This window comes from Altererythrobacter sp. B11, from assembly GCF_003569745.1.
Taxonomy (GTDB): domain Bacteria; phylum Pseudomonadota; class Alphaproteobacteria; order Sphingomonadales; family Sphingomonadaceae; genus Croceibacterium_C.
Window position 1 is genome coordinate 2,343,596 of record NZ_AP018498.1, and the last position, 55,645, is coordinate 2,399,240.

Below are 55,645 nucleotides of genomic sequence, written 5' to 3' on the forward strand. Positions count from 1 at the left end.
AGTGTTCAACCAGACCTGGCCCGAACCGCATATGATCCAGCCCTTCCTTCCCGAAGTGGCGGAAGGCGACAAGCGGATCGTCCTGGTGGATGGCGAGTTCGCCGGCGCGATCAACCGCAAGCCGGGGAAGGGGGAGTTCCGTTCCAACCTCGCGCAGGGCGGCTATGCCGAAGCGGCCGGGCTGACCCCGCGCGAGGAGGAAATCTGCGCGGCGCTCGGCCCCGATCTCAAGCGGCGTGGGCTGGTGTTCGTGGGGATCGACGTGATCGGCGGCAAATGGCTGACCGAAATCAACGTCACCAGCCCCACCGGCATCGTTGCCATCGACCAGTTCAACGGCACCGACACGCCCGCGCGCATCTGGGAGGCGATCGAGGCACGGCTCGCCGCGATGCGCTGATCCTTCGGACCCTGCAGCGCAGCCGCGCGTTGGCTTCCCGGTGAACGATTTCATCATCCAGACGATCGCCTGGGGCGGCTATGCGGGCATTTTCCTGCTGATGGTGCTGGAAAATGTGATTCCGCCCGTCCCGTCCGAAGTCATCATGGGCATCGGCGGCGTGCTGGTGGCGCGCGGCCAGATGGAGTTCTGGCCGCTGCTGCTGATCGGCTCCGTGGGTTCCACGCTGGGCAATTACGTCTGGTACTGGGCCGGCCACAAATGGGGCTACGAACGGCTCGGCCAGCTGATCGAGCGCCATGGCCGGTGGCTGACAATGGATTTCGAACATGTCGAGCAGGCCGCCCGCTTCTTCCGCAAGCATGGCCAATGGGTGATCTTCTTCCTGCGCTTTTCCCCCTTCCTGCGCACCATCGTCTCGCTGCCGGCAGGGCTGGCGCATATGCCGCTGTGGCGCTTCCTGCTGTTCACCTTTGCGGGAACGGCGATCTGGAATGCCCTGCTGATCGAAGGCGGCCGCCGGCTGGCCCCGCTGATCGAGAAATACGAAAGCTGGGCGAGCTGGAGCGTGATCGGCCTGATCGCCGTCATGCTGCTGTGGTATCTCTGGCGCGTGCTGACGTGGAAACCGCGTGAACGGCGGGGTGACTGACTGGGGTTGCGCAGGGTGCGCGTCCTTCGACAGGCTCAGGACGAGCGGTTTTTGCTCCCCTTCGTCATTCCCGCGAAGGCGGGAATCCAGCCGCGCCCCGCCGTCCTTCCTGGATCCCCGCCTGCGCGGGGATGACGAGTTAGAAACAGATCCACTCGTCGTGGGTCTGTCGAAGGACGCCCTTATCCCTTCTCGCGCGGATGCGCCGAGCGGTAGGTGTCGAGCAGGGTGGCGGCGTCCACCTTGGTGTAGATTTGCGTTGAGCCCAGGCTGGCGTGGCCCAGCAATTCCTGCAGCGAGCGCAGATCGGCGCCGGCGCCCAGCAGATGGGTGGCGAAGCTGTGACGCAGCGCATGGGGCGTGGCGGTGGCCGGCAGGCCGAGGGCGCGGCGCGCGCGGGCCATCGCCTTCTGCACCATGCCCTGATTGAGCGGGCCGCCCTTCGCCCCGCGGAACAGCGGCTCGCGAGGAGCGAGCGGCCAGGGACAGGCGGCGGCGTAATCCGCCACGCCGTCGCGAACGATCGGCAGAATCGGCACCACCCGCTGCTTGCCCCCCTTGCCGGTGACGCGCAGCGTCTGCCCCAGCGGCACATCCGCGCCGGTAAGCGACAGCGCCTCCGCAATGCGCAGGCCCGCGCCATACATCAGCAGCAGCACGGCCCGATCACGGGCCCCCACCCAGCCTTCCGCGGCGGAGATTTCCACCGCATCGGCGATGTTCACGGCGTCATCCGGGGTAACGGGGCGGGGCAGGCCCTTCTTCACCCGTGGGCCGCGCAGGCGGGGCGGCGCCGCATCGGCGGCGTTCGCCTGTTCCCGTGCGAAGGCGAGGAAAGACTTGAGCGCGGAAAGCTCCCGCGCGGCGGAGACATTGCCGAGCCCTTCCGCCCGGCGCGCGGCAAGCTGGCGGCGCAGGGCAGCGGCATCGAGCTGCGCAAGCGCCGGCCAGTCCTCCGCCCCGATGGCGTCGATCAATCGGCCGGCGGCGGAGACATAGGCCCGGACTGTATGGGGGGAGCGGCGGCGGGCAGCGGTGAGATGGCCATGCCATTCCCCCAGCAGATCGGCCCGGCTCATGCCGCGGTCAGCGAATCGGAGATCAACTGGCCCAGCAGCGCATCCAGCACCGGCATGCCCTGTTCGGTCACGCCGATCCGGCTGCCGCTGCGCCAGGCCATGCCGAGGCGTTCGAGCAGGGCGAGCCGGCCCGCCTCCAGCAAGTCCGCCTCTGCCAGTCCGAAGCGAGCGGCGAGGGCGGGGGGATCGACCCCTTCGCGCAGCCGCAGGCCCATCAGCAACGCCTCGGCCGCCTGCTCGCGCGGAGCGAGGGCGGTTTCTTCCTGCAGGCCATGGCCATTGCGCCGCACCGCCTGCAGATAGTTTTCCGGCTTGCGATGACGCTGCGTGGCATGGCCACCGCGCCGGCCATGGGCGCCGGGGCCGATGCCGCAATAATCGCGATAGCGCCAATAGGTCAGATTGTGGCGGCTTTCCTCCCCCGGCCGGGCATGGTTGCTCACCTCATAGGCGGGCAGGCCCACCACGGCGGTGAGCTCGCGCGTCAGCGCGAAGAGATCGGCCGCCGGATCATCCTCCAGCGGGCTGAAGCTGCCGCGCCGCACATCGGTGGCGAATCGCGTGTTGGGTTCGATGGTCAGCTGGTAGAGCGAGAGGTGGCCGGTTCCGAAGGAAAGCGCGCGCAGCAGCTCCGCCTCCCACTGCTCGGGCGTCTGCCCGGGGCGGGCATAGATCAGATCGAAGCTGACCCGGGAAAAATGATGCTGCGCCACCTGCAGGGCGGCCAGCCCTTCTTCGGCATCGTGCAGCCGGCCGAGGAAGCGCAGCGTCTCGTCATCCAGCGCCTGCAGGCCGAGCGAGACACGGTTGATCCCAGCAGCCGCCAGCGCGGCGAAGCGCAGCGCCTCCACCGAGGAAGGATTGGCCTCCAGCGTAATCTCGATATCGGGCGCGAAGCCCCACAGCGCCTCCGCCTCCGCCAGCAGGGCGCCGACCAGTTCGGGCGGCATCAGCGAGGGCGTGCCGCCGCCGAAGAAGATCGATTCCAGGGGTTCGCCGCTGGCCAGCCGCGCCTCGTGCCGCATGTCGCTGAGCAGGGCCGAGCGCCATTCGCCCACATCCACGCTGTCGCGGACATGCGAGTTGAAATCGCAATAGGGGCATTTCTTCAGGCAGAAGGGCCAATGGATGTAGAGCGCGCGGGCCACGGGCCTGTTCTAGCTGCCGAATTGCTCCGCCACCAGCCGGGCGAAGGCATCGGCGCGGTGGCTGATGCGGTGCTTTTCCGCCGGATCGAGCTCGGCGAAGGTGCGCTCCATGCCGCGGGGCACGAACACCGGATCGTAGCCGAAGCCCATCGTGCCGCGCGGCGGCCAGGTGAGCGTGCCCTCGGCGCGGCCTTCGTAGATCGCATATTCGCCATCGGGCCAAGCGATCGCCAGCGTGCAGGAGAAGAAGCAGTCGCGCGGCGTTTCCAGGCCCATGGCGGCCAGCATGCCTTCCACCTTGCCCATGGCCATGAACCAGTCCCGCCCGGGCTCGCCTTCGAACCACTGCCGTTCGGCCCAGTCGGCGGTATAGACGCCGGGCCGTCCGCCCAGCGCCGCGACCGACAGGCCGCTGTCATCAGCGAGGGCAGGGAGGCCCGAAGCCTCCGCCGCCGCCCGCGCCTTGATCAGCGCGTTTTCCACGAAGGTGGTCCCCGTCTCCGCCGGTTCCGGCAGGCCCAGTGCCCCCGCAGAGATGCAGTCGAGCCCATAGGGCTGCAGCAGCGCGCCGATTTCCTTCAGCTTGCCTGCATTATGCGTGGCGATCACCAGCTTGCCGGAACCGAGGCGGCGGGTCATTTGCGGGTCGCCGCTTCCTGTGCCGCGAAGATCTGGTCGCAGCCCATGCGGGCGAGGCGCAGCAGGCGCAGCAGGGCTTCCTCGTCATAGGTGGCGCCTTCGGCCGTGGCCTGCACCTCGGCAATATTGCCGCCTTCGATCAGCACGAAATTGGCATCCGCATCGGCCGCCGAATCCTCGATATAGTCGAGATCGAGCACCGGGGTGCCTTCGCAAATGCCGCAGCTGACGGCGGCGACCTTGGCGGTGATCGGATCCTGGCTGATCGCGCCGGAGGCCATCAGCTTGTCCACCGCCAGCCGCAGCGCCACCCAGGCGCCGGAGATGGAGGCGGTGCGGGTGCCGCCATCGGCCTGGATCACGTCGCAATCGAGCACGATCTGGCGCTCGCCCAGCTTCTCCAGGTCCACCACGGCGCGCAGCGAGCGGCCGATCAGCCGCTGGATTTCCTGCGTGCGGCCGGACTGCTTGCCCTTGGCCGCCTCGCGGCTGCCGCGGGTGTGCGTGGCGCGGGGCAGCATGGAATATTCGCCGGTGACCCAGCCCTGGCCCTTGCCGCGCAGGAAGGGGGGCACGCGCTCCTCCACGCTGGCGGTCACCAGCACGCGGGTATCGCCGAAGCTGACGAGGCACGAGCCTTCGGCATGCTTGGTGAAGCCGGTCTGGATGTCGATGGCGCGCATTTCGTCAGGCGCGCGGCCGGAAGGTCTCATATCGAATACTCCATTGAGGCAATCGCCTTTTCGCGGGCCGCCCTAGCGACTAGATTGGCCCCTGTCATGGCTTCCCCACCGCTAACCGAACTGACCGACCGCGCGCGCGACATCTTCCGTCTGGTGGTCGAAGGCTATCTGTCCAGCGGCCATCCCGTGGGGTCCAAGGCGCTGGCCGCGGGCGGGGAGATCAATCTTTCTCCCGCCTCGATCCGCTCGGTGCTGAGCGAGTTGGAAGCGTTGGGCCTGCTCGCCGCGCCGCACACCAGCGCCGGGCGCATGCCGACCGAATCGGGCCTGCGCCTGTTCGTGGACGGGATGATGCAGGTGGCCGAGCCGACGCAGGAGGAGCGCACCGCGATCGAGCAGCGCCTCTTCGAACCGGGCCCGGTGGAGAAGGCGCTGGCGGCGACGAGCGCGATCCTCTCCGACATCAGCTCCGCCGCGGGCGTCGTCACCGTGCCGCGCCGCGAGCCGAGGCTGGCGCAGATGAGCATCGTGCGGCTGGACGAGCGGCGCGCGCTGGCCGTGCTGGTGGGGCAGGACGGATCGGTGGAGAACCGCCTGGTCGAACTGGGCGAGGGCACATCCGCGTCCGCCCTGCAGGAGGCGTCGAACTACATCACCGCGCGTCTCGCGGGCCGCACGCTGGGCGAGGCGGCGCGAGCGATGCAGGCAGAGATCGCCTCCGGCCGCTCCGCGCTGGACGCCGCCAGCAGCGAACTGGTGGAGCGCGGCCTGGCGGTGCTGAGCCAGGACGCGGCGGCGCGCCCGGTGCTGATCGTGCGCGGCCAGGCCAATCTGCTGGACGACGAGGCGCTGCGCGACATCGAGCGGATCCGCTCGCTGATCGACGATCTGGAGAACAAGCAGTCCGTTTCCGAGCTGCTCGATTCGGCGCGCGAGGCGGAGGCGACGCGCATCTTCATCGGCAGCGAGAACCGGCTGTTCGCACTCTCCGGCTCTTCCGTCATCGCGTCCCCCTATCGCGATCGCGAAGGGCGCGTGGTGGGCGTGCTGGGGGTGATCGGGCCGACGCGGTTGAATTACGCCCGGGTCGTGCCCATGGTGGATTTCACCGCCCGATCCCTGGGCAAGATCATTGGCTAATCTGGACATATCGATGAACGAAAACGAGAACCCGCGCGACGAGGCGATCGAGAAGGAGCTGGACGGCGTGCCGGAGGAATTCCTGGCCGAGGATAACGCGGAAGACACCGCGGGCCAGATGGCGCAGGAACTCGCCGCGCTGCGCGAGGAGTTGGCGACCGCCAAGCAGGAGGTGCTCTATGCCAAGGCCGACACGCAGAATGTCCGCCGCCGGCTGGAGAAGGACATGGCGGATGCGCGCGCCTATGCCGCCACCGCTTTTGCTCGCGACATCCTTTCCGTGGCCGACAATCTCGCCCGCGCCCTGCAGGCGATCCCGGGGGAACTGCGCGAGGACGGCAAGATGCAGGGGCTCGTCTCCGGCATCGAGGCGACCCAGCGCGAAATGGACAAGGTGTTCTCCCAGCACGGCATCAGCCGCATCGCCGCCAAGGGCCTGCCGCTCGACCCCAACCAGCACCAGGCGATGATGGAAATCCCCTCCGACACGGCCGAGCCCGGCACGGTGGTGGACGAAATGCAGGCCGGCTACATGATCAAGGATCGCCTGCTGCGCCCGGCCATGGTGGTAGTGGCCAAAAAGCCGGACTGAGCCCGCCCTGCGGCGGGCTGCAGGAACAACCCGCCCGCCGCACCGTAGTAGCCCCAAGCGTTTTACTACGGAGGATCACGACATGAAGAACCGCATCCTGATCGCGCCGGTGCTGCTCGGTGCCGCGCTGTCGCTGGGCGCCTGTGCCGACAATTACGCGGCCGAAGGTGCTGCGGTCGGTGCCGCTGCCGGCGCGGGCATCTCCGCCGTCACCGGCGGCGATATCGGCACGGGTGCGGCCGTCGGTGCCGCCGCCGGCGGCGTAGGCGGCTACCTCGTGAAGAAGGACGGCAAGTGCTATCGCCGCGACCGCGACGGCCGCGAATACGAAGTGCGCTGCCGCGACTGATCGGTCTCTGCAGAACATTGTGCCGCGCCCGCTTCCGCAAGGAAGTCGGGCGCGGTTTCGTTTGGGCTTCTCACCCCGCGCCGGGGAAGTTCACCAGCAAATCGTAAGCCGCCGGATCGCCGATCCCCGCCACGCGGGCGCCCCGGCGTAGAAGAAAGGCGTGGCGGACGATTTCTGCCTGTTGCTCAATCCCATATTGCTCCAGCCGCCAGCCCGGACGGAGGGCATAGTGATAACGGCACCACGGATGGCGGTGGAGCAGCAGATACCATTCGCCCCGCGAATGCGTCTGCCAGACATGCGTCATCTCGTGGATGAAATGCCCCTGGCTGGCGAGGCCGGCGAGGGAGAAATCCTCGCAATAGGCCTGCCCGCGCGGATGGAAATGGATGTGTCCGCGTGGCGCCATCGTCACCCTGCGCGGGTGGAAGGGGAAGAACTTGCTCCGGCGGATGGTCACGCGGGGATAGTCGATCGCCATCCCGAACACCGTGCGGGCCAGCGCAATCTCACCCGCCGTCAGCGGACGCGCACCGCCAACCGGGCAGGCCGCGCCCGCAGAGGTCAGCGAGCGTCGCCCGCAGCAAGGATTTCCACCGGGAAGCTCACCTTGTCGCCCCCGGCGAAGGTCAGCGTCACCTCCGTGGTGCCGCCGGCGACCAGCGAGGGATCGAGGTCGCTCACCATCACATGCAGGCCGCCCGGGGCGAACTTCACCGTCTCTCCCGCGCGCACCGGCTGCTGGGTGATCTCCTGCATGTCCGCCTTGCGATCCCATGTCGCCATCATGTGCAGCGTGGCTGTGCCGGCGCCATCGACGAAGGCGCTGCGAATGAACATGTCCTTCGTGCCAGCATTGGTGATGGTGAAATAGACCGCGGCCGGATTGCCGGCGACTGGGGGCAGCGACATGCGCCCGTCCGTCACGCTGATCCCTTCGGGGGCTGCCGGATCGGAGGGGGCGGTCGTCTCGTCAGCGCCGCCACTGCACCCGGTGGGGCCAAGCGCCGCGAGCGCCAGCGCAAGCGCCGGCCAAATGCTTCTGTTCATCGGTTCCTCCCCCTTGTCGTGGAGCGATTTTCTAGCGACGGGCCGGTCTTGTGCCAAGCCAAAGCACACCTATATCGCCCACGTCTTGAGCCGCCGAAGCGTCTCGCCGAATCTACGGGAGGCGGACAGTGCGGCGTCCAATCGAAGAAGGGATGTGGGGAACACCATGGCCAAAGTTATCGGTATCGACCTGGGTACGACCAACAGCTGCGTAGCAGTGATGGACGGGGGCAAGCCCAAGGTCATTGAAAATTCCGAAGGCGCGCGCACGACGCCTTCCATCGTCGCCTTCACCAAGGATGGCGAACGTCTTATCGGTCAGCCGGCCAAGCGCCAGGCAGTGACCAATCCGGAAAACACCCTGTTCGCGATCAAGCGCCTGATCGGCCGCCGGTTCGACGATCCGCTGACGAAGAAGGACATGGGGCTGGTCCCCTACAACATCGTCAAGGGCAAGAATGGCGACGCGTGGGTGAACGCCGGCGGCGAAGATTATTCGCCCAGCCAGATTTCCGCCTTCATCCTGCAGAAGATGAAGGAAACGGCCGAGAGCTATCTCGGCGAAACGGTCACCCAGGCGGTGATCACCGTTCCGGCCTATTTCAACGACGCCCAGCGTCAGGCGACCAAGGATGCCGGCCAGATCGCCGGGCTGGAAGTGCTGCGCATCATCAACGAGCCGACTGCGGCGGCGCTGGCCTATGGTCTCGACAAGGACGATGGCAAGACCATCGCCGTCTATGACCTTGGTGGCGGCACCTTCGACATCTCGATCCTGGAGATCGGCGATGGCGTGTTCGAGGTGAAGAGCACCAATGGCGACACCTTCCTGGGTGGCGAGGATTTCGACAGCGCGATCGTCGAATATCTGGCGGACCAGTTCAAGTCGAAGGAGAACATGGATCTCCGCAATGACAAGCTGGCCCTTCAGCGCCTGAAGGAAGCCGCCGAAAAGGCCAAGATCGAGCTTTCCAGCTCGCAGCAGACCGAAGTCAACCTGCCCTTCATCACCGCCCGCATGGAAGGTGGCAGCTCCACCCCACTGCATCTGGTGGAAACGATCACCCGCTCCAAGCTGGAGCAGCTGGTCGACAAGCTGATCCAGCGCACGCTGGAGCCATGCAAGAAGGCGCTGGAAGATGCCGGCGTGTCGAAGGACAGCGTGGACGAGGTGATCCTGGTCGGCGGCATGACCCGCATGCCCAAGGTGCGCGAAGTAGTCGAAGGCTTCTTCGGCTCCAAGCCGCACACCGGCGTGAACCCGGATGAAGTCGTGGCCATGGGTGCTGCCATTCAGGCCGGCGTGCTGCAGGGCGACGTGAAGGATGTGCTGCTGCTCGACGTGACCCCGCTTTCGCTGGGCATCGAGACGCTGGGCGGCGTGTTCACCCGCATGATCGACCGCAACACCACGATCCCGACCAAGAAGACGCAGGTCTATTCCACGGCCGAGGACAACCAGCAGGCGGTGACGATCCGCGTGTTCCAGGGCGAGCGTGAAATGGCGGCGGACAACAAGCTGCTCGGCCAGTTCGATCTGGTCGGCATCCCGCCCGCTCCGCGCGGCGTGCCGCAGGTGGAAGTCACCTTCGACATCGACGCCAACGGCATCGTGAACGTGTCCGCCAAGGACAAGGGCACGGGCAAGGAACAGCAGATCCGCATCCAGGCCTCGGGCGGTCTCAACGATTCCGACATCGAGCAGATGGTGCGGGACGCGGAGAAGTTCGCCGACGAGGACAAGAAGCGGCGCGAGCGGGCCGAGGCGAAGAACAACGCCGACAGCCTGGTGCATGCAACCGAGAAGCAACTGTCCGAGAATGGCGACAAGATCGACGCCGGGCTGAAGTCCGAAATCGAAGCGGCCATCGCAGAGACCAAGACGGCGCTCGAGGGCGACGATCTGGATGCGATCAAGTCCAAGGCCGAAGCGCTGACCAATCTCGCCATGAAGATGGGCCAGCAGATCTACGAGAAGGAGCAGGCCAATGCCTCGGCCGGCGCCGGCGAAGGTGCCGCGGCGGGCAAGGACGGCGACGAGGAAGTCGTCGATGCCGAGTTCTCCGAAGTGGACGAAGAGAACAAGGGCTGATCGTCCTCATGCAAACCCGACCCGCCATCGGCGCAGCCCGCGCCGGTGGCGGACCGGCTTAGGGGTCAGCTATGTCTGCCATGGAGATGGATTTCTACGAAGTGCTCGGGGTGAGCCGCGACGCCGATGGCGCGACGATCAAGTCCGCCTATCGCAAGCTCGCGATGAAATACCACCCCGATCGCAATCCCGGCTGCGATGACAGCGAGGCACGGTTCAAGGCGATCAGCGTCGCTTATGACTGCCTCAAGGATCCGCAGAAGCGGGCCGCATACGACCGGTTCGGCCATGCTGCCTTCCAGCAGGGCGGCGGCGGTGGACCGCAGGCTGATTTCGGCGATATCGGCGATATATTCGAAACGATTTTCGGCAGTGCCTTCGGCGGCGGCGCGGCCCGCAGCCGGGCGCGGCGCGGCGCCGATCTGCGCTATGACATGGAAGTGAGCCTGGAAGAGGCGTTCCATGGCCGGCAGACCGAGATCAAGGTTGAGGTTTCCGTTGTCTGCGACACCTGCGGTGGCGACGGCGCGGAACCGGGCACTTCGCGCCGCACATGCGACCTGTGCCACGGGCACGGCAAGGTGCGTGCGCAGCAGGGCCTGTTCGTGATCGAGCGGGCCTGCCCCAATTGCCACGGGCGGGGCGAGGTGATCGACCAGCCATGCCATGAATGTCGCGGCGAAGGCCGGGTGGACCGGGTGCAGGCGCTGGAGGTGGATATTCCGCCCGGCGTGGACAATGGCACGCGCATCCGCCTGTCCGGCAAGGGCGAGGCGGGGCCTCACGGCGCGCCTCCCGGCGATCTCTACATTTTCGTGCATGTGCGCCAGCACAAGGTGTTTCAGCGTGAGGGCACCACTTTGCTGACGCGAGTGCCGGTGAGCTTCACCACGGCGGCGCTGGGCGGCTCGATCGAGATTCCCGGACTCGACGGCGAAACCAGTGTGATCGAGATTCCCGCGGGCATCCAGTCCGGCCGCCAGCTGCGCAAGCGTGGCGCCGGCATGCCGGTGCTGCAGGGCAGGGGGCGCGGCGACCTGGTGATCGAGATCGTGGTGGAAACGCCCACGCATCTGAGCGCAAGGCAGAAGGAATTGCTGCGCGAGTTCCGCGAGACCGAGACGGGCGAGGAATGCCCCGAAAGCCGCGGGTTCCTCGATCGGCTGAAGGACGCCTTCTCCAGTTAAGGGTGCTTGCGTTCGTGCTATGTTCCCATTAAGCGCGGTGGATGGCCAAGCCTAAACGTCGCTATGTCTGTGCCGACTGCGGCAGCGTGAGTTCGCGCTGGCAGGGCCAGTGCGCCGATTGCGGGCAATGGAACACGCTGAGCGAGGAAGCGCCGGAGACGACCTTTTCTGCCCGGCACGATCTTTCGGGCGGCGGGCGCCGACTGGCCTTCGAACCGCTCGACGCGCCGGCGGAGGTGCTGACGCGGCGCTCCACCGGGCTTGAGGAATTCGACCGGGCGCTGGGCGGCGGCATCGTGCCGGGCTCGGCCATCCTGATGGGTGGGGAGCCGGGGATTGGCAAATCCACCCTGCTGCTGCAGGCGGCGGCTGCCGTGGCGCGCAGCGGCGCCGAAGCCGTCTATGTCAGCGGGGAAGAGGCGACCGGGCAGGTGCGCATGCGCGCCCGGCGGCTCGGCCTGTCCGATTCGCCGCTGAAGCTGGCGGCCGCCACTTCGGTGCGCGATATTCTTACCACCCTTCACGCAGGACCGCAGCCTGCGCTGCTGATCGTTGATTCGATCCAGACCATGCATTCGGACGTGATCGAAGGCGCGCCCGGCACCGTCAGTCAGGTGCGCGCCAGCGCCTTCGAACTGATCCGCTATGCCAAGGAAAACGGCGTGGCGTTGGTGCTCGTCGGCCATGTCACCAAGGATGGCACGATCGCGGGCCCGCGCGTGCTGGAGCACATGGTGGACGTGGTTATGAGCTTCGAAGGAGAGCGCAGCCACCAGTATCGCATCCTGCGCGCGCTGAAGAACCGCTTCGGCGCAGTGGATGAAATCGGCGTCTTCGCGATGGAAGGGCAGGGACTGGCGGAGGTCTCCAATCCTTCTATGCTGTTCCTTTCGGGGCGGGAGCAGCCGGTGGCGGGGAGTTCCGTCTTCCCCGCGCTGGAAGGCACGCGGCCGGTGTTGATCGAGGTGCAGGCGCTGATCGTGCGGCTGCAATCGGGCGCCACGCCGCGGCGTGCCGTGGTGGGGTGGGACAGCGGCAGGCTGGCCATGCTGCTCGCCGTGCTGGAATCGCGCTGCGGGCTCAATTTCTCCTCGGCGGAAGTCTATCTCAATGTTGCCGGCGGCTATCGGCTCACCGATCCGGCGGCCGATCTGGCCGTGGCGGCGGCGCTCGTCTCGGCGTTGGCGGACAAGCCGTTGCCCTTGCGGTCCGTGTGGTTCGGCGAAGTGTCGCTGTCGGGCGAAATCCGCCCGGTCGCGCACTCCGGCCTGCGGCTTCGCGAAGCGGCCAAGCTGGGCTTCGACCGGGGCGCGGGGCCCGAAGATGCGGGCAAGGGTGTGCCGGCGCTGCGCTATTCCGGCATGGCCACTTTGCCGAAGCTCGTTGACCGGATCATGGGCGGGGAATAATCTGGCTGCGGATGGCTGGCTTCGACATCATCGTTCTGCTGATCGTCGGCGCGGCCGCGGTGGGGGGCTTCCTGCGCGGTTTCGTGCAGGAAGTGCTGTCGCTGGCTGCATGGGCGGTGGCGGTGATCGCCATCTATTTCCTGCATACCGATCTCACCTCGATCCTGTTCGGCTATACCGATTCTCCCACTGGTGCCGCCGTGGCTGCCTTCGGTATCCTGCTGATCCTGCCCTATGGCATCATGAAGATCATCGCGCGCACCGCGGGCAAGGCTTCGCGCAATTCGGTGCTCGGCCCGGTGGACCGGGTGCTGGGCTTCGGCTTCGGCGTGGTGAAGGGCGTGCTGATCGTGATCCTCGCCTTCTCCGCGCTGGTGCTGGTCTATGACACGATCTGGGGCCCTTCGGGCCGGCCCGACTGGATCAAGACGGCGCGCAGCTACAGCTTCATCAACGCCAGTTCGGACGAGCTCGTTCAGCTGATCGGCGAGCGCAACCGCCGCCTGCGCGAAGAGGATGCGCAGGTCGATTCCGGCGGATGAGCGGCGCGGCCACTCTCTACACGCCCGAACTGCTCGCTCTCGCAGTCGAACTCGCGGCATTCCCTTCCCGCGCCGAAGCCGCTGCCCAGGGGGAAGCGCGATCGCCCACCTGCGGCAGCACCATCGCGATGGACCTCGCGCTTGATGGCGAGGGGCGGATCGAGCAGCCGGGGATGCGCGTGCGCGCCTGCGCCGTGGGGCAGGCGGCGGCGGCGATCTTCGCCCGCCACGCCGCGGGGAAGGACCGCAGCGCCATCGCCGCCGCACAGCAAGCGATCACCGCCTGGCTTGCGGGGGAGGGGCCGTTGCCCGACTGGCCCGATTTCGCGCTGCTCGAACCTGCGCGTGCCTATCCCGGGCGCCACGGGGCGATCCTGCTGCCGTGGAATGCCGCGCTGGCCGCCCTTTCCACCACGCCCGCCGCACGCTAACCAGCGGGCGGGAGAGCGGAGGGGAATTGTATGGGCGCGGGCGCAGCAGCAGCATCGCAGGGGGAGCCGAGCGCGAAGGAGATGCGGCTCGTCATCGCCGCGTCCTCCGCAGGCACGGCCTTCGAATGGTATGATTTCTTCATCTACGGCACGCTGGCACCGCTGATCGCGGCGGCGTTCTTCCCTACCGGCAATTCCACCCTCTCGCTGCTGCTCACCTGGGCCGGCTTCGCCATCGGCTTCGGCTTCCGGCCGCTGGGGGCGATCCTGTTCGGCTATCTGGGGGACCGGCTCGGCCGCAAATACACCTTCCTCGTCACGGTGACGCTGATGGGCGTGGCCACGGCGGGGGTGGGGCTTATTCCCGATGCCGCCACCATCGGGCTCGCCGCGCCGATAATCGTGATCCTGCTGCGGATCATGCAGGGCCTCGCGCTGGGCGGCGAATATGGCGGGGCGGCCATTTATGTCTCGGAACATTCGCCACCCCACCGCCGCGGCTATTTCACCGGCTTCATCCAGGCCGCGGTGGTGGGCGGCTTCGTACTCAGCCTCGCGGTGGTGCTCGCCTGCCGCTTCCTGATACCGGCCGAAGCCTTCGAAAGCTGGGGCTGGCGCCTGCCCTTCCTGCTGTCGATCCTGCTGCTGGGCATTTCGCTGTGGATGCGCCTCAAGCTGTCCGAAAGCCCGGTGTTCCGCGCGATGAAGGAGGAGGGGGCGACCTCGGCCAATCCTTTCGTGGAGAGCTTCACCTATCCCGGCAACCGCAAACGCATTGTCATCGCCCTGTTCGGGGTGGCCTGCGGGCTGACCATCGTGTTCTACACCGCGCTGTTTTCCAGCCTCTCCTTCCTGAAGGGGCCGATGCGGGTGGAGGACACCGTGGCGGAGCTGCTGGTGGGCTTCGCCTGCCTCGTCGGCCTCGCGTTCTTCGTATGGTTCGGCCATCTGAGCGACCGGATCGGCCGCAAGAAGCCGATCGTCTGGGGCTATGCCGCCGCGCTGCTGCTGCTCTTCCCCTGCTTCTGGGCCATGGCTGCGCTCGCAAATCCGGGCCTCGCCGCCTCGGAACGCAGCGCGCCGGTGAAGGTGGCGGGCCCCGACTGCAATTACGATCCCTTCGCCCAGGTGCAGGCCACGCCCTGCGCCCGCCTGCTGGACGACATGACGGCGATCGGCGTGCCCTATGCCGTGACTTCCGCCAGCACGCTGGCGGTGGGCGTCGGCGATGCCGCCTATCTTCCCGATGCCGCCGCTCCGGCGGAGGCGGCGCCGCAGCGGCGCGAGGAGCTGAAGCGCCTGCTGGAGGCGCAGGGCTACAGCTTTGCAGATCAGGTGCCGCCGCTGGCGAACATCCTCGGCATATTCGGCCTGCTGCTGGTCCTTGCCGCGCTGTCCGGCGCGACCTATGGGCCGGTGGCATCGCTGCTGTCCGAAATGTTTCCGCCCAGGATCCGCTACAGTTCCATGTCGATCCCCTACCATTTCGGAGCCGGCTATTTCGGCGGCTTCCTGCCCCTGATCTCGGGCTACATCGTCGCCCGCACCGGCGATATCTTCGCCGGCCTGTGGTACACCTGGGTGCTGCTCGTCGTTGCGCTGGTCGTGGCGGCGTGGGGCCTGCCGTCCGGGCCGCCGCGCGATTTTGCCGATGATGCCGCCTGAGCCGCCGCCGCCGGCGCTGCGGCTGACCGTCGATACCGAGGCTCTGGCCGAGAACTGGCGCCTGCTCGACCAGCTCTCCGGCAGTGCCGCAGCCGGCGCCGCCGTGAAGGCGAACGCCTATGGCCTCGGGGCCGATGTGGTCGTTCCGGCGCTGGTGAAGGCAGGGGCGCGGGATTTCTTCGTTGCCCACTGGAACGAGGTGGCCACCGTGCTGCGGCATGTGGCCCCCGATCGGCTGTCGGTGTTGCACGGGCCCGTGCGCGCGGAAGAGGCGGCCTTTGCCCGCGCGGCGGGGGTTCGCCCGGTGATCAACAGCCTGCAGCAGGCGCAGTTGTGGATCGAAGCGGGCGGCGGCCCCTGCGACCTGATGGTGGACACGGGCATGAACCGCCTCGGCATCTCCATGCACGAGATCGGCGATCCGCTGCTCGGCCGGCTGGAGACGCACACGCTGCTGTCCCACCTCGCCTCCGCTGACGAAGACGTGCCGCAAAGCGAACTGCAACTCGAACGGTTCCGCGAAGTCACTCGCATGCTGCCGGCCCGCCGCCGCAGCCTGGCGAACAGCGCGGGCATCGCGCTGGGGAGCGACTATGCCTTCGATCTCACCCGTCCGGGCCTCGCGCTCTATGGGGGCGTGCCGCGTAGGGAACTGGCGGGGCGCATCCGGCAGGTTGCCCGGCCGCAGGCGCTGGTGCTGCAACTGCGAGAGATCGCCGCAGGGCAAAGCGTGGGCTACAACGCCCGCTTCACCTCTACCTCGCCCATGCGCCTCGCCACGGTGGCGCTGGGCTATGCCGACGGCTTCCTGCGCTGCTGGAACGGCAAGGCGGCGTTGCGGCACGGCAGCGCGGAGCTGCCGCTGCTCGGCAATATCTCGATGGATCTTTCAGTGCTCGATTGCGGGGCTGCGCCCGATCTGCGCGAAGGGGACTGGGTGGACATTCCCTATGATCTGCCCGTCAGTTCGGCGCTGACCGGCCTCACGCAATATGAATTGCTGACGATCCTCGGCACCCGGTTTTGCCGCGCAGCATGATCGCGGCGATTGCGCTGCCCGTGCTGCAAGTGCTAAGAACTCCTTACGCAACAGGGAGCTTGCCCGCATGGCGAGAGAAGACGAGGCGGGCCAAGCCCCCATCATCATCAAGAAATATGCGAACCGCCGCCTCTATAACACGAAGTCTTCAAGCTACATCACGCTTGACGATCTTTCGCGGATGACGCGCGAGGGCGTGGATTTCCAGGTGCTCGACGCGAAAACGGGCAACGATATCACCCACGCCGTGCTGACGCAGATCATCATGGAAGAGGAAGCGAGCGGGGAGCAAATGCTGCCGGTCAGCTTCCTGCGCCAGCTCATTTCCATGTACGGCAATTCCATGCAGGCGCTGATGCCGCATTATCTGGAAGCCACGATGGAGAACTTCCGGGTCAATCAGCGCAAGCTGCAGGAAACCTTTACCGCCAGCATGGGGCCGGACGCCTTCGCCAAGATGGCGGAAACCAACATGAAGATGTTCCAGGCCGCTGCCAGCGCCTTCATGCCCGGCGCAAAGGCACCGGAAGCGAAGCCCGCGGCGAGCGGATCGGAGCTGGACGAGCTGCGCGATCAGCTTTCGCGGATGCAGAAGAAGCTGGACGAACTCGGCAAGTAACGGCCGAAGCGGCCGCGCCTTCGCGGCCGCAGTCCCATAAGCGCCATCGGCGCGCGCAAAAACTGCTGCCCCGCGGCCAGTGAGCCGCGCCTTGTGCTTCAACAGCGGCCGATATGGCGATAGGGGGCGGCTTCCAGTCATTACCGGGTGAGTTGAATGTCCGAAATCCGCCATGCCCTGAACGTCAAGCGCGCCGATGATTTCGCGCAGTGGTATCAGGAGGTCGTTTCCGCCGCAGACATGGCGGAGGAATCGGGCGTTCGCGGCTGCATGGTCATCAAGCCCTGGGGCTATGGCATCTGGGAACGGATGCAGCGCCTGATGGACGACCGCATCAAGGCGGCCGGAGTACAGAACTGCTATTTCCCGATCTTCATCCCGCTCGCCAATTTCGAGCGGGAGGCGGCGCATGTTGAGGGCTTTGCCAAGGAAATGGCGGTGGTCACCCATCATCGCCTGATCGCGGACGGCAAGGGCGGGCTGATCCCCGATCCCGAAGCGAAGCTGGAAGAACCGCTGGTGGTGCGGCCCACCTCCGAGACGATCATCGGCGACGCCATGAGCCGCTGGATCCAGAGCTGGCGCGATCTGCCGCTGCTGACCAACCAGTGGGCAAACGTGGTGCGCTGGGAAATGCGCACGCGCATGTTCCTGCGCACCAGCGAGTTCCTGTGGCAGGAAGGCCATACGGCGCATGAAAGCCGCGAAGATGCCGTGGCCGAAACGCTGCGCGCGCTGGAGATGTATCGCGCCTTCGCCGAAGAGCAGTTGGCCCTGCCGGTGATCGCCGGAGAAAAGCCGGAGAACGAGCGTTTCCCCGGCGCCGTCTCAACCTACTCGATCGAAGCCATGATGCAGGATGGAAAGGCGCTGCAGGCGGGCACATCGCATTACCTCGGCACCAATTTCGCCCACGCCGCCAACATCCGCTTCCAGGACCGCGAAGGCGGGCAGCAGCTGTGCCACACGACCAGCTGGGGCGTCTCCACCCGCATGGTGGGCGGCGTGATCATGACGCATGGCGATGACGACGGCCTGCGCGTGCCGCCGGCGATTGCCCCGCAGCAGGTGGTGATCCTGCCCATGCTGCGCGAGAAGCCGGAAGATGCCGCCCTGCTGGACTATTGCGAGGGACTGCGCACGGCGATCGCGCAGCAGCAGGCGCTGGGCGAACCGGTGCGTGTGCTGCTGGACAAGAAGCCGGGCAAGGCGGCGGCCAAGCGGTGGGACTGGGTGCGCAAGGGCGCCCCGATCATCATCGAGGTGGGCGGCCGCGACATGGAAGGCGGCAAGGTCAGCCTGCTGCGGCGCGATCGCCTGTGGGGCGAGGGCGGCAAGCCCGATTTCACCTATCCCGCGCGGGATGAGGCCGCGGCAGCGATTCCGGCGCTGCTCCAGGACATTCAGTCGTCGCTCCACGATGAAGCGCAGCAGCGGCGGGATGCCAACATCACTCGCGGCGTCGCGAGCCTGGACGAACTGGCGGAGTTCTATGGCGAGGATCGGCAGCATCCGGGTTGGGTGGAGGTGCAATGGTCGCGCCCCACTGGTGCGGCGCTGGACGCGGTGGTCGAGAGGCTGAAAGCGCTGAAGCTCACCTTCCGCAACGTGCCCATGGAAGCCGATGCGGCGTCGGGCAAATGCCTGTTCACCGGCGAGGATGCGGTGGAGCGGATCTACGTGGCCCGCTCATATTGAGCCTCGCGCCGGCGGGGTTGCGCCGACGGGCAGAGCGCGCGACAAGCGGGGATGCGCAAACTCGTTCTCGCGGCCGCCCTGCTCGCTACGCCCTCGCTCGCTCAGCCCGCGCACGCGCAGGCCGGTCCTGCGGATGAGGTGTCGCAGCAGCGGCTCCGCTCCGATGTGGAGGCGATGGTGGGCTTCGGCACCCGCCACACCCTGTCGGCCCAGGATGATCCCCAACGCGGCATCGGCGCGGCGCTGAGCTGGGGCGCGGAGCAATTCCGGCAGGCCTCCGCCCAATGCGGCGGCTGCCTGGAAGTGGTGATGCCCGAAACCATGGCGCAGGGGGATCGCATCCCCAACCCGGTCCGCCTGCGCGATGTCGTGGCCATCCAGCGCGGCAGCGAGCGACCGAACGAGGTCGTGATCGTTCAGGGCCATATCGACAGCCGCGTCAGCGACGTGATGGATACGCAGAGCGATGCGCCCGGCGCGAATGACAATGCCTCCGGCAGCGCGCTGGTGCTGGAGGCCGCACGGGTGCTGTCGGGGCAGCGTTATCCCTCCACCATCGTCTATGCCTTGCTCTCGGGCGAGGAGCAGGGGCTTTATGGCGGCAAGCTGCTGGCCGACTATGCCAAGGCGCAGGGCTGGACGGTGAAGGCCGTGTTCAACAACGACATCGTCGGCGGTTCCTGCGGATCGGACGGGGTCTGCGATGACAGCCATGTCCGCGTCTTCTCTGAAGGGCCACGTGCCGATCTCGACGCGCGGATGCGCTCCGCGCAGAGCCGCAATGGCGGGGAGAACGACAGCCCCGGCCGCAACATCTCCCGCTGGCTCGACAGGCTGGCGGAGGCGGATGCCGCGGGGCTCGACGTGCGCCAGGTGTGGCGGACCGACCGGATGGGGCGCGGCGGCGACCAGCTGCCCTTCCTTGCCGCCGGCTACCCCGCGGTGCGCTTCTCCGTCGCCATCGAGGATTACGAGCACCAGCATCAGGACCTGCGCACCGAAAAGGGCGTGACCTATGGCGACACCGTGGATGAGATGGACTTTCCCTATCTCGCCAAGGTGACCCGGCTGAATGTGCGCGGGCTGGCGGCGCTGGCGCGCGCACCCATACCCCCGGCGCCCGTAGCCAAGGCGGCGGTGCAGACCTTCACCGCGCTCGCGTGGGACGCCGTGCCGGGCGCGGCGTCCTACAAGGTCTATCGGCGGCGGACCGACCAGCCCTATTGGGAAGAGCAGCCGGTTCAGCAGGTCACGCAGACCCAGCTCGATCTGGCGGGCGTTCGCGGGGATGACTGGCTGTTCGGCGTCAGCTCCGTCTCGGCCGAGGGAGCGGAGAGCCCGGTCGCCAGTGCGGTGCCCGGCGGCGGCTTCTCTCCGCTTGTGGCCGAGTGATGCGGCGCCCATATCGCTGACATGGCCAAAGCAAAACATTCCGGCCTGCCGACATCGCGGCAGATCCTCGACTTCATCCAGTCTTCCGATACGCCCGCGGGCAAGCGCGAGATCGCCCGCCACTTCGGCCTGAAGGGGCAGGAGAAGATCGCCCTCAAGCACCTGCTGCGCGACATGGCGGAGGAAGGGCTGATCGACGGGCAGCGCACCGCCTACCACCGCATGGGCGGTGTGCCCAAGGTCACCGTGCTGCGCGTGGTCGATGTGGAGGATGGCGAGGCCATTGCCGTGCCTGATGCCTGGCAGCCGGACGACGCAACCCCGCCGCCGCGCCTGCGTCTGGTCGAAGGCAAGAAGGGCGGGGCGCTGCGCCCGGGCGACCGCGTGCTCGCCCGCACTGAGGAGAGCGGATCGGGGTGGCGCGCCTTCCCGATGAAGAAGCTGCCTTCGCGCACCGATGCGGTGCTGGGCGTGGTGGAAGTCGACGGTGCGGGCAAGGCGTGGCTGGCGCCGGTGGACAAGCGCATCCGCAATTCCTCCCCCATCGCCGATCTGGGCGGGGCGGAGCCGGGCAATCTCGTGCTGGCGGAGGCCGCCGGCCGCTCCCCCCGCGCGGGGGTGAAGGTGATCGAAGTGCTCGGCGATCCGCTCGCCCCGCGCAGCTACAGCCTGATCGCCATTCACAAATACGGCATCCCGCACGTCTTTCCCGAAGATGCGGTGACGGAAGCCGAGGCGGCGGCGAAGCTGCCGCTGGCGGAAGATCGGCGCGAGGATCTGCGGCACCTGCCGATCGTCGCCATCGACCCTGCTGACGCGCGCGACCATGACGATGCCATCTGGGCCGAGCCGGACGGGGAGGGCGGCTTCCGCGCCGTGGTCGCCATTGCCGATGTCAGCTTCTACGTCCGCCCCGGCGGCGCGCTGGACCGGGAGGCGCGCAAGCGCGGCAACTCCGTCTATTTCCCCGACCGCGTGGTGCCCATGCTGCCCGAGGTGCTGAGCGCCGATGTGTGCAGCCTGCATGAGGGCGAGGATCGCGCGGCCATGGCCTGCCACCTCGTCATCTCCGCAGATGGGCAGGTGAAGTCATGGCGCTTCACCCGCGCGCTGGTGCGCATCAGCGAGACGATCGCCTATGAGGATGCGCAGGCGCGGATCGACAGCGGCGAGGCGGGCGAGAACCTGCGCCACCTGTGGTCTGCCTGGAAGGCGCTCGCTTCGGCCAGGGCTGCGCGCGACCCGCTGGAGCTGGAACTGCCCGAGCGGCGCGTGATGCTCGACGAGCAGGGCCGCATCGCCGAGATCGCGGTGCGCGAACGGCTCGATGCGCACCGCGTGGTGGAAGATTTCATGATCGCCGCGAACGTCGCGGCGGCGAAGGCGCTGGAGAGCAAGGCCTCTCCGGTCGTGTACCGCGTCCACGAGCCGCCGACGCGCGAAAAGCTGATCGCGCTGCGCGAATATTTCGACTCGATCGGCAAGAAGCTGGCGCTGGGCCAGGTCATCACGCCCAGCCTGTTCAATCGCATGATCAAGGACATCGCCGATCCGGGCGAGAAGGCGCTGGTGATGGAAGCCGTGCTGCGCAGCCAGACCCAGGCCTATTACGGGCCGCGCAACGCCGGGCATTTCGGGCTGGCGCTGGGCAGCTACGCCCATTTCACCTCGCCCATCCGCCGCTATGCCGACCTGCTGGTGCACCGGGCTTTGGTGGATAGCTTCGGCCTCGAACAGCCGAGTCCCAAGGGCAAGCTGCCGCCGACCAGCGGGCTTTCAGACAAGGATCGGGACGACCTGACCAAGGTCACCGACGCGATCAGCCTCACCGAACGGCGGGCGATGGAGGCGGAGCGGGACACGATCGACCGCTATGTCGCCGCATGGCTTTCCGCGCGGGTGGGCGAGATCTTCAAATGCCGCATCACCGGCGTGCAAAAATTCGGCTTCTTCGCCACTATCGCCGCGCTGGGCGGGGACGGGCTGGTGCCGGTGTCCGCGCTGGGCCGCGAATATTTCTCCTACGACGAAGGCGCGCGCGCGCTCGTGGGGCAGGACAGCGGTACGCGCTATGCGGTGGGCGACATGCTCGACCTGAAGCTGGCCGAGGCGAACCCGCTCACCGGCGCGCTGAAGTTCGAGCCGGTGGACAGCGACGGATCGGCGATCGAACCGCGCGGCGCCCGTCCGGAAACGCATCGGCGCTCCAAGGGCAAGCCACCGATGCAGGGCAAGCGAGGCCGGCCGGCCAACATCCGTCATCAGGGCCGGAAAAGGAAATAGGCCCGGCTCAGCTGAGCCGGTCGATCTCCGCATCCGGCAGGGCGCCCGGCACCACGAAGAGCGGGCAGGACAGCGATCCGGCGGTGGCGGAGAAGTGGGTGACCAGCGGTCCCGGCGCGCCTTCGGGCGCCGCAGCCAGCACCAGCGCGGCCACCTCCGGGTGATCGGCCAGATAGTCCTTGATCACCGTCTTGGCGTCACCCACCCGCACGGCGATTTGCGGCATGCGCGCGCCTTCGCTGATGAGTTCGCCCGCCGCGCTGTTCGCCAGCACCTCCGCACGGTCGCGCGCCTCCTCCTCGATCGTGGCCTGCACGCCGCCGAAGGCGTTGAAATCCTGCTTGGGCACCAGGGCCAGAATATGCACCGCGCCCCCGGTCTTGGCGGCGCGGCGAGAGGCGAAACGCAGGGCGCTGTGCGCCTCTTCCGTCTCGTCAATGATCACCAGATATACGCGCATGTAGCCTGCTCTCCCTGCGCTGGCGTATCGGGCCAAAGCGGCGGGCGCGCAAGAACCTTGCTCCGGCGCGGCAAATTGGCCAGAGACGGGCGAAACCGGACCAGCGCATTTCGCCCCCAGGAAGGATACAGCGTCCCACTATGTCGATCGCCATCAAGATGCCCGCCCTTTCCCCCACCATGGAAGAGGGCACGCTCGCCAAATGGCTCGTGAAGGTCGGTGACAAGGTCGCCTCCGGCGACATCATGGCCGAGATCGAGACCGACAAGGCGACGATGGAATTCGAAGCCGTGGATGAAGGCGTGATCGCCGACATCGCCGTTCCGGAAGGCACGGAAGGCGTGAAAGTGGGCGCGGTGATCGCGACCCTGGCGGAAGAAGGGGAAGACCCGGCTGATGTGAAGCCGGCCGCGGGCGATTCTCCCGCTCCCGCTGCCGCACAGAAGGAGGAGGCGGCACCCGCCCCGGCGCCGGCCGCTTCCGCGGCGCCATCGCCCGCTCCTGCTCCTGCCGCCGCACCGGCTGCCACTGGCGACCGCGTAATCGCTTCCCCGCTGGCGCGGCGCATCGCCGCCGACAAGGGTGTTGACCTCGCTGCCGTGAAGGGCAGCGGCCCCAACGGGCGTATCGTGAAGGCCGATGTGGAATCCGCGCAGCCGGGCGCCGCTTCTGCCGCCGCACCGGCTTCCGCTGCTGCCCCCTCTGCCGCGCCCGCGCCGGCGCCCGTCCAGGCGCAGGATTTCGGCATCCCGCATGAAGAGGAAAAGCTCAGCGGCATGCGCAAGACGATCGCGCGCCGGCTGTCCGAATCGAAGCAGCAGGTGCCGCATATCTACCTCACGGTGGATATCCGGCTCGATGCGCTGCTGAAGCTGCGCGGCGAGCTCAATGTGGCGCTGGAACCGCAGGGCGTGAAGCTCTCCGTCAACGATATGCTGATCAAGGCACTGGCCAAGGCGCTGGTGGCGGTTCCCGCCTGCAATGTTCAGTTCGCGGGCGACAAGCTGCTGAAATTCACCCGCGCCGATGTCTCGGTGGCGGTTTCCATTCCCAGCGGCCTCATCACCCCGATCGTCAAGGATGCCGGCAGCAAGGCGATCAGCGCCATCTCCACCGAGATGAAGGATCTCGCCGCTCGCGCCCGCGACGGTAAGCTGGCGCCGGAGGAATATCAGGGTGGCACGGCCAGCCTGTCCAACATGGGCATGTACGGGATCAAGCAGTTCGAAGCGATCATCAACCCGCCGCAGGCCATGATCATGGCGATCGGCGCGGGCGAGAAGCGGCCTTACGTTGTCGAGGATTCGCTGCAGATCGCCACGGTGATGAGCGCCACGGGCAGCTTCGATCATCGCGCAATCGACGGCGCCGATGGCGCGGCGCTGATGAAGGCCTTCAAGGATATCTGCGAGGCACCGCTGGGCCTGGTGGCCTGAAGTGCATCCGGCCGCCTTCGCTTTCGCCGCTACGGCGCTCGCCACGATTCCCGTGGCAGCCGGGGCCGTGACGGGGGAGGGCGAGAATGTGCCGCTCATCGGGCGGGATGGGCCCGAAGCGGATGGCTGCGGCGGGATAGGCAAGGTGTTCGGCCTCTATGGTCCCGGCACGCAGGCCTACCTGTCGGTTCGGGAGCGGCAGGATGATCGTGCGCGCGAAAAGGATCGGCTCACGTCCGGCACGCTGGTGTGGCTGTGCGATGCGCAGGACGAGTGGCAGGGCATCGTCTATGCGGATGACGAATTGCAGGATCTCGGCGATTGCCGGGTGAGCAGTTCCGTGGCGGCGCCGGAGCCCTATAGCGGGCCGTGCCGGTTCGGCTGGGTCCACGCGCGCAATCTGCAGCTGGTGGCGCAGTGATGGTGTTTCCTACGCCCCTGAGCACCGGGCAAGATGCCGCAATGCCTCGTAATCCCACCATTTTTGACGCTTTTCATCGCGCCCGCGGGGCGCCAGGAATTTCTTGCATGAACCCTGTTCCAACGTGTTCCAAGCCAGAGGACGGCCATGACCGAGGGTGAGATTCACGCCGGCCGCGATCCCGCGATTCGGGTCACCGCCATGCCGGCGGACACCAATGCCTATGGCGATATTTTCGGCGGCTGGCTGCTCAGCCTGATGGACAGCGCCGCCGGCCTGACCGCTGCCCGCAAGGCCAAGGGCCGCGCGGTGACGGTGGCGATGGACGGCATGCAGTTCCATATGCCCGTGAAGGTGGGGGACGAGGTTTCGGTCTATACCGAGATCGAGAATGTCGGCCGCACCAGCATCACCATCGGCGTGGAAGCATGGCGGCGGGAACGGCATTCGGAGCATGCGGTAAAAGTTACCGAAGCGAAATTCACCTTCGTCGCGATTGACGAAAACAGGCGCCCCCGTCCGGTGGTCGACGGGACCGGAAGTTAGGAGCAGGCCAAGTGGCTGAGAATTACGACGTCATCGTTCTGGGTTCGGGACCGGGCGGCTATGTCGCCGCCATTCGTGCGGCACAGCTGGGCCTCAAGACCGCGATTGTGGAGCGGGAATTGCTGGGCGGCATCTGCCTCAACTGGGGCTGCATCCCGACAAAGGCGCTGCTGCGGTCGGCCGAGATCTTCCATTATATGCAGCAAGCCAAGGATTATGGCCTTGTTGCCAAGGGGATAGAGGCTGACCTTGAAGCTGTGGTGAAGCGCAGCCGCGGCGTGGCGAAGCAGCTGAATCAGGGCGTCACGCATTTGATGAAGAAGAACAAGATCGCCGTGCATATGGGCACCGGCACGTTCAAGAATGCGACCACGCTGGAAGTGAAGGGGGAAAAGGGCAGCGAGACCATCTCCGCCAAGCACATTATCGTCGCCACCGGCGCGCGCGCGCGCGACCTCCCGTTCGCCCCCGCCGACGGCAAGCGGGTGTGGACCTATCGCCATGCAATGACGCCGGGCGAAATGCCGGGCAAGCTGCTGGTGATTGGCTCGGGCGCAATTGGTGTCGAGTTCGCCAGCTTTTACAACGACATGGGCGCCGATGTTACCATGGTCGAGATGCTCGACCGGATTGTGCCGGTCGAAGATGCCGATGTCTCCGCCTTCCTGCATAAGCAGCTGACCAAGCAGGGCATGACGATCAAGACCGGCGCCGCGCTGGAAGAGCTCAAGGTTTCCGACAAGGGCGTGTCCGCGAAGATCAAGGGCAAGGACGGTAAGGTCGAAAGTGCCGAATATAGCCATGTGATCGTCGCCATTGGCATCCAGCCGAACACGGAAAACATCGGCCTCGAAAAGCTGGTGGAGATGGATCGCGGCTTCATCCAGATCGATCCCTATGGCCGCACGAAGAGCAAGGGCCTGTGGGCGATCGGCGATTGCGTGCCGGGCCCTTGGCTGGCGCACAAGGCCAGCCATGAAGGCGTGACCGCCGCGGAAGCGATCGCGAAGGAGCTGGGCAACAAGGATGTCCATCCCCATCCGCTCGACCGCAACAACATTCCCGGCTGCACCTATTGCCATCCGCAGATCGCCAGCGTGGGCATGACCGAGGCGAAAGCCAAGGAAGCGGGCTATACGGTCAAGGTCGGCAACTTCCCCTTCATCGGCAATGGCAAGGCCATCGCGCTGGGCGAGCCGGAAGGCTTCGTGAAGACGGTGTTCGATGCCAAGACCGGCGAATTGCTGGGCGCCCACATGATCGGCGCCGAGGTGACCGAGATGATCCAGGGCTACACCGTCGGCAAGACGCTGGAGACGACCGAAGCGGAGCTGATGAACACCATCTTCCCGCATCCCACCATCAGCGAAGCGATGCACGAAAGCGTCCTCGGCGCGTACGGCAGGGCGCTACATATCTAGCGGGCGCGGAGCGGTGTGGCGGACAGGGTGGGATTCGAACCCACGGTGGGCTTGCACCCACGCCGGTTTTCAAGACCGGTGCATTCAACCGCTCTGCCACCTGTCCGCTGGAGATGCCGGCTAGCGGGGAATGGGGCGCTTGTCACCTCGTGACTCTCCGCGCTGGCTGGGTTAATCACCGGGCAAGAGCGCAAAGCGCCGGCAAGGGGTGGAGGGAGACGCGACATGGGACGTTCCGCAATGATATTGGCGGTGGGGATGGCGCTTGCGGCGAGCTCGGCACCGGCGCTGGCCCAATCCTCCTGCAGCCGCGAATCCCTCGATGCGATCGCCGACAAATATGTCGCGGCGCAGACGGAAGGCATGGCGCTGCGCGTGCCGATGGGCAACTGGGTCCAGTATCGCGAGAATTTCGAGCTTTCTTCAATGACCTACGGCGGTATCCTGGCAACACCGCAGAAGATCGACTGGCACCGTTCCTTCGTGGATACGGACAGTTGCACGGTCTATGTCGAAGCAATCATCACCGATCCGGCCCATCCCTATGTCCTCGCGACCAAGCTCAGCACCCGGGGCGGATCGGTCAATGCGTTCGACGTGATCGTGACCGACGAGGGGGACTGGCTGTTCGACGCGCAGCGGACGCTGGCCTACGCCCGGCAGGAGGACTGGGGCGAAATCCCCGAAGGCGAGCGGGACAGCCGCCAGGTGCTGCAGGCTGCCGCGGATGCCTATCTCGACAGCTTCAAGGACGAGAGCGTGGAGGTGCCCTGGGGCACGCCCTGCGCTCGGCTCGAAGGCGGGCTCTACACCGGCAAGGGCCGGCCGGACGACAGCTGCAATGTCGGCGTGCCCGAAGGGGTGGATCTGACGAACCGGTCCTATGTGATCGATCCTGCGGTGGGCGCGGTGGCGGTATTCCTACGCTTCGGCGGGCCGGAGGGCCTGCCGGATGCTCATGTGTTCCGTGTGGAAAAAGGGCGGATCCGCTATGTCCACACCATCACCAATTGCGGTGATATGCCCAATTGCGGTTTTCCGCCGCTTTCCGAAATGCTCAAGAACAATCCAGCGTTACAACCCGATCTCCAGAAATAGGATTTCAGCGACATCATGACTGCATTTCTTTCCCGCCTGCGGACTGCGGGCCTTGCCGCCACCGCTCTTGCCGGTCTCGCCATTGCCACCCCGGCCGCAGCGCAGGGTGCGGGCTGCCCGCGCAGCAAGACGCAGGAGATCGGCGACAGCTGGATCGCGGCCGTGGAGGCCGGCAGCATGTTCAAGATGAACCTTGGCGAATGGGTGGACTACAGCGAGAATTTCGAACGCGGCTCGCTCGGTTCCTTCCTCAACAAGCCGCGCAAGGTCGACTGGCACCTGATGATCCAGGACACGGACAAGTGCCGCGTCTTCGTGGAAGCCGTGATCCTCGATAAGGAACGGCCGATGGTGCTGGCAACGCAGGTGGGCAGCGGCTTCTTCGGCGTGGGGCCGTTCAACAACATCGTCACGGATGAGGGCGACTGGCTGTTCGACGCGGAGAAGACCGCCTATTACGCCTCGCGCGAGGACTGGAGCGAGATCCCCGAAGGCCAGCGTAACACGCGCGAGGAACTGATCGCAGCCGCCAACGCCTATCTCGACAGCTTCAAGGACAAAAGCGTGCAGGTGCCCTGGGGCACGCCCTGCGCACGCCTCGAAGGCGGGATCTACACCGGCAAGGGCCAGCCGACCGACAGCTGCAATGTCGGCGTGCCCGACGGGGTGGAACTGACGGATCGCGACTACATCGTCGATCCCGCGCTGGGCGCCGTGGCCGTGTTCCTGAAGTTCGGCGAGAAGAAGCGGCCTGACAGCCATCTGTTCCGCATCGAAGATGGCAAGATCCGCTATGTCCACACCGTCACCAATTGCGGGGACGAGGTGAACTGCGGCTTCCCGCCGCTCTCCGAAATGCTCAAGAAGAACCCGGAAATGCAGCCCGACCTCGGCAAATAAGGGGCGTTGCGGCGCCCGGCCCGGGCGGGCGGTTCGTCGCAAAGAGGACACCGGGGCGCGGGCCCGGGCTTTCCATCCCGGCCCGCGCATGGCACAAAACCGCCATGCCGAGAAAATTGCTGCGTTTACTTTTCGCTGGCGGGGCGGCCTTGCTGGCCAGCTCCGCCGCTGCCCAGGACATGCCCTTCGATGCCTATATGCAGCTCGTTGCCGCCAAGGCGCGGGCGCAGGGGGTAAGCGAAGGCACGATTTCCCGGATGCTGGGGGGGCTTTCGCCAAACCAGCGCGTCATCGCGCTCGATCGGGACAATGTCTCCAGCGGTGGGCAAAGCAGCGGCTATCCCCTGTTGGCGCCCTATATCCAGCGGCATAACACGCAGGCCCGCGTTACCCGCGGCCGGGCGCTTTACCGCGAGTTGGGCCCCATGGGAGCCAGCATCCAGGGCCGCTTCGGCGTGCCGCCTGAAATCCTGCTGGCGATCTGGGGCCATGAGACAAGCTATGGCGCAGTAAAGGGCGGGTTCGATCTCGCCGGTGCACTCGCCACGCTGGCCTGGGAAGGGCGGCGGCGCGATCTGTTCGAAACCGAGCTGGTCGACCTGCTCAAGATCGCGGATCGCGATGGGGTCTCGCGCTCGACCCTCGTGGGCAGCTGGGCGGGCGCCTTCGGAAATCCCCAATTCCTTCCGAGCGTCTATCTGCGGCTCGCGGTGGATGGCGATGGCGACGGCAAGCGCGACATCTGGAACAGCGAAGCGGACACGCTGTACTCCATCGCGAACTATTTCCGGGACGCTGGATGGCGCTCTGGCGAGCCCTGGGGCGTTCGCGCCTATACGCCGAACAGCGTCGATCGCTCGGCGATCGCAGCGCGGGTGGCATCGCCGGTGTGCCCACGGGTGCATGAGCGGCACAGCCGCTGGATGACGGTGCGCGAGTGGAAAGCGCTGGGCGTGATCCCGCAAGGGCCCATTGGCGACGACGTCATGGCCTCGCTGTTCGAGCCGGACGGGCCATCTGCGCCCAGCTATCTCTTAACTCAGAATTATCGGGTCATCCTCGAATACAATTGCTCCAACTATTACGCGATGAGTGTGGGGCTGCTCGCCGATGAGATTTCCCATTGATGTTAAGCAGTTGATAGCAATGAAGGTCTGCCTGCTTGCGGTGGCGGCAGGGCTGGTCGCCTGTGTGACGGCCGCCGCCGCGCAGCCCCGCGCGGCCGCCACCGGATCCGAGCCGCAGGGTCCGGCCGCCGATTACCCGGTGGTAGTCGGCGAGCCTTATCGCGTCTCCGGCTTGGAGTATGTCCCATCGGACGTGCTGAATTACGATGAGGTGGGCTATGCCGTGGTCGATCCTGATGCGAAGCAGGGGGTAACCGCCGCGCATCATACTCTTCCGCTGCCCAGCTATGTGGAGGTGACATCACTCGAGAGCGGGCGAACCATTCTGGTGCGGGTGGAGCGCCGCGGGCCCATGGACGGCAATTCGCTTATTGCACTGTCCGCTGATGCCATGGTCCAGTTGGGTGTCGAGGGCAGCGCGCCGGTTCGCGTCCGCCGGGTGAACCCGCCCGAGGAACAGCGGGCCCTGCTCCGCGCGGGTCAGGAGGCACCCCTGCGCATTGATACGCCGATGTCGTTGGTGGAAGTGCTGAAGAAGCGCCTCCCCGCCAGCGGGTCGGCATCGCTTCAGGCACCGGCAGGCCACGCGCCGGAGGAGACCTCCGCGCCGGCCAAGGACCAGCTCCCGATCGAACCGAAGGCCATATCGCCGATGCCCGCTGCCGCCGTGGCCCCTACGCCCGCAGAGGATCGCATGGTCGCAAACCAGAAGGGATATGGGGTCCAGGCCGCCACCATGTCCACCCGCGAACGGGCTGAGCGCGTTGCACGCCAGATCGGCGGCACGATCGCCCCTGCGGGCACTCTTTTCCGCGTGCGCACCGGTCCGTTCCCGACGCGCAGGGAGGCGGAGGCCTCGCTCGCCAAGGTGAAGGCTGCAGGGTATACCGACGCGCGAATCTTCACGACAGACTGAACGGCCGGCGCCCGGCGCTCCGGTGGCTGGAGCGGAATTGAAACCGACTATCCCCCTTCTTCTCGCCCTTGCGACACTGCCGGCGGCGGCTGTTCCTGCGGCTCCCTTACCGGGCTCCGCCCGCGCGACGCAGCCCGTTCGCGCCCCCGATGTGCCTGCGGCGCCTGTTCCGGCCGAGATCCCGGTGGCTCTGCTGGTGGATCTGTCCTCGGGCCAGGTGCTCTTCTCCCGCGATCCGGATCGGCGCTTCATGCCCGCTTCGGTGACGAAGGTGATGACAGCCTATTCCGCCTTTCGCCTGATCTCCGAAGGCAAGCTCTCGCCCGAACGGCATATCCTGATCAGCAAGGCGCTGGCGGATGAATGGTCGGGCGAAGGCTCTTCCATGTTCCTCAAGGCCGGTGATCGGGTGACCATCGGCCAGTTGCTGCTGGGCATCACGACGGTTTCTGCCAACGACGGGGCAGTGGCCGTGGCGCTGGAGGCTGCCGGATCGCTGGGCGAATGGCTGGCGTTGATGAACGCCAATGCCGCCGAGCTGGGTATGCGCGACACGCATTTCGGTACGCCCAATGGCTGGCCTGACGAGGGGCGCACCTTCACCAGTGCCCGCGATCTGGCGCTGCTGGCCGAGGCGATGGTGACGCGCTACCCCGAACTCTACCACCGCTATTTCGGCCATCGGGGGCTGCAATATGGCGGATATGCGCAAAACAACCACGATCCCGTGACCGGCGTGGTCGAGGGGGCGGACGGGATCAAGACCGGCTATACCCGCCAGGCTGGCTACAACTTCCTCGGTTCGGCCGAGCGCGGGGGGCGGAGGCTGGTCATGGTGCTTGCCGGATCGCCCACCGCGCCCTTGCGCGACAAAACGGCGCGCGATCTCCTGCGCTGGGGCTTCGATGCGTTTCAGTCCCGCGTCGTCCTGCCGCGCGACATGGCCGTCGGGCAAGCCAGCGTCCAGGGCGGCGCCAGCACCACCGTGGGTCTGAAGACAGAAGGGGACGTGCTGGCCAGCATGGCGCCGGGCAAGGATGCCGCAGTCACCATGTCGGTGCGTTATCGCGGACCGGTTCAGGCGCCGGTGAAGCAGGGGACCCGCGTCGCCTTCCTGCATGTCGCCGTTGCCGGCCAGGAAGCCTATGACGTGCCGCTGGTCGCCAGCGAAACCGTGCCGGAAGCCAATCCGTTGCAGCGCATCCGCAACGGCCTGCTGGGGATGTTCTCGTGATGCGGGGACGCTTCATCACCCTGGAAGGCGGGGAGGGGGCCGGAAAGTCCACCCAGGCCGCCCTGCTGGCCGACGCGCTGCGTGCCCGTGGCCTCTCGGTCCTGCTCACGCGCGAGCCGGGGGGTACGCCCGGAGCCGAGGCGATCCGGGGGTTGCTGCTCGATCCTGCGCAGAGCTGGGGCCCGCGCGCAGAAGCCTTGCTGTTTGCGGCCGCACGGGCCGATCACGTGGCTCAGGCGCTGGAGCCGGCACTGGCATCCGGCCAATGGGTGGTGTGCGACCGCTTTCTCGATTCAAGCCGGGCCTATCAGGGTGGCGCTGGCGGTTTGGCGGATGAGGATATCTGCACGCTCCACCGTATTGGTTCAGGCGGCCTGCTGCCCGATCTTACGCTGTTGGTGGAAATCGGGGCCGAAACCGCCGCCGAACGGCTTCAGCGGCGGGATGGGGAGGGCGGTGACCGGATCGGTGGGCGGGACAGCGCCTATCACGCTGAAGTCGCCGCCAGCTTCGCTCGCCTTGCTGCGGCGGAGCCTGGCCGCTTCGCGCGTATCGCGGGCGAGGGCTCTCCTGACGCCATCCACCAGCGGATCATGCAGGCGGTTGAGCGCCTGCTGGCACGGGCATGATGGCTTTCGCCGGCCATGATGCGCCGTGGCGCGAATGGCGCAGTGCGCTGGCCGGGCCGCGCATGCATCACGGGTGGATTCTGTCGGGCAAGCGAGGCACGGGAAAGGCGGGCTTCGCACTCATGGCTGCCCGGGAGCTGGTGGCAGAACCGGGTGTTCCGCAGCCCCCGCATGACCATCCTGACGTGATCGTGCTGGAAAACCTTCCCGCCACCAGCGAGGATGAGAAGAAGAAGGAAGCGGGCAAGCCCTTCAATCTCAAGCGCAACATTTCCGTGGATCAGGTGCGCGCGATGCAGCGGCGCCTTTCCACGCGGCCTACCATGGGCGACAGGCGTGCGATCATCATCGATCCGGCCGACGATCTGGAGAAGAGCGCCGCCAACGCGCTGCTAAAAAGCCTGGAGGAACCGCCGGCGGGCACTTACTTCCTGCTCGTCACTCACCGGATCGGCCGGCTTCTGCCCACGATCCGTTCACGCTGCCGCGTGCTGGGCTTCCCGCCGATCAACGATGCGGCGATCGATAGCATTCTCCAGCAGGCCGAGCCGCGGGCGGATCACGCCATGCGGCAAGCCGCCATTGCCGCCGCCGCCGGTTCCCCGGGCGCCGCGATTGACTTCGTCGCGCTCGATCTCGGACGCCTGCATGGGCTGATGACCGAAATCGCGGAGCGCGGGGATCCCGACTTCTCGCTCCGTGGCCAGCTGGCCGAAGCCATGGGAGCGCGGCCTGACAGGAAGCGGCAGCTGGCCGCAGTAGAACTGGCGCGCAATGTGGTCGCAAGCCGGATGCACACCACTCCCAAACGGTTTCTTCCTGCGTTGACTGAAGCGCACGCCGCGCTCGCGCGCCTCGCCGCGCAGGCGCCGACCTACAATTTCGATCCCGGTCTGATGGTCATGGAAATCGGCGGGTTGCTCACCAGTCTCGCCATGCCTAGGGAAGCGGCCCATGGCTGAGCCCTATTACATCACCACCGCAATCCATTACCCCAACGGCAAGCCGCATCTTGGCCATGCCTACGAAACGATCGCCGCAGATGTGATGGCCCGTTTCCAACGCCTGCGCGGGCGTGAGGTTCGCTTCCAGACGGGAACGGACGAGCATGGCCTCAAGATGGCGCAGAAGGCGCGCGACCTTGGCATCCCGCCGCGCCAACTTGCCGATGAAATGTCGTCTTTCTTCAGGGAATTGTTCGACAAACTGAACATTTCCTATGATCGCTTCTTCCGCACCAGTGAGGAAAGCCATCATCGCGCGAGCCAGGCGATCTGGAAGGCGATGGAGGCCAATGGCGATCTCTATCTCGACCGTTACGAAGGGTGGTACTCGATCCGCGACGAAGCCTATTACGACGAGAGCGAACTCGTCGCGGGGGAGGGGGGCGAGAAGCTCTCCCCCCAGGGCACACCCGTGGAGTGGACGGTGGAGGAGAGCTGGTTCTTCCGTCTCTCGCGCTATCAGCAGCCGCTGCTGGACCTTTATCGCGAGCAGCCGGACTTCGTTCGCCCGGAAAGCCGCCGCAACGAAGTCGTTCGCTTCGTCGAAGGCGGGCTGCGCGATCTTTCCGTCAGCCGCACGAGCTTCGACTGGGGCGTGAAGGTCCCGGGTGCCGAAGATCATGTGATGTATGTCTGGGTGGACGCGCTCACCAACTATCTGTCCGGCCTCGGCTATCCAGAGCAGACCGAGGATTTCGCCAAGTTCTGGCCGGCTGACGTACATCTGATCGGCAAGGACATCGTGCGGTTCCATGCCGTGTATTGGCCCGCATTCCTGATGAGCGCAGGCATCGCGCTGCCGAAGTCCGTTTTTGCCCATGGCTTCCTGCTCAACCGTGGGCAGAAGGAGTCGAAGTCCGTCGGCAATGTGACCGATCCGGGCCAACTCGCCGATCGCTATGGTGTGGATGTGCTGCGCTATTTCCTGTTGCGCGAATTCAGCTTCGGGCAGGATGGTAGCTGGTCTGCCGAAGCGATTGTAAACCGGGCGAATTCCGAGCTGGCCAACAGCTTCGGAAATCTCGCGCAACGGGTCATGAGCTTCATCGCTAAGAACTGCGGCGGAGCCTTTGCTGCAAGCGCACCTGTACAGGATGCCGATCGCGCGCTGCGCGACAAGGTCAGCCTCGCTTGTGCCGTGGAACTGCCGCAGGCGTTCGACCGGCTCGCCTTCGCTGCTGGCCTGGAAGCATGGATGCAGGCGGTGTTCGCCTGCAATGCCTATGTCGACGAACAGGCGCCCTGGGCGCTGCGAAAGACCGATCCCGAACGCATGGAGCGCGTGCTGGCAACGCTGGTCGGCTGCATCCGCGATCTGGCGATCGCGATCAGCCCGGTGACGCCGGTGGCGGCCGCCAAAATCCTCGACGCGCTCTGCGTTCCGGAAGATGGCCGCAATTTCGCGGCACTCTCCTGTGATCCCGCGCTGGAAGCCGTCCGGGTGGAGACTCCCAGCCCCGCCTTTCCGCGCCTGGAATTGCCGGCGGAGGAGGCAGCCTGATGCTGGTGGATAGCCATTGCCATCTCAACTACAAAGGGCTGGTGGAGGAACAGGGCGAAGTGCTGGCCCGCGCGCGGGGGGCGGGGGTTGATGCCTTCCTCAACATCTCTACGCGGCAGAGCGAATGGCCGGATGTGATCGCCACAGCCGAACGCGAACCCGATGTCTGGGCCAGTGTTGGCATTCATCCGCATGAGGCCGATCAGCACGCGGATCTCGGTGAAGGAGCGCTGCTCGAAGCAACGGCACACCCGCGAGTGGTCGCGATAGGGGAAACAGGGCTCGACTATTATTACGACAAGTCGGAAAGAGACATCCAGAAGGCGCTGTTTCGCCGCCATATTTCTGTCGCACGGGAAACCGGCCTGCCTCTGATCATCCACACGCGGGATGCGGAAGAAGACACTGTCGAAATCCTTGCGGAGGAGATGGGAAAGGGGGCCTTTCCCGCGCTGATCCACTGTTTCACGGCAACGGCGGGGTTCGGGCGCCGGGTGCTGGAGCTCGGCCTCACGATTTCGCTGTCCGGGATTATCACCTTCAAGAACGCCCGCGAACTGCAGGAATTCGCCCCGGAAATTCCGCAGGATCGCCTGCTGGTGGAAACCGACAGCCCGTTTCTTGCGCCGGTGCCGTTTCGCGGCCGCACCTGCGAACCCGCTTATGTGCGCAACACCGCCGAATTCGTCGCCGGCCTGCGCGGCGAGAGCCTGGACCAGCTGGCGGCCTACACCACGAGGAATTTCCGCGCGCTGTTCAGCAAGGTTTCGACGTGAAGCTGCTGATGCTCGGTTCCGGCACCTCGACCGGAGTGCCGCGCATCGGCAACGACTGGGGCGAGTGCGATCCGAAGGAGCCGAAGAACCGGCGGAGCCGCGTTTCCATCATCGTCCAGAATGATGACGGCAAGCGGCTGCTCGTCGACACGCCCCCGGATCTCCGGAACCAGTTGCTGGCGCAGGACATCGGCGCCGTCGACGCGGTCTTCTGGACCCATGACCATGCGGACCATTGCCACGGCCTGGACGATCTGCGGCCAATGCGATTTGGCCGCAGCGCGCCGCTGCCGGGATTTGGCTCGACGGCGACGGTGCAGCGGCTGCGCCAGCGCTTCGGCTATGTGTTCGCGGGCCGTTATGGCTATCCGACCATCGTTCAGCTTGAGACGTTGGACGTGGTGCGCATCATCGCAGGCTTCGCAATCGGTTCGGTGGAAATGCCGCATGGTCCGATCTGCAGCACCGGCTACCGGTTCGAAGCAGACGAAAAATCAATCGCTTACGCCACGGACTTCAACGATATCACTGATGACATGCTGGCGCTGTTCCGGGGTGTTGATCTGCTGATTACCGATTGCTTGCGGCGCGAGCCGCACCCGACGCATGCCTGCCTGGCCATGGCGCTAGAACTGGCCGAGCGCAGCCAGGCGCGCAAGACGGTGCTAACGCATCTCGACAAGAGCATGGACTATGCGACGCTATCCATGGAAGTGCCGCCCAACGTGCTGGTCGGCTACGACGGGTTGGAACTCGAGGCATGAGCCAAATGGGCCTGATCTCGATCGTGGCCTTGTTGGGTTGGCTCGTGCTTGCGCTCAGCGCCTATCGTTCGCATCGGGTAAGTGGCCGGAAAACTCTGGTGATGGCCGCGACGTGGGGCGCAATCTTCCTGCTGTTGGCCGGAATGATTGCAGCCGTGGGAGTGTAATGAGCCCGCCGCCTCCATACACAGAATTTAACATAATATATATTATCAGTCTTGCGTCATGTAAGCGCCAGCTTCAGATGAAACGGTTCGCCCAGTTCAAATGAGACTCGCCTCATCTCCCGCCGCTTGGGGCGCCAGTTATGGATGGAGGCTTACAATGGGATCCGACGAAGCCGTTGACATCGAGATCGATGTAAAAATCATACGACCCAATGTTGTCGGGTTCATGCCTCGCAGGCTCGATGCCGCGCTTCGCGACAAGCTGCTCGACATCAGCGCGCGGATGCGGCGTTGGCCTGGGCAAGCAGTTTGAAGCGCCCCGCTTCCCGCAGGCGGTCGACCACGAGTAATGCGCCTTCGTAGGTCAGATGCCCATAGTCGAACTGCGTAGGCACGCCCGACCGCGTCTGCGTGACGCAGTTCCGCGCGTCGCACATTGCCTGCAGTACCGAGACGTATCGCACATTATCCCCCGCGGCGCCGACCGCGGCCTCCATCGCGCGGTCAATCCGCTTCAGCCGCTCCAACTCGCGCACGTCGGCGACCAGATGCTTCTCGCCACGCGTTTCGGCGAGCGCAAGTAGGCGCGGTAGCGGCATCGCATACTCGACCGGGCGTCCGACGACGTAGACGCGCTCGGTACGCCGCTTCAGATAACGCACCGTGCGCACCAGGTCCCCCACCTCCTCCTCGCGCCAGCGCCCCGCGAGGATCACAGCCGCGAATTGCCGCTGGCGCACCAGCTGTTTCAGCCCCATGCCGATCAGGTCTACGCAGCGGTCGGCGCCCTCGGCGGCAAGCAGCGGGCGGCACCCTGTGGCTGTCACCTGCGCGATCTGCAGCTTGGGAAAGTTCGCGTGAAGCGCCTGATAATATTGCGCGGCATAGCTGTCGCCGATCAGCAGCACCTGCTCGTGCCCCGGCATCGGCGGCGGGACGCAGCGAAACGCGTCGAAGTCGTCATCCTCCTTGTCGGCCTCAGCGTTGATGAGGCAGCTGCCGGCGCGAAACCGCGTCTGGGCATCATAGTCGAGATAGGCGATCAGCCGACTCGCGCTCTGCTCCTTTTTGTCGGCGTGGACCCCACTCGAAAGGAGCACGACCGCGAGCACCGCGACCAACGCAGTCGATCCCGCACCAAAGGTGAAGATTTGCTGGCGATAGCGCGCGATCGACAGCCGCCGCGCCGGGCACTCGACGAAGCGATAGAGTAGCCACGCCGCGACCAGCGACGCGGCGAGCATCGCCGCGAGCCCCAGCGGCGCCCGCTCCGGCCCCAAATTCGCGCGTACAAGCACGACAATCGGCCAATGTGCCAGATAGAGCGAATACGAGATGCGCCCGACGAAGACGAGCGGCGTCAGGCTCAACCCGCACCCCGCAATGACCGGCGACGAGGCGCCGGCGTGGATGACCAGCGCCGAGCCGAGCACCAGCGGAAGCGCGACGAGACCCGGCACCGGCGCGGTTTCCGTAAAGAGTAGGAACGACCCCGCGATCACGACGAGCCCGGCCAACACCGCCCCGTCGGCGACGTGCGGTGCCAGCGGCCGCGGCCGCGTCAGCGCCAGCAGCGCACCGGCGCCGAATTCCCAGAAGCGCGTGACGCCAAAGAAAAAGGCTGCGTCCGAATCGCGCTCGACCAGCCACTCTGCATAGGCGAGCGAGGCGAGCGCCATCGCTGCGATCGCTACCACCTTCCATCGCGGCGCGTAGCGATGAAGCGCGAGAAGCAGGACGGGGAGGACCAGATAGAACTGCTCCTCGACCGCCAGCGACCAAGTGTGCAGCAGCGGGCGGATGTCGCCTTCGGCAAAATAGTCCGCTGCCTGATAGAAATAGAAGTTTGACGTATAGGTCATCGTCGCGACAGCCGCCCTGGCGACGCGTCTTACCTCGGTCGGAAAAAGCAGCGGCACCGACACCGCAAGGGTGATCAACACGGTGACAACCAACGCAGGATAAAGGCGCCGGATGCGCTTGGCATAAAAGCTCGCCATCGAAAAGCGCTCGGCAGCGAGTTCCGCATCGATCTGCCCGCCAATCAGAAAACCCGAGATGACGAAGAATATGTCGACGCCGGCGAAGCCGCCGGTCAGCTTGGCCGGGTCGAGATGAAAGAGCACGACGGCAAGCACCGCGATCGCGCGCAAGCCGTCGATGTCCGCGCGATAGAAGCGCTTCGAAATGCCGCTCCCGGCCGAGGTACCGCGGTTGCCGACAATCCACCCTGCCATCGATCGCAACATTGGGGAATCGCCTCCGGAGGTTGCCGCGACGGCCGCATCATCGCAAGCTGTGGCGGCGCCCGCCATGGCGCATCGGACTTAGTCTGTTCGGACGAAGGCGGCGCAGTTCCTCATCAGCTTCCGCATGAGTAAGGTCATCTGCGTCGATTAACTTGTGGGACTTCACGGCACCTGCTTCTCGAAGGTCCGCCGTCGTTTGTTTATCAAACTTGCCCAATGCGGCAGGTCCCTGCTTCCACAAGGACGCTCATGGCACTGCAAAGCGATCAAACCCTATCGCTGCGGCAGCTTTGTCTGACTTAGCTGCCGCTCCCTGAGCATCCAACTGACGTCCGCTTTCGGGACGTAGTCATCTAGGTTCGGATGACTGGAACTAGGGCGCATAGCGGTCTTCACTGATGGGCCCCCCGGGCGTCTGAGCGAGCCCACTGCTTGCGCAGCGGGTCCATAGCCTTTCATCGAAAGGTCGCGTTATGAGCTGGTGCGGCCCTCCGCTAGGAGGAGGGGCTACGTTCCGCACCAGCTCTTCCATACCGTTACTGGATCTTTTCAGCGGCGATGCGGACGTGCAAATAGGGTTGCGCCGTCAGGTGAGTCTCCTTTCGAACCGGGCGAAAAGTGTCTCTTTTCAAAATTGGTTTAACCCGTGACCGGGAGTGGGCGGCGCGTGTGGCCGCCCCTCGCGAGGTGTGCGGAACGAGAGCGAGGCTGGCAGTTCCCGCAGGCCTCGCCCCGCACAGGCCTAGGTGACCTTCTTGTAGACCGTGAGACCAAGCACGAACAAAGCGACGGCCACGATCACAAAGAGCCAGAAGAGAATCTTGGCAATTCCCCACGCGGCGCCTGCCAGCCCGCCGAAGCCGAGCACACCCAGAACGAGAGCGGCGACGGCGAATATTGCGGCCCATTTCAGCATGGAGCGATCCTTCTATCGAGATGTTGCGGTACTGTCGCCACGGCTAGGCAAGCGGCGGCGCAAATGTACCGGGTTTGCGTCTGAAGAATGCATGCTGCGGAACAGCGTTCCTAAACCCAGCTGGTGAAGCCGCGCGGAGCCTACTTGGGAGAAGCGCCGATCGCGCCTAGAGGAAGCCGATGACCGAACAGCTCCAGCGCCTCCTGGCGATCATGGCCCGTTTGCGCGATCCGGCCGAAGGTTGCGAATGGGATGTTGCACAGACCTTCGCCTCGATCGCGCCTTATACGATCGAGGAAGCCTACGAAGTCGCCGATGCGATCGAGCGCGGCGACATGGATGAACTGCGCGGGGAACTGGGTGACCTGCTGCTGCAGGTCGTTTTCCACGCACGCATGGCCGAGGAAGCCGGCTCCTTCGCGTTCGAAGACGTCGCGCGCGCGATTGCCGACAAGATGGAACGGCGCCACCCGCATATCTTCGGCGGGGACGACGAAGGCGGCGCCGGCCAATGGGAAGCCCTCAAGGCCGCTGAGCGCGAGCGGCTTGGCGCGCAAAGCGCCATGGATGGCGTGGCGCGTGCCCTGCCCGCACTGCTGCGCGCCGAGAAACTGCAGAAGCGGGCGGCGCGCGATGGCTTTGACTGGCCGGACCCGAGCGGCTCCGCTGCGAAGGTTCTGGAAGAGATGGATGAGCTGGCCGACGCCCCCGCCGAAATGCGGATGGAGGAAGCCGGGGACCTGTTGTTCGCCGCCGCCAATCTCGTGCGGGCTTACGGGGTTGCGCCCGAAGAAGCCCTGCGCGCTGCCAATGACAAGTTCGCGCGACGTTACCGCATGATGGAGCAGTTGGCGCAGGGCCGCTTCGCGGAGCTGGATCTGGATGCGCAGGAGCAGCTGTGGCAGCGCGCCAAGCAGGCTGAGCGCTAATTAAGCGCCTCAAACCGACCGAGTTCTTTCTCTGTCAGCCGAACCTCGATCCGCCGCTGGGGGCCCGTCTCCCCTTCTCCGGCGTCATCATCCGCCAGGACCTCACCGTGCGCATGCAGCCAAGCGATCCGCGCGCCGTCGCCCGCGGGCAGGAGGATGGAGTGGCGCCGCGCGCCTGAGGTCAGCACGAAGCTCAACCGGTCCAGCAAGGCGTCGATTCCCGCACCCGTGACGGCGGAGATTGGCAGAATGTCGGGGTCGGCATCCGCCAACGCCTGCAAGTCCTCAGCGCGTTCTGCAGGGAGCAGATCCCATTTGTTCCACAGTTCGAGGATCGGCATGGCGGGATCGGCCCCCTCCCCCTCGATCACGCCAAGATCGCTCAGCACGTCGAGCACTTCCTGCTTCTGCATGGCGCTGTCGGGATTGGCTATATCGCGGACATGGCAGATCACATCGGCGGCGGTCACTTCCTCCAGCGTAGCGCGGAAGGCCGCAACAAGCTGCGTGGGCAGATCGGAGATGAACCCCACGGTATCGGAGAGGATGGCCTTCTCCACGCCCGGCAGCGCGATCGCCCGCATGGTGGGATCGAGCGTGGCGAAGAGCAGGTCCTCCGCCATCACCTCAGCCCCCGTCATCCGGTTGAACAGCGTCGATTTGCCCGCGTTGGTATAGCCGACCAGTGCAATCACCGGCCAAGGCGCCCTGCCGCGCCGGGCTCGATGGAGGGCGCGGGTCTTGCGTACCTGCTCGAGCTCTCGCCGCAGCTTGCCCATGCGGGCGCGAATCAATCGGCGGTCAGCCTCGATCTGCGTTTCGCCCGGGCCGCCGAGGAAGCCGAAGCCGCCGCGCTGCCGCTCGAGGTGGGTCCAGCTGCGAACGAGCCGGCTCTGCTGGTAATCCAGATGGGCCAGTTCCACCTGCAATCGCCCTTCGGCCGTGGCTGCACGTTCGCCGAAAATCTCCAGGATCAGCCCGGTACGATCGATCACCTTGCGGCGGAGCTTCTCTTCCAGATTGCGCTGCTGGATCGCGGAAAGCGCCCCGTCGACGATGACGAGTTCTGCCTGCTCCTGCTCGCAGGTGGCGCCAATGCGTTCGATCTGCCCTTCGCCGAAGAGGGTGCCCGGCCGTACAACGCGCACCGGCAGGATGAAGGCGTCCGCCACGACAATGCCGATAGCCTGCGCCAGCCCCCTGGCTTCTTCCAGCCGGCTTTCGGGATCCTGCGTGCTTCGCTGGCCGCGAATATCCGGACAGACCACGAGGGCACGCGCGCCGCGCGTGACCTCGCCGGCGATATCGTCGTCGACAATCAGTCGCTTTCACCTTCTTCGTCGCCGAGATCCGTGCTGAGATCGACCGGCGAGGCGGGCTGAATGGTGGACACGGCATGCTTGTATGCCAGCTGCACGAAGCCTTCACGCTCCAGCAGCATGCAGAACAGATCATAGGCGGCGATCCGCCCCTGCAGCATCACGCCATTGACGAGGAACATGGTGACCTGCACGCCGGCGTCGCGGACGCGGGAGAGGAAGATATCCTGCAGCAGCCGCTGCTTCTTGCCATTGTCGCTACCCTGGCCGAACTGCTCGGCATCCACGGGGGCGCTGGGCATGATCGTGGAGATGGCGTGCTTGTAGACCAGTTGCGACTGGCCGTCGCGCCGCAGCAGGATGGAGAAATTATCGAACCACGTGACGATGCCCTGCAATTTCACCCCCTTCACCAGGAACATGGTGACGGGCATCTTCTCGCGCCGGAGATGATTGAGGAACAGATCCTGGAGATTGCCTGATTTCACTGCCGAGGCGGCGGGCGCGGGCGCCTTTTCCGCTTCAGGCTTGGCGGGGCGGGAACGAACGGACAGGGTACCCTTGGTCACCGAATGACTCCTCATTTTTGTTGGCGGACGCATACGCCGCAATCTGGCCATCCCGCTTGATGCGTGGATTTGCCGGACAAACCGACCCGAACCTAAGCAGCTTCGCTCGAATGCGCAATTGCCGATCGGTGTTACAGTTCCGCGAAAGTCACTCTTCTTCGTTCGAGCCATTGCGATCGCTCATGCCCAGAAGCTTGAGCTTGCGGTGCAGGGCCGAGCGTTCCATCCCGATGAACCCTGCCGTCTTCGAGATGTTTCCGGAAAAGCGGCGAATCTGGATTCGCAGATATTCACGCTCGAAGCTTTCGCGCGCCTCGCGCAGCGGCACGCCCATCAGGGATGAGATGCCGGCCCCGCTCTCGGCTGTGCCCCCCGTGATTTCGGGCGGAAGCATGTCCGGCTCGATCCGGTCCATCCGGTCGCGCGGGGTCAGGATTACCGTCCGCTCTACCACATTGCGCAATTGCCGCACATTGCCGGGCCAGTCGTAGGCCTGCAGCGCCGCCAGCGCCTCGGGCGAAATCTCGGGCGCCTTCAGCCCCTGCTCCCGCGCATAGCGGGTGAAGAAGTGATCTGCGAGCGCAGGGATATCATCGCGCCGCTCGGCCAGCGAAGGCACGGCGACGGGAACGACATTGAGCCGGTAGAACAGGTCTTCGCGGAAGCGTTTCTCCCCGATCTCCTTCTCCAGGTCGCGCGCGGTGGAGGACACGACCCGAACATCCACGCCGATCTGGCGATTGCCGCCGACGCGCACGAAGCTCTGTTCGGTGAGCACCCGCAGGATGCGTGCCTGGGTGCTCATCGGCATGTCGGCCACTTCGTCGAGATAGAGCGTGCCGCCGTCGGCAGTTTCAAGCAGGCCCGGGCGCACGAGCTTGCCATCCGCCTCCTCGCCGAACAGTTCCTGCTCGAACCGCTCGGGCGTGATCCGGGCGGAGTTGACCGTGACGAAGGCCTTCTCCGCGCGCGGGCTCCACGAATGCAGGAGCCGCGCGGCCACTTCCTTGCCGGCGCCTGCCGGACCCGTGATGAGCACGCGGCTGCCAGTGTTGGCGACCCGCTTCAGCGTTGCGCGAACCTGGTTGACGATGCCGGAATTGCCGGTGAATTCTTCCGCAAGGATGGCCCCTTCGCGCAGACGGGCGTTTTCCCGCCGCAAGCGCTCAGTCTCCGTGGCGCGCTCCACGAGCAGCAGCAGCCGCTCCGCTTCGAACGGCTTCTCGATGAAGTCCACGGCCCCGCGGCTCACGGCGGAAACGGCCGTGTCGATGCTCCCGTGGCCGGAGAAGATGATCACCGGAAGCTCTGGTTCGCGCAGCTTGATGGCGTCGAGCACTTCCAGCCCATCCATCGGGCTGCCGTGCAGCCAAACGTCCAGGAGAACGAGGCTCGGCCGCCGCTCGTCGACCATGCGCAGCGCGCTGACCGAGTCGCCGGCCGTCCGACACTCGTACCCCTCATCGCTGAGCACGCCGGCGACCAGTTCGCGAATGTCCTGTTCGTCATCCACCACGAGGATGTCGAGCGCCATCAACTGTTCTCCCTGAAATTCATTCGGCCGCCTCACTGCCGGAAGATCCGGCCATGCCCGCAGAGGCAGGATCGCGCGCGAAGCGCAGAGTGGCCCGCGCGCCGCCGCCGTCAGCGGGGGCGAAGGCCACGTCACCCCCATGTTCTTCAACAATCTTTTTCACGATGGCGAGGCCGAGCCCGGTGCCCTTCTCACGCGTGGTGACATAGGGTTCCATGATCCGGTCACGGTCCTGCGGCAGGCCGATGCCATTGTCCGTCACCGTGACAGTCAGATAGGTATCGTCCGCCGTCACCGAGACACGAATGCGCCCGCGGAAATCGGCTTCGGCGCTCCGCAACCGGGCATCGACCGCTTCAGCAGCATTCTTGAGAACGTTCGTCATCGCCTGGCCGAACTGGTGGCGGTCGCAGGCAATCGCCGGCGCAGCCTGATCCGCTTCGAAGCCGTAGTCGATCTCGGTATGGGCCACTTCCTGTAGGAACAGAGCCTGCCGCACGAGATCGACCGGATCCTCCTGCCGGAACACGGGCTTGGGCAGGCGGGCAAAGGAGGAGAACTCGTCCACCATCTTGCGCAGGTCGCCCACCTGGCGGATGATCGTGGCGGTCAGTTCCTCGAAAAGCTCTCCGTCCTCTTGGATCTGCTTGCGATAGCGTCGCTTCAGCCGCTCGGTCGCGAGCTGGATGGGGGTGAGCGGGTTCTTGATTTCATGCGCAATGCGTCGCGCGACGTCGGACCATGCGGCCTGACGCTGGTCGATCAGCTGCCTCGTGATGTCTTCGAAGGTAATCACATGCCCTTCCGCAGAAGGTGCGATCTTGACCGCCAGCGTGAGAAGTTCGCCGCCCTTGCCGTACTGATTGTATTGCACGATGCCGCTGCTGGCGCCGTTTTTCAGCAGGTTGTCGATCGAGGGCGCGATCTCCGCCAGTTGCAGGCCCAGCGGCGCCGGACCGGCGCGCTTTAGCAGCAATTCCTGCGCCGAACTGTTCATCAGCAGCACCTGCCCGTCCCGGTCCACGGAAACGATGCCGGCGGTGATCGATTGCAGCACGGCTTCGATGAAGGCGCGCCGCTCCGCCAGCTGGCGGTTCGCGCCGATCAGGGCGTCGGTCTGCCGTTCGATCTGCGCCGTCATGCGATTGAAGGCACGGTTGAGCAGGCCGATCTCGTCCGGCCCGGTACGCCCGGAGATGCGCAGGGCATAATTGCCGCTGCCGACTTCGCGTGCGGCCGAGACGAGATCGGTGAGGGGCTTGACCTGCCGATCCGCGAAGCGGAGCGCAAACCATACAGCGAGCCCCACCAGCGACAGCGATACGAAGAACAGCGCCAGGTTGAAACGCAGCTGCAGCACGCGCGCCCGTCGAGAGACGACGTCATAGGACTGGATGACGTTCTGCGCCAGGTTCCACTGTCGCAGCGCCTGCTCGTCGGGGTTGCGGGCGTTGTAGAGATAGAGACGCGCGGTCCGGTCAATCGGCGCAATGGCCTCGATGCGGTCGCGCCCGTCATGCACGATCACCGACTCCCCGGCCTTGAGCCGGGCGAGATCCTGCGGGCTGATCCGCTGTCGCTGCGTGTTCTCGTCCGGATCGACGATGGCATCGACCTGCAGTGAACCATCATCGGCTTCGCGAATGATCGCGCTTTCGCCCAGGTCCCGATAGAGAACGTGGAACACATAGGTGTCGATGAACGCGGGGCTGGTGATGCTCCGCCGCTCCAGCTCGCTGCGGATGTCCTTCGCCATGGCGAGCGTCTCGTCACGCACGTCCCGCTGGTTCTGGTCGTAATAGCCGCGCGCCAGCCGCGTCGCGTTTTCCAACACCCCGCGCGAATTGTCCGAGAACCAGAATTCAACACCCGACTGGAACAGAAAGCTGGCGAATACAGCCACCAGCAGCGTCGGGATCGCTGCCACAAGCGAGAAAAAGAACACCAGCTTCACATGCAGCCGCGCCGTCTGCCCGCCGGCGCGGCGGATCGCCATCCGCCGGCCGAACAGCACCAGCAGCGTGAGCGCCGGGATCAGCGTACCGATCAGCATCGCCGCCGCCTGCGCAGAAGGTACCGGCTCGCTCTGGTCGCCCATGGCGAACAGTGTGACGTAGGAGGCGCCGAGCATGATCAGCAGCGCAGAAGCGGCGCCGATCTCCAGCCACATGAACAGGTTCATGCGCCGGGCAGCGACCAAGGCGCGGCGCCACCACCGTGGCAGTCTGCTGACGCGAGTCATTTCAGTATCGGCATCGGCGGACATCGTTGCGCAGTTACAACGAACCTGTTGCATTTTTGCAAGGCCTTATTGCCCCGCAAAGCATGCTTACCCACGCTGGGAAAAGCCCTCCGGGTCAATAGCCAGATCGTCGAGCCTTTTCCGCAGCGTGTTGCGATTGATCCCGAGCAGTTGCGCGGCCCGCAACTGGTTGCCGCCGGTCTCCTTCAGCGCATGCTCGAACAGCGGCTTTTCGAACTCGGCCAGAGCTGCGTGGTAGAGGGTTCCGGGAGCAAAGCCGGCCCCGGCCAGCCAAGTCGTAACCGTTCCCGCGAAATCGCACTCCGCCGCGGCGGGCGCGTCGGCCTCTGCCCGGTCGGACAGCAGCTGCCGCACCGTCGCCGCGTCGATCTGCTCCTCGCGGGAGAGAAGTGCCGCGCGATAGACGAAGTTGCGCAGTTCACGCACGTTACCCCGCCAGGGTTGCGCTGCCAGGATGCTCGCGGCCTCCTTGGAAAGGCTGTGTTGCGGCAGCCCTTCGGCCGCAGCCCGACGAAGGAAATGAACCGCCAGACCCGGCACGTCTCCATCGCGCTCGCGCAGGGGCGGAAGGTGGATCGGCACGACGTTCAGACGATAATAGAGATCCTCGCGAAAGCTGCCATCCGCGATCATCGGGGCTAGGTCGCGATTGGTGGCGGCGATGATGCGCACGTCGATCGTCACCTCCTCGCGCCCGCCGACCCGGCGGATACGACCGGATTGCAGCGCGCGAAGCAGCCGCGTCTGCGCTTCGGGCGGCATGTCGCCGATTTCGTCGAGAAACAGTGTGCCGCCCTGCGCCTGTTCGAACTTGCCGATATTGCGGCTGACAGCACCGGTGAAGGCGCCCTTTTCATGGCCGAACAGCTCCGCCTCGATCAGTTCGCGCGGGATCGCAGCGGTGTTGACCGCCACGAAGGGGCCCTGCTTGCGCGATCCAAGCTGATGGATCGCCTCCGCCACCAGTTCCTTACCGGTGCCGGATTCGCCCAGGATCAGCACCGTAAGATCGTTACGCAACACGCGCGCGATCATCCGATAGACATCCTGCATCGCCTGGCTGCGGCCGATCAGCGGCAGTCCTTCCGGCAAATCCGGCTCCGCGCCCGCTCCGCTCACCGTCGCATCAGCCGCCTGGCAGGCCGCGCGCACCAGCTCGTCCAGATCGAAGGGCTTGGGGAAATATTCGAAGGCGCCGGTGTCCGTAGCGCGAACGGCGGTGTCGAGCGTGTTCTGGGCCGAAAGGATGATCACGGGCAGGTCAGGATAGCACGCCGTCACGTCCCCCAGCGTGGCGATACCGTCGCCATCGGTCAGGATGACGTCGGTCAGCATCACGTCGTATTCGTGCTCCCCCAGCATCCGGTCGCGGCAGGCAATGCTGTCGCACCGGTGCACGGTGAATGCCTCATCCTCCAGCGCAGCGGTGATCACCGTCGCGATGGAGGCGTCATCCTCCACCAGCAATACGCGCCTGCCCATGGCTCCCCCTCCCCTATTTCGCCATCGGCAGATGGATGCGGAAATGCGTCCACCCGCCGGCCTCGTCCCGCTCGTGGCTGATGCGCCCATCCATGTCGCGCACCAGCTTGTGCACGAGCGCCAGACCGAGCCCCTGGCCGTTTTTCTTGCTGGAAACGAAGGGTTCGAAGATATGGTCGCGCAGGGCGGGGTCGACGCCCGGCCCGTTGTCGCTCACCTGCACTTCGATCGGCAGCTTCACCGGGCGCCCGAGGCGGAAGACATTCATCACCAGCCCGCTGACGAAGCGCGTACGCAGCACGATCTCGGGATTATCCTCGTTCTGGCAGGCGTCCCGCGCATTGCTGATGAGGTTGATCAGAACCTGCACCAATGCCCCCTCGTTGCCCATCACGGGCGGGAGGGACGGATCGAATTCCTCACGGATCGGCACCGGCACGGTGCTGGCGGCGGTTACCGTGTCACAGGCGCGATGGACCGCCGCATGCAGATTGAGGGGCGCTACCGGCTCGGGCTGTTCGCGGCCCAGTCGCTGCATCCGATCGATCAACTGAGCGATGCGGTCCACCTCGTCGGTTATCAGCCCGGTGAGGCTGCGGTCGCCTTCATCCAGCTTGCGGGCGATGAGCTGCGCCGCACCGCGAATGGCTGAGAGCGGATTCTTGATCTCATGCGCCAGCACGGCCGGGCCGCGCAGGGCGCTGGGCCGTTCCTCTTCACCCATCCGCTCCCCCTGCCCACCGTCTGACAGGGTGACCACGCGCCAGCCCGGGCGCAGCGGCATGGGCGAGACGGTGAGGTTGGCGAGCACCGCGCGGTCATCGATCTGAATAGCCAGCCCGCGCGCCACCAGTTGCGCATCTTCCTGCGCCACAATCCTTTCCACGATGCGGCTCTCAGCAAACACCAGCACGTCGAGCAGCTTACGGCCGAGCAGTTTGCGGGAGCTACGCCCGATGATATTCTCGGCTGCGGGATTTACCTCCCGGATCCGTAGATCGGGGTCCACAAGCAGCAGGGCGAACGTCAGCCCGGCGATCTGCTCGCGCGGCTCGGGCGGCCCCGCCGCCGCTTCGCTCACGCCGCGCGCCGCCGCATGAACGGCTCGTAAAACCGCGCCACTTCGCCCAGCACCTGATCCGCATCGTCGATGAAGTTCACCTTGTTGCGGAAATCGGCCGAGCCGTGCATGCCCTTGGTGTACCAGCCCAGGTGCTTCCGGGCCATTTTCACCCCCACCTCGGTGCCATAGAGCTCCAGCATCGCGCGGTAATGCTCCATCAGCGTGTCGTACTGCGCGTCATAATCGGGGCTGGCGAGCACCTCGCCGGTGCGCCACCAGTGCATGACCTGTCCGAGCAGCCAGGGCCGGCCATAGGCGCCGCGCCCGATCATCACGCCATCCGCGCCGGATTGCTCCAGAGCCTGGGCGGCATCCTCGATCCCGCAGATGTCGCCATTGACGATCACCGGAATGGACACAGCCTCCTTCACCTTGCGGATGAAGCCCCAATCGGCGGTCCCCTTGTACATCTGGTTGCGCGTGCGGCCGTGGACGGTGATCATCCGGACACCGAGATCTTCGGCAATGCGCGCCAGTTCCGGGGCATTCAGGCTCTCATGATCCCAGCCCATGCGCATCTTCACGGTGACGGGTACGGAAACGGCCTTCACCGTGGCTTCCATCAGGCGGGTGGCCAGCGGAACCTCGCGCATCAGGGCGGAGCCGGCGAAGCCGTTCACCACCTTGCGCACGGGACAGCCGAAATTGATGTCGATTATAGCCGCGCCGCGATCCTGATTGAGCTTTGCCGCCTCTGCCATCGATTCCGGATCGCAGCCGACGAGCTGCATGGAGACCGGATCCTCGATGGCATCCCACGCCGCCTTCTGGATCGACTGGCGCGTCTCACGGATCATGGCCTGGCTGGCGATCATCTCCGTGACGTTGAGCCCCGAGCCATAGCGGCGCACAAGCCGGCGGAACGGCAGATCGGTTACCCCGGTCATCGGTGCGAGGACGACAGGGCAGTCGATCCGCACGGCGCCGATCTCGATCGGCTTGAGCGCCGGAGGTGAGGGAATTCGGTTCTGCATGGTAATGTGCCTAATAATTGGGCAGCGCATAGTGGATTGCGGGGGTGCTCGCAAGGCGCTAGCGCGCCGCCAACGCCATGGCCCCCTCCCCCGCCCCGCATTCGCCCGCTCTGGCTGCCGTCGTCGTCGCGGCGGGCCAAGGGCTGCGCGCGGGCCAGCCCTTGCCGAAGCAGTTCGCCCTGTGGCGCGGCAAGCCGGTGCTGCGCCACGCGGTGGAGGCGCTCGTCAAGGCTGGCGTGGGGCCGATCGTGGTGGTCATTCCCACCGGTGCCGAGGATCTGACCGCCGAGATACTCCAGGGTCTGCCGCATGTCTCTTTCGTATGCGGGGGCGCCACCAGGCAAGCTTCGGTTCTCAAGGGCCTGGAAGCCCTTTCGCACGCTGCCCCGGAAGTCGTGCTGATCCACGATGCCGCGCGCCCGGACTGCCCCGAGGCGGTTGTGAAGCGGCTTGTTGTGGCGCTGGAGCACGCGCCCGGCGCCATTCCGGTCCTGCCTGTAGTAGACAGTCTGGTGTATGCGGCGGAGGGCCGGATGGGGGGCAGCGCAAGGCGGGAGGAACTCCGCCGGGTGCAAACGCCGCAGGCGTTCCACTTCGCAGCGATCCTCGCCGCCCATCGCGCCTGGCAGGGCCGGCCCGATGCAGGCGATGATGCGCAGGTTGCTCGCGCCGCGGGGCTGGAGATCGCGCTTATCACCGGGGACGAGCGGCTGCGCAAACTGACCTTTGCGGAGGATTTCATGGACAGCACATCCACCCCGCCGCCGCGATATCCGCGCACCGGCACGGGCTTTGACGTCCACCGCCTAGCCGCCGGGGAAGAGCTGTGGCTGTGCGGCATCCAGCTGGCGCATGATCGCGGGCTCGCGGGCCATAGCGATGCCGATGTGGCGCTGCACGCGCTGGTGGATGCGGTGCTGGGCGCCGTTGGAGCGGGCGACATCGGCCAGCATTTCCCGCCGAGCGATCCGCAATGGAAGGGCGCCGCTTCGAGCCGCTTCGTGAGCCATGCGGTGGAGTTGGCCAGGGCAGCCGGATACGAAATCGGCAATGTGGACCTCACCATCATCTGCGAGGCGCCCCGCATTGGCCCACATCGTGACGCCATGAGGCAACGGCTTGCCGAATTGCTGGGGACAGCGGTAGATGCCGTGAATGTCAAGGGAACGACGAGCGAACGCCTCGGTTTTGCCGGGCGTGGCGAGGGTATTGCGGCACAGGCCGTGGCCACGCTGATTCCGCTGGAAAGGATGTAATCCCATGGTCGCTGCAAAGCATCTCTTCGCTGCGCTCGGCGCCGCCGCGCTGGCGATTCAGCCGCAGGCCGCCGCCGCGCAAGGCAGCTGCGTGACCGAGGCTGAAGTCGGCGCCATGGCACTCTACGCCATGCCGCAGGCGATCCAGGCGGTACGCCTGGGCTGTTCCGGCCAGCTGTCGAGCAACGGCTATCTGGCGCGGCACGGAGACGAGCTGATCGCCTCTTACACGGCGCTGCAGGATCGCAATTGGCCGGGTGCCAAGTCCGCGCTGCTGAAGCTTGTGACTTCGGGCTTGCAACAGCAGCCATCCCTTGAAAATCGCGGAGTTAACCTCGATCTTATTCGTCAGTTGCCCGATAATGCGGTGCGGCCTTTGGTAGAGGCCATGGTCGTGCAGAAGCTGCAGCCGATCATCAAACCCGAAAGCTGCGGCAGGATCGAGCGGGTCGTGGAAGCGATCGCCCCGGTCCAACCGGAAATCGCGGGCAAGCTTATCGGCGTCATCAGCGGCTTGGTGGAGCTCAAGCAGCCCTCCATCTGCCCCGTGGATTGAACTATCATGGATTCGCTTCTTCCCAAGGAAATCGTCGATCTCGCCCGCCGCGTGGTGGAGGAGAACGCCGCTGCCGGCCGCAAGATTGCGGTGGCGGAAAGCTGCACCGGCGGCCTCGTCGCGGCGGCGCTTACTGAAATTCCCGGCTCCTCCGCGGTGCTGGATCGCGGCTTCGTAACCTATTCGAACGAGGCCAAGCACGAGTGCCTGGGCGTGGCGGAGGATATTCTCGACGCCTTCGGCGCGGTTTCGGTCGCCTGCGTCTATGCCATGGCCCGCGGTGCGCTGGAGCACAGCGAGGCGGATGTGGCGGTGGCGATCAGCGGCGTGGCGGGGCCGGACGGGGGGAGCGAGAAAAAGCCCGTGGGCACCGTCGTTTTCGCCCGGGCCGTGCGCGGGAGCGAGGAGCCCGACGCGGAGGCCAAGCACTTCGACGAGACCGACCGTTCGGGCGTCCGCCGTCAGGCCACGCTGGTGGCGCTGGAGCTGCTGCTGCCGTAAAGTTCGTGCGCCCGCGTTTCGAACGCGGCCACCATCTTGCGGAAGGCGCGATCGAAATACTGCCCGGCGAGCATTTCGAACATCTTGTTCTTGAACGAGAAATCCACCCGAAAATCGATCTCGCAGCCGCCATCCGGCAGCGGGCGGAACAGCCACAGATTGTCGAGATCGCGCATCGGCCCGTCGACATAATGGACCTGAAGCCGATCCGGCCGGTGCTTTTCCACGCGTGAGGTGAACTTCTCGCGCAGCGCCTTGAAGCCCACCAGCATGTCCGCCAGCATTTCCTGCCCGTCGTCGGAACGCACCCGCGTCGCCACCACCCAGGGCAGGAATTCAGGATAGCTGTCGACGTCGGCGACGAGATCGAACATCTGCTCCGCGCTGTAGGGCAGACGATAGGTTTCGTGGATACCCGCCATCAGGCCCCGCGCTTTGCCAGACGCGCTTCCCGCGCGGCCTTCATCTGCGCGAAATCGTCGCCCGCGTGATAGCTGGACCGCGTCAGCGGGCTGGATGCGACTTGCAGGAAACCCTTGGCCCGGGCGATCGAGCCATAGGCATCGAACACCTGCGGCGTGACGAAATCCTCCACCTTCGCATGCTTCGGCGTGGGCTGGAGATATTGGCCCATGGTGATGAAATCGACATCGGCGCTGCGCATGTCGTCCATCACCTGATGCACTTCCAGCCGCTGTTCGCCGAGGCCGAGCATGATCCCGCTCTTGGTGAAGATCAGCGGATCATGGGCCTTCACCTCTTCCAGCAGGCGCAGCGAGGCATAATACCGCGCGCCGGGCCGGATGGTGGGATAGAGCCGCGGCACGGTTTCGAGATTGTGGTTGTAGACGTCCGGCCCCGCGGCGCAGATCGCCTCCACCGCGGCGCGCATCTTGCCGCGAAAATCGGGCGTCAGGATCTCGATCGTGGTGCCGGGCGTCTCCCGCCGGATCGCCTCGATCACTTTCACGAACTGCCCCGCCCCGCCATCGGGCAGATCGTCGCGATCCACCGAAGTGATCACGATATGCTCCAGCCCCATCTTCGCCGCAGCCACGGCCACGTGTTCGGGCTCCAGCGGATCGACCATCCGCGGCATGCCCGTCTTCACGTTGCAGAAGGCGCAGGCGCGGGTGCACACATCGCCCAGGATCATCACCGTGGCGTGCTTCTTCGTCCAGCATTCCCCGATGTTGGGACAGGCCGCTTCCTCGCACACGGTGTTGAGTCCGAGATCGCGCATCAGGCCGCGGGTTTCGTGATAGCCCTTGCTGACAGGGGCTTTGACGCGGATCCAGTCCGGCTTGCGCTGGCGCGGCTGGCGGGGTGCGGAAGAGAGATCGTTCATCGCCGCTCACTTAGGGAAGGCTCTTGCCACTGGCAATGGCGGGCGGCATGGCAGCGCGCATGACCACAGCATCTCCCGTACTTTCCGACCTGATCGAAGGCTATCGCCAGTTCCGCCAGAATGGATGGGAGCCCGAGCGCGAGCGCTGGAGCGCGCTCAGCGAGGGCCAGCAGCCGGCGGTGATGGTGATCGCCTGTTCCGACAGCCGCGTGGACCCGTCGCAGATATTCAACGTCCGTCCAGGCGAGATCTTCGTGGTGCGCAATGTCGCCGCGCTGGTCCCGCCCTTCGAGACGACGCCCGGCCACCACGGCGTGTCGGCCGCACTGGAATTCGCGGTGCAGGTGCTGCGCGTGCGCGAGATCGTGGTGATGGGCCACGGCATGTGCGGCGGCTGCCAGGCGGCGCTGACGCAGTCCATGCGCGGCACGGAACCCGGCAAGGGCGGCTTCATCGCCGACTGGATCGAAATGCTGGACGATGCGCGCCAGCCCATTGCGGAGCAAATGGGCACCACCGGACGCGACGCAGAGCGGGCGATGGAGCAGGCGGCGGTGAAGGTGAGCCTCGCCAATCTACGCAGCTTCCCCTGCGTGCGTGAAAAGGAAGGCCGGGGCGACCTGACGCTGCGCGGCGCCTTCTTCGCGATTTCGGACGGCGTGTTGCATCTGCTGGACGAGGAAAGCGGCACCTTCAGCCCGGCCTGAATCGCGCCCCGAGTGGAAACTCTGGAACACGCTGGAACAGGGTTCATCGCAAAAATATCCTTGCGGCGGAGAGCCGGTATTCTGGCGCTATCGCAAGCACTTGGAACTGCAAGTTGATGCAAGGTGAAAGATCTCGGCATGGGCGGCAACATGGCCGCGGTCGGGTGCTGTAGGGAAGCGGTGACCCACGCGCCGACCGGCCGGCCGCCCTTGCCTTCCGCCGCGCCGCCAGCCATGTGGATGCCATGCCCGAAGAAGCGCTCAAGAACATCGCCCTGCTGATCGACGCGGACAACGCCAGCCACCACGGTATCGACCCGGTGCTGACCGTTCTGGCCGAGCTGGGGCAGGTCAATATCCGCCGCGCCTATGGCAATTGGGCCAAGCCGGCGCTGGGCAACTGGAGCAAGATCACTCACCGCTTCGGCCTGCAGCCGATGCAGCAGTTCGATCTCACCAAGGGCAAGAACGCCACCGACATGGCGATGACGATCGACGCGGTCGACCTGCTCTATCGCGGCAAGGTGGATGGCTTCGGCATCATGAGTTCGGACAGCGATTTCACCCCGCTCGTCACGCGGCTGCGGCAGGACGGGCTGATCGTCTATGGCTTCGGCAGCGAGAAGGCGCCCGAGGCGTTCCGCACCGCCTGCACCCGCTTTATCGACGTGGACCAGCTGATCCGCACATCCGAAGCGGAAGATACACGGCCGAGCAATGGCAATGCCATTGACAACGAGCTGATCGAGCTGTTGGGCGCTGCGTGGAAGGCCGCGAGCCGCGATGACGAGGGCTACGCCCGCTTGCAGGAAGTGGGCCAGATCGCCGGCAACCGCTCGAGCTTCGACGTGCGCAACCACGGCTTCAAGCGCCTGTCCGACCTGATGCGCGCCGCCGGCGACAATTTCAAACTGGAACGCCGCGAAGACAACCAGCTTTACGTCAAGCGCCTGCGTTAGCCGCTCACTCGGCACAAAACCCGTGCCGACCCGTTGCGAACAGCAAGCAACGGGGATGGCATGGTCGACAAATCCGAGAAATTTCGCTGGTTCGTGCGCCTGGGCTATTTCTCGCGCGCGGTGTTCTACATCCTGATTGGCTTCCTGGCACTTACTGCAGGTTCGGCGGACACCGGCCCTGAGGGGGTGTTCCGCACGGTGCAGGATTTTCCTGCGGGCACGGCGCTGCTGTGGATCGTCGCCATCGGCCTCTTATCCTATGCCCTGTTCCGCATGTGCTCGCCCCTGTTCGACATCGAACATGAGGGGAGCGACCGCAAAGGCATTGCCGTACGCATCGGCCATGCCGGAAGTGCCATCGGCCATCTGGTGCTGGCTTACAGTGCGGTGCGGCTGGCCACCGGCAACGGCAGCGGCGGCGGGGATACGGCGCAGCAGGCGGCCGCAGGCGTGCTGTCGGTGCAGTTCGGC

The 55,645-nt window shown here is 65.7% G+C and carries 56 protein-coding genes and 1 tRNA gene (2 of these 57 cut by a window edge); 38 read left to right on the top strand and 19 right to left on the bottom strand.

The window, feature by feature from the left end:
* Positions 1–400: the final stretch of a glutathione synthase gene (gene gshB / locus AEB_RS11170; protein ID WP_119083270.1), read on the top strand. It extends 560 nt beyond the left edge of the window; only the last 400 of its 960 coding nucleotides appear in the window; the start codon falls outside the window, past its left edge; the stop codon is at positions 398–400.
* A 40-nt stretch (positions 401–440) separates the two neighbouring features.
* On the top strand, positions 441–1,052 hold the full coding sequence (locus AEB_RS11175; RefSeq protein WP_172593068.1) for a DedA family protein: 612 nt from the start codon (positions 441–443) through the stop codon (positions 1,050–1,052).
* A 182-nt stretch (positions 1,053–1,234) separates the two neighbouring features.
* Here AEB_RS11175 and AEB_RS11180 read toward each other — a convergent pair whose 3' ends face one another.
* The 4 genes from AEB_RS11180 to rph are packed head-to-tail and all read right to left on the bottom strand — an operon-like array spanning position 1,235 to position 4,631.
* Positions 1,235–2,131, bottom strand: a complete 897-nt coding sequence (locus AEB_RS11180; RefSeq protein WP_119083271.1) for a tyrosine recombinase XerC — start codon at positions 2,129–2,131, stop codon at positions 1,235–1,237.
* Positions 2,128–3,279, bottom strand: a complete 1,152-nt coding sequence (gene hemW / locus AEB_RS11185) for a radical SAM family heme chaperone HemW (RefSeq protein WP_119083272.1) — start codon at positions 3,277–3,279, stop codon at positions 2,128–2,130. Before hemW ends, AEB_RS11180 begins: the two co-directional genes overlap by 4 nt.
* A gap of 9 nt (positions 3,280–3,288) precedes the next feature.
* Positions 3,289–3,918 carry an RdgB/HAM1 family non-canonical purine NTP pyrophosphatase gene (gene rdgB, locus AEB_RS11190; RefSeq protein ID WP_119083273.1) on the bottom strand — a complete coding sequence of 210 codons (630 nt, stop codon included), beginning with the start codon at positions 3,916–3,918 and terminating at the stop codon, positions 3,289–3,291.
* A complete protein-coding gene (rph, locus tag AEB_RS11195; protein ID WP_119083274.1) occupies positions 3,915–4,631 on the bottom strand; it encodes a ribonuclease PH in 717 nt (238 codons plus the stop codon). Before rph ends, rdgB begins: the two co-directional genes overlap by 4 nt.
* A 66-nt stretch (positions 4,632–4,697) precedes the next feature.
* Between rph and hrcA the strand changes: the two genes are divergently transcribed.
* The 3 genes from hrcA to AEB_RS11210 all read left to right on the top strand — a co-directional run bounded on the left by hrcA (position 4,698) and on the right by AEB_RS11210 (position 6,682).
* Positions 4,698–5,741, top strand: a complete 1,044-nt coding sequence (gene hrcA / locus AEB_RS11200) for a heat-inducible transcriptional repressor HrcA (RefSeq protein ID WP_119083275.1) — start codon at positions 4,698–4,700, stop codon at positions 5,739–5,741.
* Between the two features lie 13 nt (positions 5,742–5,754).
* Positions 5,755–6,333, top strand: coding sequence for a nucleotide exchange factor GrpE (grpE, locus tag AEB_RS11205; RefSeq protein ID WP_119083276.1), 579 nt, complete (start codon positions 5,755–5,757; stop codon positions 6,331–6,333).
* An 82-nt stretch (positions 6,334–6,415) separates the two neighbouring features.
* Positions 6,416–6,682 carry a YMGG-like glycine zipper-containing protein gene (locus AEB_RS11210; RefSeq protein WP_119083277.1) on the top strand — a complete coding sequence of 89 codons (267 nt, stop codon included), beginning with the start codon at positions 6,416–6,418 and terminating at the stop codon, positions 6,680–6,682.
* A gap of 70 nt (positions 6,683–6,752) precedes the next feature.
* Here the strand turns inward: AEB_RS11210 and AEB_RS11215 are convergent, their stop codons facing one another.
* Complete coding sequence (locus AEB_RS11215; RefSeq protein ID WP_231958682.1) at positions 6,753–7,163, bottom strand: vgr related protein; 411 nt, start codon at positions 7,161–7,163, stop codon at positions 6,753–6,755.
* A gap of 83 nt (positions 7,164–7,246) precedes the next feature.
* Positions 7,247–7,732, bottom strand: a complete 486-nt coding sequence (locus AEB_RS11220) for a copper chaperone PCu(A)C (RefSeq protein ID WP_119083278.1) — start codon at positions 7,730–7,732, stop codon at positions 7,247–7,249.
* A gap of 166 nt (positions 7,733–7,898) precedes the next feature.
* On the opposite strand from AEB_RS11220, the gene dnaK reads away from it, so the two are divergent.
* The 11 genes from dnaK (at position 7,899) to AEB_RS11275 (ending at position 22,089) form a co-directional block, all read left to right on the top strand.
* Complete coding sequence (gene dnaK, locus AEB_RS11225) at positions 7,899–9,824, top strand: molecular chaperone DnaK (protein ID WP_119083279.1); 1,926 nt, start codon at positions 7,899–7,901, stop codon at positions 9,822–9,824.
* Positions 9,825–9,895: 71 nt separating this feature from the next.
* The gene (dnaJ, locus tag AEB_RS11230; RefSeq protein ID WP_119083280.1) at positions 9,896–11,011 is read left to right on the top strand and encodes a molecular chaperone DnaJ; all 1,116 of its coding nucleotides are present in this window, start codon (positions 9,896–9,898) and stop codon (positions 11,009–11,011) included.
* A 41-nt stretch (positions 11,012–11,052) separates the two neighbouring features.
* Positions 11,053–12,420, top strand: coding sequence for a DNA repair protein RadA (gene radA / locus AEB_RS11235; RefSeq protein ID WP_119083281.1), 1,368 nt, complete (start codon positions 11,053–11,055; stop codon positions 12,418–12,420).
* An 11-nt stretch (positions 12,421–12,431) separates the two neighbouring features.
* Positions 12,432–12,962, top strand: a complete 531-nt coding sequence (locus AEB_RS11240; protein WP_119083282.1) for a CvpA family protein — start codon at positions 12,432–12,434, stop codon at positions 12,960–12,962.
* On the top strand, positions 12,959–13,393 hold the full coding sequence (locus AEB_RS11245; protein WP_119083283.1) for an iron-sulfur cluster assembly scaffold protein: 435 nt from the start codon (positions 12,959–12,961) through the stop codon (positions 13,391–13,393). Before AEB_RS11240 ends, AEB_RS11245 begins: the two co-directional genes overlap by 4 nt.
* Positions 13,394–13,423: 30 nt before the next feature.
* Entirely contained in the window at positions 13,424–15,058 is a 1,635-nt protein-coding gene (locus AEB_RS11250; protein WP_119083284.1) for an MFS transporter, read from the top strand.
* On the top strand, positions 15,048–16,097 hold the full coding sequence (locus tag AEB_RS11255) for an alanine racemase (RefSeq protein ID WP_119084601.1): 1,050 nt from the start codon (positions 15,048–15,050) through the stop codon (positions 16,095–16,097). The genes AEB_RS11250 and AEB_RS11255 overlap by 11 nt, the downstream gene beginning before the upstream one ends.
* A gap of 67 nt (positions 16,098–16,164) precedes the next feature.
* The gene (phaR, locus tag AEB_RS11260; protein ID WP_119083285.1) at positions 16,165–16,716 is read left to right on the top strand and encodes a polyhydroxyalkanoate synthesis repressor PhaR; all 552 of its coding nucleotides are present in this window, start codon (positions 16,165–16,167) and stop codon (positions 16,714–16,716) included.
* A 156-nt stretch (positions 16,717–16,872) separates the two neighbouring features.
* Positions 16,873–18,414: an aminoacyl--tRNA ligase-related protein gene (locus AEB_RS11265; protein WP_119083286.1), complete on the top strand. Its 1,542-nt coding sequence runs from the start codon at positions 16,873–16,875 to the stop codon at positions 18,412–18,414.
* Positions 18,415–18,465: 51 nt separating this feature from the next.
* Positions 18,466–19,806 (top strand): M28 family peptidase, encoded by a 1,341-nt coding sequence (locus tag AEB_RS11270; RefSeq protein WP_119083287.1) that lies wholly within the window; start codon positions 18,466–18,468, stop codon positions 19,804–19,806.
* Positions 19,807–19,827: 21 nt separating this feature from the next.
* Positions 19,828–22,089: a ribonuclease R family protein gene (locus AEB_RS11275; protein WP_119083288.1), complete on the top strand. Its 2,262-nt coding sequence runs from the start codon at positions 19,828–19,830 to the stop codon at positions 22,087–22,089.
* 7 nt (positions 22,090–22,096) lie between these two features.
* On the opposite strand, the gene AEB_RS11280 is transcribed toward AEB_RS11275, so the two are convergent.
* The gene (locus AEB_RS11280) at positions 22,097–22,549 is read right to left on the bottom strand and encodes a universal stress protein (RefSeq protein WP_119083289.1); all 453 of its coding nucleotides are present in this window, start codon (positions 22,547–22,549) and stop codon (positions 22,097–22,099) included.
* 140 nt (positions 22,550–22,689) lie between these two features.
* On the opposite strand from AEB_RS11280, the gene AEB_RS11285 reads away from it, so the two are divergent.
* From AEB_RS11285 to lpdA, 4 genes are all read left to right on the top strand, one after another.
* Entirely contained in the window at positions 22,690–23,985 is a 1,296-nt protein-coding gene (locus AEB_RS11285; protein ID WP_119083290.1) for a pyruvate dehydrogenase complex dihydrolipoamide acetyltransferase, read from the top strand.
* Position 23,986: 1 nt separating this feature from the next.
* Entirely contained in the window at positions 23,987–24,406 is a 420-nt protein-coding gene (locus tag AEB_RS11290) for a hypothetical protein (RefSeq protein ID WP_119083291.1), read from the top strand.
* A 147-nt stretch (positions 24,407–24,553) separates the two neighbouring features.
* A complete protein-coding gene (locus AEB_RS11295; RefSeq protein WP_119083292.1) occupies positions 24,554–24,952 on the top strand; it encodes an acyl-CoA thioesterase in 399 nt (132 codons plus the stop codon).
* A gap of 11 nt (positions 24,953–24,963) precedes the next feature.
* Positions 24,964–26,373, top strand: a complete 1,410-nt coding sequence (gene lpdA / locus AEB_RS11300) for a dihydrolipoyl dehydrogenase (protein WP_119083293.1) — start codon at positions 24,964–24,966, stop codon at positions 26,371–26,373.
* Between the two features lie 16 nt (positions 26,374–26,389).
* On the opposite strand, the gene AEB_RS11305 is transcribed toward lpdA, so the two are convergent.
* Positions 26,390–26,479, bottom strand: a tRNA-Ser gene (locus AEB_RS11305).
* Between the two features lie 119 nt (positions 26,480–26,598).
* Between AEB_RS11305 and AEB_RS11310 the strand changes: the two genes are divergently transcribed.
* The 11 genes from AEB_RS11310 to AEB_RS18185 all read left to right on the top strand — a co-directional run bounded on the left by AEB_RS11310 (position 26,599) and on the right by AEB_RS18185 (position 36,489).
* Positions 26,599–27,471 (top strand): hypothetical protein, encoded by an 873-nt coding sequence (locus tag AEB_RS11310; protein ID WP_145985296.1) that lies wholly within the window; start codon positions 26,599–26,601, stop codon positions 27,469–27,471.
* A gap of 15 nt (positions 27,472–27,486) precedes the next feature.
* Positions 27,487–28,371, top strand: coding sequence for a hypothetical protein (locus AEB_RS11315; protein ID WP_119083295.1), 885 nt, complete (start codon positions 27,487–27,489; stop codon positions 28,369–28,371).
* 104 nt (positions 28,372–28,475) lie between these two features.
* Complete coding sequence (locus AEB_RS11320) at positions 28,476–29,498, top strand: lytic murein transglycosylase (RefSeq protein ID WP_119083296.1); 1,023 nt, start codon at positions 28,476–28,478, stop codon at positions 29,496–29,498.
* A gap of 19 nt (positions 29,499–29,517) precedes the next feature.
* Positions 29,518–30,414, top strand: coding sequence for a septal ring lytic transglycosylase RlpA family protein (locus AEB_RS11325; RefSeq protein ID WP_119083297.1), 897 nt, complete (start codon positions 29,518–29,520; stop codon positions 30,412–30,414).
* Positions 30,415–30,451: 37 nt separating this feature from the next.
* The gene (locus tag AEB_RS11330; protein WP_231958683.1) at positions 30,452–31,648 is read left to right on the top strand and encodes a D-alanyl-D-alanine carboxypeptidase family protein; all 1,197 of its coding nucleotides are present in this window, start codon (positions 30,452–30,454) and stop codon (positions 31,646–31,648) included.
* Positions 31,645–32,277 (top strand): dTMP kinase, encoded by a 633-nt coding sequence (gene tmk / locus AEB_RS11335; RefSeq protein WP_119083298.1) that lies wholly within the window; start codon positions 31,645–31,647, stop codon positions 32,275–32,277. The genes AEB_RS11330 and tmk overlap by 4 nt, the downstream gene beginning before the upstream one ends.
* Complete coding sequence (locus AEB_RS11340) at positions 32,274–33,239, top strand: DNA polymerase III subunit delta' (RefSeq protein ID WP_119083299.1); 966 nt, start codon at positions 32,274–32,276, stop codon at positions 33,237–33,239. Before tmk ends, AEB_RS11340 begins: the two co-directional genes overlap by 4 nt.
* Positions 33,232–34,782 (top strand): methionine--tRNA ligase, encoded by a 1,551-nt coding sequence (gene metG / locus AEB_RS11345; protein WP_119083300.1) that lies wholly within the window; start codon positions 33,232–33,234, stop codon positions 34,780–34,782. The genes AEB_RS11340 and metG overlap by 8 nt, the downstream gene beginning before the upstream one ends.
* Positions 34,782–35,558: a TatD family hydrolase gene (locus AEB_RS11350; RefSeq protein ID WP_119083301.1), complete on the top strand. Its 777-nt coding sequence runs from the start codon at positions 34,782–34,784 to the stop codon at positions 35,556–35,558. The genes metG and AEB_RS11350 overlap by 1 nt, the downstream gene beginning before the upstream one ends.
* Positions 35,555–36,322, top strand: coding sequence for an MBL fold metallo-hydrolase (locus AEB_RS11355; protein ID WP_119083302.1), 768 nt, complete (start codon positions 35,555–35,557; stop codon positions 36,320–36,322). Before AEB_RS11350 ends, AEB_RS11355 begins: the two co-directional genes overlap by 4 nt.
* Positions 36,319–36,489 carry a hypothetical protein gene (locus AEB_RS18185; RefSeq protein ID WP_172593069.1) on the top strand — a complete coding sequence of 57 codons (171 nt, stop codon included), beginning with the start codon at positions 36,319–36,321 and terminating at the stop codon, positions 36,487–36,489. Before AEB_RS11355 ends, AEB_RS18185 begins: the two co-directional genes overlap by 4 nt.
* Before the next feature lie 272 nt (positions 36,490–36,761).
* Here the strand turns inward: AEB_RS18185 and AEB_RS11360 are convergent, their stop codons facing one another.
* Together AEB_RS11360 and AEB_RS11365 are read right to left on the bottom strand one after the other, a co-directional pair.
* On the bottom strand, positions 36,762–38,738 hold the full coding sequence (locus AEB_RS11360) for an acyltransferase family protein (RefSeq protein WP_172593070.1): 1,977 nt from the start codon (positions 38,736–38,738) through the stop codon (positions 36,762–36,764).
* Between the two features lie 742 nt (positions 38,739–39,480).
* A complete protein-coding gene (locus tag AEB_RS11365) occupies positions 39,481–39,654 on the bottom strand; it encodes a DUF1328 domain-containing protein (RefSeq protein WP_119083304.1) in 174 nt (57 codons plus the stop codon).
* 179 nt (positions 39,655–39,833) lie between these two features.
* Here AEB_RS11365 and mazG point away from each other — a divergent pair, with 179 nt between their 5' ends.
* Complete coding sequence (gene mazG, locus AEB_RS11370; protein ID WP_119083305.1) at positions 39,834–40,583, top strand: nucleoside triphosphate pyrophosphohydrolase; 750 nt, start codon at positions 39,834–39,836, stop codon at positions 40,581–40,583.
* Here mazG and hflX read toward each other — a convergent pair.
* The 7 genes from hflX to dusB form a co-directional block, all read right to left on the bottom strand.
* A complete protein-coding gene (gene hflX / locus AEB_RS11375; RefSeq protein WP_231958684.1) occupies positions 40,580–41,851 on the bottom strand; it encodes a GTPase HflX in 1,272 nt (423 codons plus the stop codon). The genes mazG and hflX overlap by 4 nt on opposite strands.
* A gap of 50 nt (positions 41,852–41,901) precedes the next feature.
* Complete coding sequence (hfq, locus tag AEB_RS11380) at positions 41,902–42,471, bottom strand: RNA chaperone Hfq (protein ID WP_231958685.1); 570 nt, start codon at positions 42,469–42,471, stop codon at positions 41,902–41,904.
* Between the two features lie 148 nt (positions 42,472–42,619).
* Complete coding sequence (gene ntrX, locus AEB_RS11385; protein ID WP_119083308.1) at positions 42,620–44,005, bottom strand: nitrogen assimilation response regulator NtrX; 1,386 nt, start codon at positions 44,003–44,005, stop codon at positions 42,620–42,622.
* A gap of 19 nt (positions 44,006–44,024) precedes the next feature.
* Positions 44,025–46,247 carry a sensor histidine kinase gene (locus AEB_RS11390; protein ID WP_119084603.1) on the bottom strand — a complete coding sequence of 741 codons (2,223 nt, stop codon included), beginning with the start codon at positions 46,245–46,247 and terminating at the stop codon, positions 44,025–44,027.
* 87 nt (positions 46,248–46,334) lie between these two features.
* Positions 46,335–47,750, bottom strand: coding sequence for a sigma-54-dependent transcriptional regulator (locus AEB_RS11395; RefSeq protein WP_119083309.1), 1,416 nt, complete (start codon positions 47,748–47,750; stop codon positions 46,335–46,337).
* A 13-nt stretch (positions 47,751–47,763) separates the two neighbouring features.
* Complete coding sequence (locus AEB_RS11400; RefSeq protein ID WP_119083310.1) at positions 47,764–48,831, bottom strand: two-component system sensor histidine kinase NtrB; 1,068 nt, start codon at positions 48,829–48,831, stop codon at positions 47,764–47,766.
* A complete protein-coding gene (gene dusB / locus AEB_RS11405) occupies positions 48,828–49,847 on the bottom strand; it encodes a tRNA dihydrouridine synthase DusB (RefSeq protein WP_119083311.1) in 1,020 nt (339 codons plus the stop codon). The genes AEB_RS11400 and dusB overlap by 4 nt, the downstream gene beginning before the upstream one ends.
* Before the next feature lie 77 nt (positions 49,848–49,924).
* Between dusB and AEB_RS11410 the strand changes: the two genes are divergently transcribed.
* Genes AEB_RS11410 through AEB_RS11420 form a run of 3 tightly spaced genes read left to right on the top strand, consistent with a single transcriptional unit; the run spans position 49,925 to position 52,160 of the window.
* Entirely contained in the window at positions 49,925–51,103 is a 1,179-nt protein-coding gene (locus AEB_RS11410; protein WP_119083312.1) for a bifunctional 2-C-methyl-D-erythritol 4-phosphate cytidylyltransferase/2-C-methyl-D-erythritol 2,4-cyclodiphosphate synthase, read from the top strand.
* 4 nt (positions 51,104–51,107) lie between these two features.
* Entirely contained in the window at positions 51,108–51,659 is a 552-nt protein-coding gene (locus AEB_RS11415) for a hypothetical protein (RefSeq protein ID WP_119083313.1), read from the top strand.
* Between the two features lie 6 nt (positions 51,660–51,665).
* Entirely contained in the window at positions 51,666–52,160 is a 495-nt protein-coding gene (locus AEB_RS11420) for a CinA family protein (protein ID WP_119083314.1), read from the top strand.
* Here AEB_RS11420 and AEB_RS11425 read toward each other — a convergent pair.
* A complete protein-coding gene (locus tag AEB_RS11425; RefSeq protein ID WP_119083315.1) occupies positions 52,121–52,582 on the bottom strand; it encodes a type II toxin-antitoxin system RatA family toxin in 462 nt (153 codons plus the stop codon). The genes AEB_RS11420 and AEB_RS11425 overlap by 40 nt on opposite strands.
* Positions 52,582–53,508, bottom strand: coding sequence for a lipoyl synthase (gene lipA, locus AEB_RS11430; RefSeq protein ID WP_119083316.1), 927 nt, complete (start codon positions 53,506–53,508; stop codon positions 52,582–52,584). The genes AEB_RS11425 and lipA overlap by 1 nt, the downstream gene beginning before the upstream one ends.
* A 59-nt stretch (positions 53,509–53,567) precedes the next feature.
* Between lipA and AEB_RS11435 the strand changes: the two genes are divergently transcribed.
* From AEB_RS11435 to AEB_RS11445, 3 genes are all read left to right on the top strand, one after another.
* A complete protein-coding gene (locus AEB_RS11435) occupies positions 53,568–54,215 on the top strand; it encodes a carbonic anhydrase (protein ID WP_119084604.1) in 648 nt (215 codons plus the stop codon).
* A gap of 245 nt (positions 54,216–54,460) precedes the next feature.
* Entirely contained in the window at positions 54,461–55,174 is a 714-nt protein-coding gene (locus tag AEB_RS11440) for an NYN domain-containing protein (RefSeq protein ID WP_119084605.1), read from the top strand.
* A gap of 60 nt (positions 55,175–55,234) precedes the next feature.
* Positions 55,235–55,645, top strand: partial view of a DUF1206 domain-containing protein gene (locus AEB_RS11445; protein WP_119083317.1) — the 5' portion only. 384 nt of this gene lie beyond the right edge of the window; the window shows 411 of its 795 coding nt (coding positions 1–411); its start codon is at positions 55,235–55,237; the stop codon falls past the right edge of the window.

What these genes read in the sequence shown, in the direction of transcription:
- rph (WP_119083274.1), bottom strand. Translation starts at nt 4,631, where the DNA reads ATGAGACCTTCCGGCCGCGCGCCTGACGAAATGCGCGCCATCGACATC.
- AEB_RS11240 (WP_119083282.1), top strand. Translation starts at nt 12,432, where the DNA reads ATGGCTGGCTTCGACATCATCGTTCTGCTGATCGTCGGCGCGGCCGCG.
- AEB_RS11270 (WP_119083287.1), top strand. Translation starts at nt 18,466, where the DNA reads ATGCGCAAACTCGTTCTCGCGGCCGCCCTGCTCGCTACGCCCTCGCTC.
- AEB_RS11340 (WP_119083299.1), top strand. Translation starts at nt 32,274, where the DNA reads ATGATGGCTTTCGCCGGCCATGATGCGCCGTGGCGCGAATGGCGCAGT.
- AEB_RS11425 (WP_119083315.1), bottom strand. Translation starts at nt 52,582, where the DNA reads ATGGCGGGTATCCACGAAACCTATCGTCTGCCCTACAGCGCGGAGCAG.
- AEB_RS11350 (WP_119083301.1), top strand. Translation starts at nt 34,782, where the DNA reads ATGCTGGTGGATAGCCATTGCCATCTCAACTACAAAGGGCTGGTGGAG.
- mazG (WP_119083305.1), top strand. Translation starts at nt 39,834, where the DNA reads ATGACCGAACAGCTCCAGCGCCTCCTGGCGATCATGGCCCGTTTGCGC.
- rdgB (WP_119083273.1), bottom strand. Translation starts at nt 3,918, where the DNA reads ATGACCCGCCGCCTCGGTTCCGGCAAGCTGGTGATCGCCACGCATAAT.
- dnaJ (WP_119083280.1), top strand. Translation starts at nt 9,896, where the DNA reads ATGTCTGCCATGGAGATGGATTTCTACGAAGTGCTCGGGGTGAGCCGC.
- AEB_RS11220 (WP_119083278.1), bottom strand. Translation starts at nt 7,732, where the DNA reads ATGAACAGAAGCATTTGGCCGGCGCTTGCGCTGGCGCTCGCGGCGCTT.
- AEB_RS11285 (WP_119083290.1), top strand. Translation starts at nt 22,690, where the DNA reads ATGTCGATCGCCATCAAGATGCCCGCCCTTTCCCCCACCATGGAAGAG.
- AEB_RS11180 (WP_119083271.1), bottom strand. Translation starts at nt 2,131, where the DNA reads ATGAGCCGGGCCGATCTGCTGGGGGAATGGCATGGCCATCTCACCGCT.
- hrcA (WP_119083275.1), top strand. Translation starts at nt 4,698, where the DNA reads ATGGCTTCCCCACCGCTAACCGAACTGACCGACCGCGCGCGCGACATC.
- AEB_RS11395 (WP_119083309.1), bottom strand. Translation starts at nt 47,750, where the DNA reads ATGGGCAGGCGCGTATTGCTGGTGGAGGATGACGCCTCCATCGCGACG.
- dnaK (WP_119083279.1), top strand. Translation starts at nt 7,899, where the DNA reads ATGGCCAAAGTTATCGGTATCGACCTGGGTACGACCAACAGCTGCGTA.
- AEB_RS11420 (WP_119083314.1), top strand. Translation starts at nt 51,666, where the DNA reads ATGGATTCGCTTCTTCCCAAGGAAATCGTCGATCTCGCCCGCCGCGTG.
- phaR (WP_119083285.1), top strand. Translation starts at nt 16,165, where the DNA reads ATGGCGAGAGAAGACGAGGCGGGCCAAGCCCCCATCATCATCAAGAAA.
- AEB_RS11210 (WP_119083277.1), top strand. Translation starts at nt 6,416, where the DNA reads ATGAAGAACCGCATCCTGATCGCGCCGGTGCTGCTCGGTGCCGCGCTG.
- AEB_RS18185 (WP_172593069.1), top strand. Translation starts at nt 36,319, where the DNA reads ATGAGCCAAATGGGCCTGATCTCGATCGTGGCCTTGTTGGGTTGGCTC.
- AEB_RS11310 (WP_145985296.1), top strand. Translation starts at nt 26,599, where the DNA reads ATGGGACGTTCCGCAATGATATTGGCGGTGGGGATGGCGCTTGCGGCG.
- AEB_RS11265 (WP_119083286.1), top strand. Translation starts at nt 16,873, where the DNA reads ATGTCCGAAATCCGCCATGCCCTGAACGTCAAGCGCGCCGATGATTTC.
- radA (WP_119083281.1), top strand. Translation starts at nt 11,053, where the DNA reads ATGGCCAAGCCTAAACGTCGCTATGTCTGTGCCGACTGCGGCAGCGTG.
- AEB_RS11250 (WP_119083284.1), top strand. Translation starts at nt 13,424, where the DNA reads ATGGGCGCGGGCGCAGCAGCAGCATCGCAGGGGGAGCCGAGCGCGAAG.
- metG (WP_119083300.1), top strand. Translation starts at nt 33,232, where the DNA reads ATGGCTGAGCCCTATTACATCACCACCGCAATCCATTACCCCAACGGC.
- AEB_RS11365 (WP_119083304.1), bottom strand. Translation starts at nt 39,654, where the DNA reads ATGCTGAAATGGGCCGCAATATTCGCCGTCGCCGCTCTCGTTCTGGGT.
- AEB_RS11245 (WP_119083283.1), top strand. Translation starts at nt 12,959, where the DNA reads ATGAGCGGCGCGGCCACTCTCTACACGCCCGAACTGCTCGCTCTCGCA.
- AEB_RS11440 (WP_119084605.1), top strand. Translation starts at nt 54,461, where the DNA reads ATGCCCGAAGAAGCGCTCAAGAACATCGCCCTGCTGATCGACGCGGAC.
- AEB_RS11295 (WP_119083292.1), top strand. Translation starts at nt 24,554, where the DNA reads ATGACCGAGGGTGAGATTCACGCCGGCCGCGATCCCGCGATTCGGGTC.
- AEB_RS11280 (WP_119083289.1), bottom strand. Translation starts at nt 22,549, where the DNA reads ATGCGCGTATATCTGGTGATCATTGACGAGACGGAAGAGGCGCACAGC.
- AEB_RS11360 (WP_172593070.1), bottom strand. Translation starts at nt 38,738, where the DNA reads ATGTTGCGATCGATGGCAGGGTGGATTGTCGGCAACCGCGGTACCTCG.
- grpE (WP_119083276.1), top strand. Translation starts at nt 5,755, where the DNA reads ATGAACGAAAACGAGAACCCGCGCGACGAGGCGATCGAGAAGGAGCTG.
- AEB_RS11325 (WP_119083297.1), top strand. Translation starts at nt 29,518, where the DNA reads ATGAAGGTCTGCCTGCTTGCGGTGGCGGCAGGGCTGGTCGCCTGTGTG.
- ntrX (WP_119083308.1), bottom strand. Translation starts at nt 44,005, where the DNA reads ATGGCGCTCGACATCCTCGTGGTGGATGACGAACAGGACATTCGCGAA.
- AEB_RS11275 (WP_119083288.1), top strand. Translation starts at nt 19,828, where the DNA reads ATGGCCAAAGCAAAACATTCCGGCCTGCCGACATCGCGGCAGATCCTC.
- AEB_RS11320 (WP_119083296.1), top strand. Translation starts at nt 28,476, where the DNA reads ATGCCGAGAAAATTGCTGCGTTTACTTTTCGCTGGCGGGGCGGCCTTG.
- AEB_RS11255 (WP_119084601.1), top strand. Translation starts at nt 15,048, where the DNA reads ATGCCGCCTGAGCCGCCGCCGCCGGCGCTGCGGCTGACCGTCGATACC.
- AEB_RS11410 (WP_119083312.1), top strand. Translation starts at nt 49,925, where the DNA reads ATGGCCCCCTCCCCCGCCCCGCATTCGCCCGCTCTGGCTGCCGTCGTC.
- AEB_RS11390 (WP_119084603.1), bottom strand. Translation starts at nt 46,247, where the DNA reads ATGACTCGCGTCAGCAGACTGCCACGGTGGTGGCGCCGCGCCTTGGTC.
- lipA (WP_119083316.1), bottom strand. Translation starts at nt 53,508, where the DNA reads ATGAACGATCTCTCTTCCGCACCCCGCCAGCCGCGCCAGCGCAAGCCG.
- AEB_RS11215 (WP_231958682.1), bottom strand. Translation starts at nt 7,163, where the DNA reads ATGGCGATCGACTATCCCCGCGTGACCATCCGCCGGAGCAAGTTCTTC.
- dusB (WP_119083311.1), bottom strand. Translation starts at nt 49,847, where the DNA reads ATGCAGAACCGAATTCCCTCACCTCCGGCGCTCAAGCCGATCGAGATC.
- AEB_RS11435 (WP_119084604.1), top strand. Translation starts at nt 53,568, where the DNA reads ATGACCACAGCATCTCCCGTACTTTCCGACCTGATCGAAGGCTATCGC.
- AEB_RS11415 (WP_119083313.1), top strand. Translation starts at nt 51,108, where the DNA reads ATGGTCGCTGCAAAGCATCTCTTCGCTGCGCTCGGCGCCGCCGCGCTG.
- AEB_RS11315 (WP_119083295.1), top strand. Translation starts at nt 27,487, where the DNA reads ATGACTGCATTTCTTTCCCGCCTGCGGACTGCGGGCCTTGCCGCCACC.